Raw genomic sequence first — 57,671 nt, 5'->3', positions numbered from 1 at the left:
GCTTTGCGGCGTGCGCATTCATGACGGGTACCATGCCCAGTAACAGCATCGGTGTTACGGTAAAAAATACCCCGTAGTTCCAACCCAGTAGTTTACAAAAGGTAAAACCAAGCGTCGCACCTGTTGCAATTCTGACGCATTGGCGAAAGTCATTTTCAGATAATGGATGATCCCAAAGTCGCATTTTTTACTCCGCTTAATAGATGTAGTGCAGAGTGCTTAGAAACTGAATTTGCATTTTTGCCAGCCAGGCAAACGGGCCACTTTCTGGTAGCAACTGTACCGTCGCACGAGCACCGGAAGGCAATGTTGACATCGTTTCATCGAGCGAAAGGTGCACACGCATGCGTTGTGCATCACGCACCCAGCGATTAGATTCTGTTGGAGTGGCTAAACGCCCATTCGCATCAAACTGACCAGTGCTTACCCCAGCATCAAGGCTACGAATACGCGCGGTAAAGACTTCGCCGGGTTTGCTGTCAAAAGCAACTAGGGCGCGGCTATTGTCTGGGAAATGGCGTAAGCTTTTTTCTCTAAAATCAGCAATCACGTCTACATCCGTCGCCACCAATGCAACTAACGGCATACCTGCTGCGGCGTAGGTGCCCGTTTCAAGCTGTAAGTTGGTAATGACACCATCTTGCTCTGCTAGCGTTTGTGTGTAGGCAAGGTTTAGCTTGGCCTGCGCCAATTGGTTCAAAGCGGCGCGGATGCTGACGTTACTCTCGTCACTATTACCTCGACTGACGTGCAATTCTTGCAGGTGAGCTTGCGCTGCAACCAAATTGGCTTTCGCGGCGGTAGCGCCACTTTGTGCATCGTCTTTAAGTTGTTGAGAAGTCCCATTGCGTGCAAACAGAGTGTTTAATCGGTTAGCTTCGCGCAACTTTTGATCGGCAACGATACGGCTTGCCGTGACATTAGCTTCTGCGGCTGCAATCGATGCATCCAATTGAGCGTTACCTTGTACCGCACGTTCATAATTGAGTTGGGCCTGCTCTACCGCCAGTTGATAGGGTTGTGGGTCGATGGTGAAAAGTACTTCACCCTTGTGTACGGTTTGATTATTAGTGACAAAAACATCACTGATTTGACCATTAACTCGGGGAGATATTTTGGTCACAGTCCGCGTTGCCATGGCTTGCGGTGTTAAAGGCATAGCCAAATCGGCCACCAAAAAATAGGCAAAGAGCGCCACAAAAGCGACGATGGAATATTTGATCCAAAGTGCAAATTTTTGATCAGGTGTCATAAGTAATTATTGTTCCTTTGAAGGTGTTGCTATCGGTTTGCTGAGCGTATCTAGAGCGTTGTGTGAGATTTGTTCGAGCGTAAGAGTCAGTTGGCGCAATTGTTGATCGTCAATATTACCCAGTAAGTTTTGGCGAACTTGCAAAATACGGGTTTCCATCTGCTTGATAAGAGCACGCCCGTTACTCGTCAAACTGACGATTCGAGCGCGCTTATCGTTGTGACAGCAGTGACGTTCGATCAGCGATTGTTCTTCGAGCTGCTTTAAAGTTCGCATCAAAGAAGCCAGTTCTATTTCTAACGCTTCGGCTAAGGTTTTTTGACTGACGTTGTCACCGAGACGCTGTAATTTCCACAATGCGGTCCAACGAGGATGGGTAAGGCCCAAGGGTGAGAGTTCTCGGTCCGCCACCATTTTCCATAAGCGTGAGAGACGAGCAAACTGCTCAGCGAGTGATAATTCTTTCAGGGTGTGCGTGTTTTCAATCATAACGAGTCACATATTACTTAGCGTGCTAAGTAATATGATTTAGTTAGCGCGCTAAGTAAATAGCTAATGACGAAGGCTGACATTTTCATACAAACTCAGGACAGCACCCCTCAATGAAACACTGTACATTATTTTCAATGAGCGACTCCCCAATGTTTGAGGCTGTCCTAGCTGCTGAAATTCTGGTCCATACTATGATAATTGAAAATAAACTCGACTACCTGTTTAGCCTGTCTGAACTCTCCGAAACGATTTACCCCAATACCAAAGGCTGGTCTAAAATCAGGAAGAATATCCGTTTTTGTTTATGGGGCGTGACCAATGCCTATGCTCTAAAAAGTATGCTGAGGCTGTTTTCGTGCTCCGAGTTAGCGGAGGTATTGAAGCAATGCCCACAGTTTTTGGAAAAACCATTAAAACCTTATCTCTGCGTCAATTGGTCTGCCAAAGAGCGTACATGGCACATTAATCAACATTTTATCTACTTAGTTGAACAGTTTGGCTTTAATGCTGCGAAGTTTTTCTCAGAATCAGGCTTCTCTATTTTTGATTTTTACGACAAAAATGGGGCGAGTTATTCATTAAGCCTGTGCAGTGGAGAGATAAGAGAAGGTTCGTTGGGGCTGCAACTGACGGATGAAAAAGGGCAGAAAATTTACTCGATCAGTTTCAATGTTTCTGATCAAGGGCGCAGTATTTACATTGGTTCACTACAAGGTCCAAGCAGTGGTGTGACCGATCGTAATCAAATCATTAAAGATTTGACGCGCACGACTCACGGCTTAAGAACTAAAGCACTGATGGTTGAAATGATCATGACGCTAGCGCGTATCTTAGGGGTTGAAAACCTGTATGCGATTTCTAACCGCGGCCATATGTATCAAGCGTTGCGTTATATTGGCTCAAAGCGCAAATCAGTAAGCTTTGATTACGATGAACTGTGGACAGAGTACGAAGCAGAGAAAATGAGCAAATATTTGTACCGTTTGCCAACCACGCCAAACCGTAAAGGTGTTGAGACGCTAAATCGCAATAAACGCCGTCTATATACTAAACGTTATGAGTGGTTAGCCGAGGTGGAAACAGCCATGTCGGGCCGTATTGAACAGTTGAAACTTATGCCCAAGCATTTCGTGGTTTGATGGATCCACAAAATTAGAGGCTGATGTTATGGTTCAAAACGTCACTGTAGGCAACGCTTCAAACTCAGGTTTCGCAAAATAGTAGCCTTGCATGAGTTCAACGCCAAGTCGTTTTAGCCATAACATTTCTTGTTGAGTTTCAATACCTTCGGCGAGTGGACAAATCCCTAGCTCAATGAGCATTGCGACAGTATGACGGACGATTGCTTGCTTCGTGATGTCTTGATCGATATTACGCAGCAGTGACATATCTAATTTTACTATTTTAGTTTGGAAGTTAACCAATAGCCCAAGCCCGGCGTAGCCTGCACCGAAATCATCAATCGCGGTAGTAAATCCTAGGTTGGAGTAATAAGCGACGATCCGTTTTATGTGCGCTGTGTCTACGATTTTTTCCACCTCAGTAAATTCAAACATGATCCGTTCTGTCGGGAAACCGAACTGCTTTGCTGCCTCTAATGTGGTGCGGATACAACGTTCTGGTTGGTAAACGGCATTAGGTAAAAAATTAATGCTCAAAATACCTGGCAGTTTTAGTTTAGCCGCGAGTTTAATCGCTTTGATTCGACAAAGTTGGTCAAAGCGGTATCGGTTGTCATCACTGACTTGTTCAATGATGGAGTAAGCCGATTCATTATTCAGACCTCGTACGAGTGCTTCGTAGCCAAAGATGGTGTTATCTGCAACGTTAACTATGGGTTGGAAAGCCATGGTGAAGTCAAAAGGCAAGCTTTGTTTTTCTGAGCATTGCTGGCAAATACGTTGGTCCATATGGACTTGCTGTTGTTGCATAATCACTCACTGATATTTAATCGAATAGCATGATTATAGTTACTTGCAGCGTGCTCACCAAATTGCATAAATCAAAACGTGACCAGTAAGCCGACGAGCTATAGCTCTTCAATATGGTGTAGATAGTATTGAGCTTGATCTAAGATTGCTTGTTGAGTGGCGTTTTCAGTGTTATCCCAATTTTTATAAATCATGCCTATCCTTGGGTTTTTGGCTAACCGTTCACGATGAGTGAGCATGAACTGCCAATATAAACTATTGAATGGACATGAATTTAGACCACTACGGCTCTTTACTTGGTAGTGACAATCTTTGCAGTAATCACTCATTTTATTGATGTAAGAGCCGCTTGCAGCATAAGGCTTGGTAGCAACAATTCCCCCATCAGCAAACAGAGCCATACCTCGGGTATTGGGCATTTCTACCCATTGCAATGCATCAATATAAATACCTAAGTACCAGTCATCCACCTCATCCGGCTCGCAACCTGATAGGAGTGCAAAATTACCCGTGATCATCAAACGTTGGATATGATGTGCGTAGGAAAATTCCAGTGATTGAGTTACGGCTTGTTTAACACAATGCATACGAGTATCCCCTGTCCAATAATAGTGAGGAAGAGGTCGTTGAGCGTCAAGGGCGTTGTGCTTGGCGTATTGGGGCATGTTCGCCCAATAAATGCCTCGAATGTACTCACGCCAGCCCAAAATTTGCCTAATGAATCCTTCGATTTGTGCTAAATCCATCGTATTGTCATTCTCAAATCGCATGAGTGCACTTTGAATGACTTCTGCAGGCGATAGTAGTTTGCAGTTGAGTGCAAAAGAGAGCCGGCTATGGTAGAGGCTCCAACGATGTGGGCTCTTTGCCGTCATTGCATCTTGAAAGCGACCAAACAGCGGCAAGCCGTACTGACAAAAGTGGGCCAATAATGACAGCGCTTGTGAGCGGTTAATCGGCCATAACAATGAAGGAGTATACAGGCCGAAAACGTGAATATTATGGTGCTGTAAACGGTTATAAATTGCACTGACATCGTTTTGAAAGCTAAGTGGTTTGGGTAGGTTTTCTATGTCTTGCACGCTGAGCTTATTGCGATTTTGGTGATCAAAATTCCAACGCCCACCCAAAGGCGTTTGATGATCATCTTGCAGAAGAATACCGAATCGCTTACGCATTTTGCGATAAAACGGCTCCATAATAGTGGTTTTGTCGGTGTTAAAATGCTGAGTGATCTCGTCAAAAGGCAATAAAAAGTGTTCAGTATCAAAACAAGTCACTTGGGTATGAGAGAGGTTTAGCTCCTGCAACTGTTGCCAAACTCGGTATTCATCAGGTCGCTGATAGTGAAAGTATTCTGCGTTGATCTGATGACACAGATCGCTAATCAATGGTGGTAGCTGCAAATAATCGGCAGTTTCATCAAGGGTCAAGTAGAGAACCTGGTGTCCCTCACTTTGCAATAATTCGGCAAAAGCTTCCATCGCGGCAAAAAAGGCGCAGATTTTTTGAATGTGATGTTTTACATAGCCTGTTTCTTGTTTAAGTTCAGCTATCACGTACAGTACGGAATCATCCGTTTTGTTAAACCAAGAGTGCTTGATGTTGAGTTGATCGCCTAGGATCAAGCGTAAGGTTTTGTACGTTCGCATGCTGTATACCGTTGAGATTGGTTATCGAACATCTTCTACGTTCCAATCAAAAAATCGATCATTGTTGCCGAATAACAAGCGCTGTCTTTCTGTTGCGCTTTGAGAGCCAATTAAGAACAAACAGAGCGATAACGTGAATGTGAGTAGGCTAACATCAATTGAGCGGCTTTATTGCCGAAGGATGAATGATCATTTCCTCTAAACCGCCGCCGTTATGTACTTGAGTAAACCCTTGCTTGAGTAAATAGGCCATGGCTTGGCCCGATCGATTGCCGCTGCGGCAGTAAACCACAATCGGTTGTTGTTTATCGATGTGAGAAAAAGCACTGCTAACAGTATCAAGTGGGTAGTTTAGCGCACCTTCAATATGGCCAGCTGCAAATTCTGCTGCGGTTCGAACATCGACTAAAAGCGCGCCATTTTCAATCCATTGCCATGCTATCGTTGAGCGCTCTGATGCCAATGCATCTGAGGTATTGGAGATCAGGCCTACACACAATAACGCTTTGGTCATCAGTGACTTTAACATGTTAGTTTCCTTCTTTTGGCTTAAAAATTAGCCTTCAAATGTGAATGGCGTTAATCAAGGGATTTCTTAAATCTCAACGACGCGACGATAATCCCACCGACGGTAAAGCTTAACATCCATAATGCATCTCGCCATAGATCCATGAGGTTAGCACCGCGCAACACAATCCCGCGGATCATGCGCATAAAGTGAGTCGCAGGCAACGCTTCAGAAATCCACTGCGCTGCTACTGGCATGCCTTCGTAGGGAAACATAAATCCAGAAAGTAAAATTGAAGGCAGTAAGATAAAAACAGTCATTTGCATGGCTTGCAGTTGAGTGGAAGCAATGGTTGAAATCACCAAACCTAAGGTCAAACTGGCGGCGATAAACAGCAGTGTACCGAAGAGAATTTGGCTGATCGCACCATTAATGGGCACGTCAAAAATAAAATGCCCTAAGCCTAAGATGATGAAGACCTGAATTAATCCGACAAAAATATAGGGCACAATTTTGGCGACCATAAGCTCAATAGAGTGAATTGGCGTTGTGATCAGCAGTTCTAAATTGCCGCGCTCTTTTTCTCGCACAATCGCGGCACTGGTGAAGAGGATCATCGTCATGGTTAAAATGACCCCCAGTAAACCGGGCACGATATTAACCGCAGAGCGGCGAGTGGGGTTATAAAACAGCGTGACTTCAAAGGTTTTGACGGTAGCTGGACGAATGTCAAAATCAAAATCGGTCAGCGGCATGGATTGCAGACCTAAAATGGAGGCACTGATCATCGTATCGGAGCCATCAACAATCCACTGACCTAACACGCGTTTTTGCACCGCGCGCTGGGTGAGATCTTTTGGCAGGATCAGCGCTGCTCTCACGTTACCTTGTTCAATTGCATATTCAGCTTGCTCTGCTGTGGCAAAAGTGTGTTTGACGCTCACAACCTGTGTGGCTTTGACTGACTCTACAATTAACCGTCCGAGGGTACTTTCACTTTGATCAACGATGGCGATCGGAATATTGCGTACGTCAGTATTGATGGCAAAGCCAAACAGCAACAGCTGGATCAGTGGGATCATCACTACCATGCCAAACGTAATTCTGTCTCGCGAGAGTTGGCGTATCTCTTTCACCATCACCGCTTTCATTCGAAACAGTGCTTTCATTGACGCCCCTTGCCAGTCACAGTGACAAAGACATCTTCTAAACTTGGGCGAGCTAGATTCATCTCAGCTTCAGCCAGTTCAGGGAAGGTTGTTTTTAGCCACGCGATAGGTTGTGTGACTTGTTGATGAATAAGGATCCGCAAGCGGATGCCAAGTTGCGCAGCAGAGCGAACCTCCGCCCGAGCCATGACTTTTTCTTTTAATTGGCGCAAATTATGGGCTCGGACTTCGACAATGTTGACGCCCATCGTGTTCATTAAGGTTTCTGGCTCACCATCTGCACGAATTAAACCCGATTCCATGATAGCTAAACGGTGGCAGCGTTCCGCTTCATCCATGTAGTGAGTGGTGATCAAAATGGTGGTGCCTTGGTCTGAAAGATCGAACAATTGTTCCCAAAATTCCCGTCTATTTTCAGGATCGACCGCCGACGTTGGTTCATCCAAAAACAGCAGTTCAGGTTTATGCATCGTGGCTGCTGCTAGTGACAAGCGCTGCTTTTGGCCGCCACTCATCCCACTTACGCGTTGTTTTCGGCGCTGATCAAGCCCATAAGTGCACAACTGTTCATTGAGCCGTTGTGCCAATGCTTTGCGCGGCATACCAAAAATTTGTCCAATAAATTGTAGGTTTTCCTCTACGGTTAAATCATCGTATAACGAAAATTTTTGCGTCATATAACCAATTTTTAGGCGCAATTGCTCGGATTGTTTTGGGATCGCTAACCCCAGCACATCAACACTGCCGGAGGTAGGGCTTAATAAACCCGTGAGTACGCGAATTGTGGTCGATTTGCCACAACCATTTGGGCCGAGAAAACCGTAAATAGTTCCTTTGGGGACACTCAGATTGATGCCTTCAATCGCAGTGAAATCCCCAAATTTTTTGACCACATTACGGGCGTGAATGGCGAGTTCAGTCACTATTTTTGCCTCGCTAAATCGACTTGCGCCGGAATGCCAGAAGGGAGCGATTGCGCGGATTCGGGCAGATCCACTTCGGCTAGATACATTAAGCGGGCGCGTTCATTTTCGGTCAGTGCGTAGTAAGGCGTGAAAGAGGGTTCCGTTGCCACCCAACGCACAGTGCCTTGCAGCGGCTCTTTTATACCGTCGATATGTACTGGAAACTGTGCGCCCGGCACGACCGCTAAACGATGTGGTGCGGGAACGTAGACACGAGCATAAGGGATGCGGCTTGCTTGGATGATAGCGACAATGCCGTTGTTTGGGACGCGCTCACCCAAGTTGTATGGGAGGTTATCCAAAATTCCATCGCGGGTGGCGACAATGGTTAACTCGTCGAGCTTTTGCTGTTGCAGTGAGACGTCGGCTTTGGCGGCGGTCAGCGCCGCTTGGGCTTGTTCAATATCTTCAGGGCGAGTGCCAGCGGTGAGCTTAGCAAACTCTTCTTTTGCAGAATCGAGTTCGGCGCGAGCGGCATCACGCGTGGCGGTGGCGCTATCTTTTTCTGATTGGCTGAGGAGCTTTTTACCGACCAGTTCTTCCACACGTTTGAAGTTTTGCAACGCCTCTGTCAGTTTGGCTTGCGCGCGATTGACTTTGGCTTGCGCGGCTGCCGTGTCTTCTTGGCGTTCACCATTACTCAGTTTGAGCAAATACGCTTGCGCTTTGGCCGCCTCTGCGAGTGCATGGGCCAGCACCGCCTGCTGATTTCTGGTATCCAGTCGAACCAATACTTCGCCAGCATGCACTGCGCTGCCTTCCGCGACAGGAAGCGCGCGAATGATCTCATTGGCGGTGGTGGAAAAAGTGATGCGGTCTCGCTCTAAAGTGCCCAATGCTTGCGCGCTATTTTCCGGCGAGCAAGCATTGAGAGTTGACAGTAAAAGAGAGATAAAGGCAATGCGGTGTTTCATGCTCATGGCGAGAGGCTCGGTTAACTTATTGTCTTCATACTAGAAGTTTACCGCCAGCGCCTCAAGCTACATGGTTCATCAAAAGTAGAGGATGTGATTAGCCCCACTTTAATATCGGCCATTGTTGGGGCTGAGCGTATTGGATGAGACGCGTGCATGGGTTGACCAAATAGGTGAAATCGGCGTGTAGACACAAAGGTAAATCATTGATCGAGTCAGTGAAAAAATGCACTTGACCCACGTATTGTGGGCGCTTAGCTAGCCATTCATTTAAGCGAGTGACTTTACCGTCTCGGTAGGTGGGTGTTCCCAAAATATGCGTGGTGTAATGGTTGTTCTCTATGACCATATCGATACCCATCGCCTCTGCAACGCCTATTTTACGAGCGACGGCTTTAACCAAAAAACTGACCGACGCCGAAATAATTAGTATTTGAATACGCTCGTCCGTTAACTGTTTAATGAGTGCTTTGGCTTGAGGAAATAGCCTAGGTACGATGCGTGTAGCGACACAATCGTCCGCTAAGCGCTGGACTTGCTCTGTGGTCAGGGTGAGCAAAGGTTGCATCGCAAAATCGAGGTAATCTTCCATGTCCATTTCACCGCTGGCATAGCGTGACATGATCAGCCTATCCTGCGCGACAAAATCAGGGTCGCTCGCTATGCCCTTATCGGCCAAATATTCGCTCCAAATCATTGCGCAGTCGCCGTCAATCAATGTGTCGTCCATATCAAAAACGTATAGAGGTGTCGGCATCTATTTAGGCTCTCACAGGTTGTATTTCGTTAAGGTTAAACAGTAGTTCTAGCTGACTGCCAGTGGCAAATAATCGCTCTGAGGAACGATTGAGTAAATCGACCGTGAGCTCGCAGCCTCGCACATCCACATGGTAGCGAATGACATTACCCAGTAATTGGTGATGCTTGATGGTGCCATGTTGCGGCGCAGAAACATGGGCACCATAGCTCCGCCCAGCTTCCTTGACGTAGATGGATTCGGGGCGAATAGCCACTTTCCAAGCCGTGTCTATGTTAAACAACTGCTTGGCAGTGGCCGCCTCTACTAAATTGTAATGACCCATAAAACCTGCCACAAACTCATTGGCTGGCTGAGTATAAATGCTTTCTGGGGAGCCTTGCTGAACGATTTCACCTTGGTGCATTAAAAAAATACGATCAGAGAGAATCATCGCCTCTTCTTGATCATGGGTTACAAATACGGTGGTGAGATTGAGCTCTTTTTGAATATCACGGATCTGCTGGCGCAAGTGTTTGCGAATTTTGGCATCCAGTGCTGAAAGGGGCTCATCAAGTAGCAAAATACGCGGCTTGACCACTAAGGCGCGAGCTAAAGCGACGCGTTGGCGCTGCCCACCCGATAGCTGGTTGGGATAGTGTTTTTCTTTCCCTATCAGCGAAACCAGTTCGACCACTTTTTGTACTTCGCGCGCGATGTAAGCTCTGTCTTGCCCTTGCATTTTGAGGCCAAAGGCGATGTTTTCAGCCACCGTCATATTCGGAAACAGAGCGTAGGATTGAAACACCATGCCAATGCCGCGTTGCTGTGGTGTTTGGTTAGTGATGTTTTCACCGTTGACCCAAATTTCGCCGTCATCGACGGGATTTAAGCCAGCCAAACTGCGCAATAAGGTCGATTTCCCGCAACCGCTCGGACCAAGTAGCGTGACAAATTCCCCTTGCTCAATGGAAAATTCAATCCCTTCAAAAACGGTATTGTTGCCAAAACGTTTGGTGAGGTTGGCGACGTGGACGTAATCAGAACGAGAGGTTGTGTGGGTCGTGGAATTCATTGAGTGGATCCTCGGCTAAAACGACTGGCGAGCCAAGTCAGTAAAAAGATAAATAGGAAGTAAGTCATCACTAACGCGGAGGTGAAGTGACCACTAGTCTGACGCATGTTGTAGAGATAAATCTGCAAGGTTTCATAGCGCGTGCCGACCAGAATGTTCGCAAATACAAACTCGCCAAGTAGAAAAGAGAAGGATAGAAATAGCGAAGCCATCAACCCTTTTCTAATGTTTGGCAGTACGATCAGTAAAAAAGCACGGCTGGTGCTTGCGCCGAGCAGGTGCGCGGCGTCCATGAGATCGTGCAGATGGATCGCCTCAAAACTGTTGGCAATTGCACGGTACATAAACGGCAGCGCAATGGTGAAATAAGTGCCAACCAAAATCCAAGGTGTACCCACAATTGGAAATTGGCTATCGGCGTACAGTTGCAGTAATCCAACTGAAGAGACCACAGGCGGTACCGCAAAAGGAATTAAAATCAGCAGGTTCATTACTTTATCGAGACGAGGGAAATAGTAAAACACCACGAAGATCGCCGGAATAATCAAAACCGCGCTGAGTGTCAGAGAAGCGATGCCAATCAGCAATGAGCGGCCAAATGCATCGAGAAAGCGAGGGTCGGTCAGCAGTTTGAGATACCAGTCAAAGGTGAAGCCATCGGGTAAAATCGTTGCGCCCCAGCGTGAAGAAAAGGAATAAACCAAGGTGGCCAAAATGGGCAGCAACATCACTCCCACGATGCAATAGACCACGCTTTTATGAAAGGTGATTTTATCAAGGGTAGGATTAGCGTTTTGCATGGGTGTTCCTTGCGCTATAGCTTTTCGCAATTAGCCACTGATTGATCACAGTAATGAAGGCTAAAATTAGCATCAATACCACGGAAATGGCGGCGGCTAAATTGGGCTCTAAGAACAGATCTCCCGCCACTAAACTGGCAATGCGTACCGTAATGACGTTGTAGTTGCCGGATGTGAGTGCGTAGACGCTGGCATATGCGCCCATCGCATTGGCGATTAGGATAATCAAGGTGCCGAGTAGGGCTGGTGAAAGCACAGGCAAGGCGATTTTCTGCCAATATTGCCATCCGTTGGCACCCAGAGTGGACGCCGCCGCTTGCCAGTCATCACTGAGCGCATCAAATGCAGGGTAGAGCAGCAGCACGCCAAGAGGGATCTGAAAGTAGATATACATCGCCAGCAGTCCCCATTTGCCATACAGGTTGAACTCTTCAATCAAACCGTATTGCTTTAGCAGCAAAGTCAGTGCGCCGTTGACCCCAAGAATAATAATGAAAGCGAATGCCAAAGGGACGCCCGCAAAATTACTGCTCATATTGGTAAAGGCGATCACACCATCGCGCAGCTTGCCATCGACTCGGCGTAAGGAGGCGACCAACATTGCCGCAATCGCAAGGCCTGCGACGCTGGACCATATGGCGAGCCACAAACTGTTGCCCAGCCCTTGTAAAATAAAGGATGAGCTGAAGATTTCGCGATAATGGTCTAGTGACCATTGATCGTCAGAGATAAAGCTGTTGAACAAAACCCACAGCATGGGGGCGAGCTGAAATAAGTAGAAAAACAGCGCAAAAGGAGTAAGCCATAACGCAGGTTTGAGTTTGCGTGCCCAGTGCGTTGATTGGCTCAGCACGGCGCTAGGCTTGCTAATGACTTGGCTACTGATCATGCTAAGCACTCCGCAGAAAAGGGCTTATTGTGATCAAGATTAAGCAGTTGGCAGCACAGGCCGCAGAGCTCAGTTTGTTTGATCTCACAAGCTTGGTGCGAAAATTGATCGCCCAATACAAACAGCGGGACGTTGCGCTCTTCGGTTAATATTCCGCCGTGTGACTTGTCATTGTTCATGCCGTGATCGCTGGTCACCATCACTTGGTAGCCATCGTTTAGCCAGCTTTCTAAAAAGTGAGATAACAGCGCATCGGCCATGCGTGCACTATTACGATACTGTCCTGAATCAAGGCCAAACTTATGCCCAGCATCATCGATATTCATTGGATGGATCAGTAAAAAATCAGGCTGATGAGTACGACGTAAGTGTTCGGCGTCTAAAAACAGTGCTTCATCGGGATAGTGATCCCAGTGATAAAAACAGCCATGCTGAATATTGAGTGTTTTATCACAGGTAAAACGATCGCGCGTTGCATCAAAAGGCGCGCGGTTATAGAGCTCGCTGACCCAATGATACGCCGCTGCGGCTGTTGTCAGCCCTTGCTCTTTTGCCAAACTGAAGATGGATTGATGATGTGAAAGGCGCACAATGTGGTTATGAACAATGCCGCTTTCGACAGGCTTTACGCCAGTGAGTAGACATTCATACAAAGGACGCGATAACGAAGGTAATTCACATTGTAGAGAGTATAAGGTTGCTCTTTGCTGCTCAATTAAGCCGTTTAAGTAGCCCATGCAATCACGGGCTACGGAATAATTGAGTCCATCAAGAACAACAAGGATCACCTTATTGTTCATGGTTACCTCTTACTGCTGGTGGATAATGACATTTTCTTGCCATTGACGTGGCAATTGGCGAGCTGATTTTTCCCAAGCATTAAAGTCGCTAATTGGGCTCACGTTCTGGTATTGATCGTTAGCAATCAATTTGCTTTGTACCGCAGCAGGCAGTGCAACGTTGCTGCGGATCGGGCGAGCATAGCCTTGTGCAAGGTTGATTTGGCCTTGATCGCTAAAGATGTATTCACGTGCTAGCTTGGCCGCATTTGGGTTTTTGGCGTATTTATTGATGATGGTGGTGTAGCCGGAAATCACAGAACCATCTTGCGGAATGTTAACGGTAAAGCGGTTACGGTCAATTTGGTCACGGTAACTTAGGGCGTTGAAATCCCACAATACGGCCACTTCAACTTCACCTTTTTCGAGGTTAGCGATACTTGGGTCTGTAAATGATAAGCGCCCTTGCTTGGCGAGTTTGGCAAAAAATTCGATTGCCGGATCGAGGTTATTTTCACTGCCACCATGAGCAAAAGCAGCGGCTAGTACGGCATTATTTGCTTGCGCGGCAACGCCTACATTACCAATACTGATTTTGTAATCGCCTTTGAGCAAATCGTTCCACGTTTTTGGCGCATTCTTGACTAGATTATTGTTCGAGATAAATGAAATGGTGCCCGTATAAGCCAGAGCCCAGTGGCCATCTTTATCTTTGGCCCAGTCAGGGATGTCATTCCAAGTGCTCGGTTTGTACGCTTGAGTTACGCCTTTTTTCACCGCCACGCGAGCAAATGCAAAACCGACATCACCGATATCGGCGGTCGCATTTTTCTTTTCGGCTTCAAACTTGGCAATTTCTTGCGCTGAGCTCATATCCGTATCTTGGTGTTTTAGGCCATAAATCTTACCTAAATCGCTCCACGTGTCTTGCCAGTTGGCCCAACTGCCGGGCATACCAATGCTGTACACTTGGCCTTCTTGTTTCGCTGCGTTGATCAAAGATTGTAAATCAGCCTCTTTAGCAAAAGCCGAAGTCGAAAGAGTCAGCGCAAGTGCTGTGGCAGTCGTTGCGCGGGTAAATAAGGTTTTCATTGTCGCTATCCTTCTGGACTAGGTCAGTAAGTTCGATTTTTATCCTAGGGAAGAACTGTGACGTTTTCGGTGTAGTTATTTGACATTTTTGATGATTTTCTATTGCACTTTTATTTCAAATTCAATCAATTAGCCTGTCATAAATCTGTTATCTGCCTTAAGTAGTCTAAAAGACGTTTATTCACTCTGTATAATATTGGACTAGGTCACGCATGAGATTTCGCAGCCCTTTGCCAGTGGCAAATGCTCCTTTAGAAAAGACCCAACTTGGTAACATTAAAGGCACCCTTCGTGAGCAAATTTGCAGTGGGATGCTGAGCGACAGACAAAAACTGCCATCTGAACGTGAATTGAGTGAATTGTTTAATACAACGCGCATTACAATTAAAGACGCTTTGGTTTCACTGGAAACCGAAGGGTTGATTTACCGAGAAGAGCGGCGTGGCTGGTTTGTCTCTCCGGCGCGAATTCATTATAACCCGCTATCGCGTTGCCACTTCCACCAGATGATCCGCGAGCAGCACCGAATCGCAGAAACTAAGCTAGTTGCAGTACGCAGCGTGATGGCTTCTCGTGAGTATGCAAGAGCGATGGATATTGACCGAATTACGCCCATTCATATTATTGAACGGTTGCGCTCGATTGACGGGCGAGCGGTACTGTTTGTCGAAAACTGCCTGATTGCGCAGTGGTTTCCAAAGATATTAGAGGAAAATTTAACCGCTTCGTTAACGCATCTCTATCAGCAAAAATACGGTTACATCACCACGCGTTCTCGTTTTGAAGTAATCCCTACGGCTGCACCTCTTCATGTGGCAAAAGCCCTTAACTTGGCTGCTGGCCAATCTGTAATGAAAATTTGTCGAGTTAATTACAAACAAGATGGCGAGATCATGGACTGCGAATTTGAGTACTGGCGGCCAGATTCAGTCCTGATCCGTATCGACAGTTGTGATGGAGAATGAATAGCTTTAGACTCGGCGCAACCTTTTTCACCCTGCTAGTCGTTTATGAATTTTTCTAAGCTTAACTTAAGCGCCCCTTTGATGGCAGCGCTGCCTGCGTCGCGACACACGGCGACCAAAATCCAACAATTGGCTATTCCAGCCGTACTTTCTGGGCAAGATGTGCTTGCCTTCGCGCAGACGGGCAGTGGTAAAACGTTAGCTTATGGTTTGCCTTTACTGCAACAGATTGAAATTAATACTCTTGAAATTCAATCGGTTGTTATTGTTCCTACCCGTGAATTAGCACAACAAGTCAGCCAAGAGCTGAGTACCGTGGCAAGTAAAATGGGCATTAGCTTATGCACTTTATGCGGGGGAGTGGCCCAAGAAGAGCAGCTTGCGCAGTTGGCCAAATTACCGCATTTAATCGTCGCGACACCGGGCCGCTTGCTTGATTTACTTACACAGCAACTGATCTCATTGGAGTCGATGCACAGTGTGGTGTTAGATGAAGCTGACAGACTGTTAGAGATGGGGTTTTGGCCGGATGTACAACGCCTGCTCAGTTTTATGCCCCAAACCAAACAAACGTTGTTGTTTTCCGCCACACTCGCCGCCGATCTCGAACAGGTGGCATTGGCCGTGTTAAATAACCCGGTAAAGATAGAGGCGAATCAAGCCAATCAAGTGGTGGAAGAAATTGAAGAGCAGCTCTACCTTGTGAATAAGGGCAGTAAAGCACAAGCATTAATTGCTCTGATTAAACAGCGGGCTGGGCAGCAAGTATTAGTGTTCATTAGCGCTCGTGATAGTGCTGACGCGGTCGCGAAAAAATTACTCAAAGCGGGTATTCGTGCGGCAGCTTTGCATGGTGAAAAAGATCAAGTTATTCGCGAGCAAACGTTAGCCGATTTCAAAGCGAATCAAGTGGATGTACTGGTGGCCACCGATTTACTGGCGCGTGGTATTCACATTGACGCGCTGCCAGTGGTGATCAATTTTGATTTACCGCCTAGTGCGCCAGTTTATATTCACCGCGTTGGCCGCACTGCGCGTGCTGGTCAAGGTGGTGTGGCAATTTCACTGGTCTGCCATGGTGAAAGCCAAGCGCTGGAGGCAATCCGCAGCTTAACGCAGCGCGCTTTACCGCTGCAGGCGTTGACCGATTTTCCAGTGACAGACCAACCGACCAGCGGTGAACCGAAGCGCAAACCGCGTGATAAGCAAGCCAACCGCCGCAGTGCTCAAAAGCGCAGCGTGAAGCAGTTTCAACAGAAAACAAGCCATTAAGTAGCTCAATATACGCATGCTATTGTGCGTTTTGATGGAGTAAGGAAACTAAGTGACTCAGGAAATTTATGCATTTATCACGATTGAAATGGCATATTAATCGAGTTTATGTGTAAATTTTCAGAAGCTTATTGTGAACAACCTATCATTATTGGACTAAATCAAGAAAATGCAGTATTCAGTTTCATGAGATTATATTCACAATTTTAGAATCATTTCTAGGATAAATATTCTTTAATCCACGTTATTAACACGATTGTGGATAATTAGTCGTTAGTCAATCATTATCAATATAAGCGATGACTTTCTAGTCAAATAATATTTTAATGCATGTCACATTTACTGAAAATTTTTTAACTTACCATTTCGCCACTTTGATTGTTTTATCAAAAAACACTTATTAAATATAAATACGTATTTCTACCAATAATAGGATAAATTTCGATATGGCTGCCGATATTGTAAAGGTTTCAAGAAACACAGAAAATGCACCTATATGTTCTGTCTCTACACAAACTGTCGCTTTTTCTCATTATAATAATATTTCAGCACAACTACCGATAGATCCTAAAACAGGTGAAATTGTTATTGGTTGTATAAATGACCAAACAAAACAATGTCTGAATAATATACAGTCTATCGTAGAAAGTATTGGTCACGTTATGGATGATGTGGTCAAAATTAATATTTTTTTAAAGAATATTTCAGATATTGATGCCATCAAAAAAGTATACCCCACTTTTTTTCAGGGGCCGCTTCCTACAGTGACCATAGCGGCGGTTGCGGCTTTACCTGTCAGTGATGCTTTAGTGCAAATTGATGCTCTTATTTCAAACGGTGAAGGCACTGCTCCACAAGCGCCTTGTGAGCTCATAAAAGTGTCAAGGAATACTGAACATGCACCTCAAGGTCTATACTCTCAAACCGCGGCCTTCTCTCATTATAATAACCTCTCGGCTCAATTGCCGATTGAACCTAAAACGGGAGAAATAGTACAAGGTGGTATTAAAGAACAGAGTCAACAGTGTTTGAATAATATTAATGCTATCTTAGAAAGTATTGGTCATACGATGGCTGATATCGTTAAAACAACGATATTTCTTAAAAATATATCTGATGCAGAAGCCATCAATGAAGTCTGTGGACAATTTTTCCCAAGTTATGTGCCTGCGCGAAGCCTAGTTAGTGTTGCTGACTTGCCTATGAATGCATTGGTGCAAATTGATGTTGTTGTGTCACATGGTGATGGTACACCGCCACAGCTTCCTGAAGATACTCGCTTACTTGTGATTGAAGAAAATAATACCGTGAATGCACCTGAAGTCGACTATTCCCACTCTGTTGCTTTTTCTCATTATAATCATATTTCAGGTCAGTTACCTTTATCTCCAAAAAATAATGAAGTTGTTGCTGGTGGAATAAAAGAACAAGTTAAGCAGTGTTTAGAAAATATAAAGAATATTGTAGAAAGTGTTGAGCATGTTATGGATGATATTGTTAAAGTCAATATTCAAATAAAAAATATGGATGACATTAATATTGTCAATGAAGTTTACACAACCTTCTTTAACCATGAGCTACCTGCGAGAACCGTGATTGGTGTTTCAGAGCTGCCTATGGATGCGTTAATACAAATTGACGCTGTGGTTTCTAATTGTGAAGGTACGCCACCTAAATATTAACGAATATTTCTTATTGACTAAAGAAGGGGGTATCAATGATACCCCCTTGTTACTTGTTAGCTATCTGTAATTGCAATACCAATATCACGCTGTTTAGTTATGGCAATCGAAATCAAACAGGCGGCGTATGAAAAACCGATCAATTACTGTTTTTCAGAGCCGTTAAAACGTGATGTAGTGAGGGGACCACTTGGTGTCCAAGCGCCAAAACCTCCTCACTGGGTTCGACGAGATCAGGAATCTGGTAGGCGATCATATTCGCACTCACGGCGGATCGCACGCCGTTATTAGAATCTTCAAAGGCTAAGCATTGGGTCGGTTCAGCGCCAAGACGTTGCGCAGCGAGTAGATAAATCTCAGGATCGGGTTTGCCATGTGTCACTTCACAACCGGTTGTGAACGAGTCAAAGTATTGCTCAAGGCCTGAAAGGCGCAGCTTAATTTGTGCCACGTCTTTTTGGGTTGATGTTGCGACGGCAGTAGGAATACGATTGGCTTTTAACCATTGTAATAACTCGATAACCCCTTCTTTCACTGGGATCGCTTGGTGTTTCACCACGGCATCGTAACGTTTACGCCACTCCGTATGCAATACCGGATAGTCTAATTCTGGCCCGTAGCCTGCGCGCAGTGCTTGTTCAATGCCTGCCGCATTGCGACCAATAGCCGAGAGATAAACCTCTTTTAAAAATGGGACGCCAACTGCGTGGCAAGCTTGTTCGAATATTGTAAGGCAGACACGTTCCGTGTCGAGTAACAGTCCATCCATATCAAAAATGGCAGCTTGAAATTTCATAAGTACAACTTTAGGCGAGTGAAATGGAGTGGGCTATTTTCACATAAGTCGACCTATGGAGGCGATCTTTTTCCTGCACTTTTTCTTTTTCTCATACTTCAATAAAATCAGCCAATTATAAGCGCTAGTTTGTTAGCAATGAGTTATGCTTAATGTGAAAACCTTGTTGCGAGAAGAGGGGAGAAGCAATTTGAATAGTGCATTTGTACAACAGTGGATGCCGGGTTTACACCAACTGAAAGACTATGAAACTCGCTGGTTGATGGATGACGTACGTGCGGCGCTTTCTGTGGTTGCGGTTGCACTGCCTGTCGCGATAGCGTACGCGCAGCTCACTGGAGTAAGCGCGATTGTCGGCTTATATTCCTGCGTATTGCCGATGTTGGTTTACGCGATTTTTGGCACGTCTAGGCAGTTGATCTTAGGCCCAGACGCGGCAACTTGCGCAGTGATTGCGGCGGTAGTGACACCGCTGGCGATGGGCGATCCTCTCAAACACTGGCAGTTGGTCATGACAATGACGGCAATGACTGGTGTATGGTGTTTGCTGGCCAGTCGTTTCAAACTCGGTATTTTAGCCGATTTTCTCTCTCGCCCTATTTTACTTGGGTTGTTAAACGGTGTTGCTCTGACCATTATCGTGGGTCAATTTGCTAAAGTGTTTGGGCTGAAATATGAGCAGCAATATCTACTAGAGCGTATCGTGGAAGCGCCATCCTTGCTGATTGATTTGCATTGGCAAACCTTATTGATAAGTGCGCTGACAGTGGTGGTTTATTTTCTGTGTAAGCGTGTCAGGCCCAATTGGCCAGCAGCGATGTTGGCTATCATCGCTGCTGCATTTTGGGTGTGGTTTTTTGGCGCTGAACATCTTGGCGTTAAAGTCGTTGGTTTAATCCAAGGTGGATTACCGATATTCCAAACCCCTCTATTTGATCTAGGGGTGAGCCGTGAATTAGTCATGCCCGCTTTGAACTTAGCGATGGTGAGCTTTGTTAGTATGATGCTCACTGCGCGCAGTTTTGCGGCAAAAAATGGTTACGATATTGACGCCGACAAAGAGTTTCGCGCGCTTGGCTTAGCTAATATTGCTTCTGCATTTTCACAAGGTTTTGCCATCAGTGGGGCGGATTCACGTACGGCGGTGAATGACGCTAATGGTGGAAAATCGCAATTAGTTTCGATTATTGCAGCGATTGTGATTGGATTTGTCGCGATTGTGGCGTATCAGCCACTACAATACATTCCGATTGCTGCATTGGGGGTGGTGTTGATTATCGCGTCTATCTCGTTGCTGGATCTGAAAGGGATTTGGAGTTTACACAAGCGTGATAAAGACGCCTTCTATTTGGCAAGCTTAACCTTCATCGCTGTATTGGTCATTGGCGTTATCCCCGGCATCACTCTTGCGGTATTACTGGGTCTGTTTCAGTTCTTACGCACCGTGATGCGGCCAAGTGATCAAACATTGGGTTTGGATGATAAAGGCACGATTCGCACGATTGATACGTCAGCGAAGGCGAAACCAATACCGGGTTTGGTGATTTATCGTTTCAACTCTCCGCTGACTTATTTCAATGCGCCTTACTTTAAACGTCGTATTTTATTTCACACTGAATCGGCGGGCATGAGTGTGGGGTGCGTGATTATTGATGCGGTGTCGAGTTTTACCCATTTAGATTTAAGCGTCATGGCGATGTTATCGGACGTGCAAAGCATTTTGAAAAAACGAGGTATTCGTTTAGTGCTAGCGGGGCGTAAACGCAGTTTGAGAAAATGGTGTGAGATCGCTGGAATTTCAACGGGTGACGGCGGCGTGGTGATTCGTGCGGACATGTATTTAGCCATTAAGCTAAGTGGATGTTACCAACACGCTGTAGAAGAAGGGCAAGTTCCGCCAGTACAAAAAGAGCCGCAAAAGGATATTGAAGGTGAAATTGCGGCTGCTATTTAAAATGAGGTTGGCTCTCGTTAATAATATTGGTTCTCGTTAATAATATTGGTTCTCGTTAATAAAAGATAAAGAGCTCTTGAGTATCGAAAAGATGTAAGAAATCCCATTCAATCATGATGCTTTCCTTTTTCTGTGATGAGAGCGAGTGCTCGGTCTTTTGTTAAATGGTTGGTGCCTGTTTGGATAAGCATAGGTGAGCGTTATGCATTAGGCAAAATGGTACGGGTTATTAATCTAATATAGGTAGCCTATGGATATGGTGGTTTTCGACGCTAGGCGTAGCGTGTCGGCAGGTAAACAGTTCGCTGTACTTGAGCGGCCAGTTTTCGATGAAACTGTAGCATTTCACCTTCACTGCATGGCTGCCAAGTTAAGGCCTTGCCGACCACACCGTGATGTTGGAAGGCGTTGAGCCGAATGTTGACGTTCGCAGGCAACTGGTTAATCAGATGCGCCACTTCGGTAATTTCAGTCTCTAAATCACTTTTGTCCGGTATATGCAGCAGTCGCACTTCGTGCAGTTTATTCAGTGTAGCGAGGTGGAAAATAGTGCGTATCACTCTATGGTTACTGCGTCCGGTTAGCCACCGATGCGTTTCCTCTTGCCAAGCTTTTAAATCGATCATTGCGCCATCCAAATAGGACGAGATTTTGTCCCATCCCGATTCTGATAGTGAGCCATTACTATCAATAAAACAGCTGAGATGTTTCAATTCTTCATCGCGTTTGATGGCTTTGAAAAGAGCGATGATAAACGGAAGTTGTAGGGTTGCTTCCCCTCCTGAAATGGTAATACCGGCTAAGAAATAATGATTTCGGCGGATAAGTTCCACGAGTTGTTCAACGCTGTAGTGATGAATTTTTGGGTTTGATTGGTGTATGCAGTGCTCAATACAGCGATCGCAGTGAGTGCATTTATCTGCTAGCCATTCGACTTGCTGGTCAGCATTGAGGCGCAGCGCTTGCGATGGGCAGGTTGGCACACAATCACCGCAATGGTGACAGTGACGAATCGTATGTGGGTTATGGCAAGACAAGCAATTGAAGTTGCAACCTTGCATAAAAATGACCAGTCGGTTGCCCGGGCCATCAACGCAGGAGAAAGTCAGCACTCGGCTGACTTTTGCTCGGAGCGGCTGTTTTCCACTCACCATTAGTTTAGCTGACAGAGTTTGGTTGATAAGCCGGTTGCATTTCATGGCTAACCACGCGTGCTTTTCGCTTGAGCACGGCCGTGTTTTTGGCCGCTTCTGCCCCAAGAAATGTGGTGTTGGTGCGTGATCCGCGCTGCTCAAATTGCGCTATTTCAGACAGTTTCACCATGTAACCCGTAATGCGAACTAAATCGTTCGAAGCCACGTTGGCAGTAAATTCGCGATAGCCAGAGTGGAGGGCTCCTTTACATAAGTTGAACATCGCCTCTGGGTTGGCCTTTATGGTTTCATCCAGAGTTAAAATATCGCTGATACCAGAGGTGTAATATTGATGATGTCCAGCCGTTGCTTGTACATATTCAATCGGGTTGGGTTCGGTACCATAAGGGATGCGCACGCCCGGAGTGACATCAAGATCAAGGCTGATACCACCTTGTGCGTGCAGCAAAGCACGGCCGTTGAAGCCATATTTGACTGGTGAGTTTTGTACAATGTCGGCCAGCTTGGCTGAAATGGCGATGCCTAATTGGTTGGCGATATCATCATGGCCATAACGAGCGTTACTCTGCTCCTTTTCCAGTAATAGATTAACGGCTTCAGCCATACCATAAATGCCAAACATCGGTGCGAAACGGGATTCTTCAATCAACCCTTCTTGAGTCAGAAAACCTTCAAAAAAATGAGATTGTTGGTGCAGATGAGCAGCTCGAACATCCATCAGCTCAATCATATATTGGCTGTACGTGGGTAGAATCTGATCTAAAAATGTTTGGCGGTCACAGGCTTTTTTCGCGGCCTCTTTTAAATTCATTCTGACCAAAGTATTGCAGCCACCCGCTAAAGGAAGTGAGTTGTAGCAACTGACAATACCAAAACCTTGCTCGCCATAGGCGGTGGTATGAATCGGATAGTTGGCGATGTGCGGTTTACTGCATTGACAGATATTATCGGTCGCTTGGCGCAGTAAATCGTCAGGAGTGATGGAAGGGTCATACATGAAGGTAAGGTTGGGAGCGATCTGTTTCAGTTCAGCATCGATATGTAAAATAGTACGACAAATAATATTGTCGCTCGGGCCGATGTTGGCGTGCATGAAAGCATCGGGCAGAGTGCGATCAAGCATGATCCAAAACAGCTTCAATTTTTGATAAATCGACGCTTCGCTCAGTTCGCCCACATAGGGCAATAACACGCTATCCAATTGCCCCAAATAGACAGGAATAGAGGTCACTGAAGGCACGTGATGGTACAAAATGGTCAGCATATTGAGTGCTTCATCAAAATTACTGGCAGGCGAAAGCTCTAAATATTCACTGCCTTGTGCTAAAAATTTTGCGTAGTCAGGCAACACGTAACGTGGTTTAAAAGGGGCATGGCCTTCAAACATATCGCAGATAATGCCTTGTTCCATTGCTCGAGCCAACTCAGGAGAGAGTTTCAGATAGGGCAAGCTTGCTTCGGCCTCTAGCGCAAGGAAGTGTGACTTTTGTTTGGGCGAGAGGTGTGCGTCAGTGACGATGGCGTGGAAGCGTTGCTGTGTATCGAGTGAATGGCTCATGAATTAAACCCTTATATTATTGTGGTTTAATTCTAATGTGCTTGGTTACTTTTCACTATTGATAATACATCAAGTAGTCATTTCCATAATGGAAATAAAAACGCCACTTCGTTATCGTCGAAGTGGCGTCATCAGGAACCTAAGGTTAGGCGTATTGCGCTTCGATTTGGTTCGATTTTAGATAAGCAGGGTGAGTGGCGAGCTGCTCTAAGTAACGTTCAATATTCGGGAAGTGAGTAATCGCTCCGTTGGTCAGCAATATTTCAGCAATGAATGACATCATGAAATCAGCGCCAGTGAGTTGGTCGGCCACTAAGTAGCGTTTACCCGCTAAACACTGGTCAAAATAACTCATCACTTTGGCCGTTTCGCTTTCTGCATAGCCACCAAGGAAATTGGTTTGGCAGCCATCTTTGGCAACAAACATCTTTAATAGCAGCGGCAATATGGCAGAGCTTTCCGCAAAGTGGAGCCATTGCTGATATTGCACATATTCCACGCTGCCACGCTGAGGCGCAAAGTGTTGGCCGTATTTTTCTATCAGGTAATCGGTAATGGCGCCAGATTCAGCAATCACCAAGCCATTGTCTTCAATCACAGGTGACTTACCTAACGGATGCACGCTTTTTAGCTCGGGCGGTGCCAGAAAGGTCACACTATCACGTTGATATGGAACCACTTGATACTCAACTCCGAGCTCTTCAAGTAACCAGATAATGCGCTTAGAGCGTGATTTATTAAGGTGATGAAGTTTGATCATTATGTGGTCCTTATTAAAGTGGTTGGTTGATTTGGATAACCAGTTTGCCAAAGTTTTTGCCTTCCAATAGACCAATAAAGGCTTGTGGTGCGTTTTCTAAACCGTCAATCAGTTGCTCGCGGTATTTCACTTTCCCTTCGCTTAGCCATTGAGTCATATCAGTAGCAAATTCGTTATAGCGATGGCCGTAGTCATCAAAAATAATGAAACCTTGCATGCGGATTCGTTTGGTAAGCAAGGTGCCCATCAGCATAGAGAGACGATCAGGTCCTTCAGGCAGCGACGTTGCATTGTATTGAGAAATCAAACCACACAGCGGAACTCGCGCTGCTGTGTTAAGCAGAGGTAAAACCGCATCAAAGACTTTACCACCGACATTTTCGTAGTAAACGCCAATCCCTTGAGCACATGTTTTAGCCAATTGTTCTGCAAAATCGTCAGCTTTGTGATCAATACATTCATCAAAACCTAATACTTCTTTAGCGTAACGACATTTTTCTTCACCGCCAGCAATGCCCACCACATGGCAGCCTTTGATTTTAGCAATTTGACCAACCGTTGCCCCTACTGGGCCAGTAGCTGCGGCGACTACCACAGTTTCACCTTGCTTCGGCTGGCCAATGTCTAGCAAACCCATATAAGCGGTAAAGCCGGGCATTCCCATGATGCCTAGTGCGTATGAGGGTGAGGTTGGATTTTTACCGAGTTTAAGTAAACCTTCGCCGTTAGAAATAGCGTAATCCTGCCATCCGGTATAAGCGAGTACCCACTCACCTTGCTCAAATTTTGGGTGGTTTGATACTTCCACTTGACACACGGTCCCGCCTACCATGACATCATCAATCGCGACAGGATCGGCGTACGATTTAGCGTCACTCATGCGGCCGCGCATGTAGGGGTCAAGTGAAAGATAAACACTACGCAGCAGCACTTCACCAGCGGCAGGTGTTGGTTTAGGCGCATGTTCTAAGCGAAAGTTATCAGGCGTTGGTGCACCGACAGGGCGTGAAGCGAGTACAATGCGGCGGTTAGTTTGTTCAGTCATTGGAGAGTCCTTTATTATTTTAAATTAGACCAGTCGTCTAGTTTGGGTTTCAAAAAAACCGCTATCGAAATAGCGGGGTAAATCTTAACTAGGGCACTGGCCTTGCAAAATGTGTTCGGTGCTCGTAAGCGCTTGTGCAAGCCCTTGGTTATCTTGACGCAGTTTACTGAGCAAACTTGCGCCGAGCCAAAGGTTATAAAGCAATTCTGCGGTTTGCTGGCTGTGTTGTACGTGAATGGAGCCGTCGTCGATCCCTTGCTGGATACATTTTCCGACCGCCTCAATAATGCTATCTGCACCTTTAAGTAAAGCAATACGCATCGCATCAGACAAGTCTGAAACTTCAGCGCTTAATTTCACCACCAAGCAGCGCTGTGCGTTACATAAGCCATTGCTCTGCTCATACCAACATTGCCAATAATGCATCAAGTGTTGATAGGCGTTTCCTTCTTCTTGGTCAAAAAGGGCATTAATCCGCACTAAATAGTGCTGAAAATAGTCCGTAATCAGTGCCTCGCCAAATTGCTCTTTTGACTTAAAGTAGTGATAGAAAGAGCCTTTGGGCACATCAGCGGTTTTTAATAATTCAGACAAGCCTACGCTGGTGAAGCCTTTGGTTACGACAAGTTGGTAACCGACCTCAAGGATGTGTTGGCGAGTATCATGGGTTTTTGTATTCATGGACGGCACTATAATTCAAATTAGACCAGTCGTCTAGTTTTGTTTGTTCATATTGTATTTGTGCTACTGGCTATGGTTGCTGAATAACAGAAATGGACACTTCCTCCTTGAAGTGTCGCACTATTATTTATTTTTTAATGAGTTATTTATCTTTTAATGAGTGAGAGATGAGACTATTTTTCTGTCTTTAGCGTATCCGATGCCCAAATGAGGTTTTGCCCATTGCTGAGCTCAGCTTGAATACTCAAGGCTGGAACTATTTCCTTATCCTCTTTTTTATATGGTTGCGTAGAGAAATTGGCGGTAATTTTACTGCCATCACCAAAGGTTGTTTGTTGTACCATCCCTTGTTCATCAAGCCATTTAAAATCGACTAAAGGTTGGTTCCACACGACTTCATGGATTGGTGCAAACCCTTGCTGATAACGGTGTAATGCGTTAACTCGTGCGCTGTTAGGCGTCGCTTCATCACGGCTAAGGTGAATCATCGCTGGGGTGTTGTACAGCATGGCGATTAAATCTCGCTCCGCTTGCACGTTGGAAAACTTCACGCTGTCGTTGTGCCAGTGGTGACTGTTGATCACCTCATCATGGAACACGGCCTGATAGAGAGGAATACGGTATTGCGGTGCAAATAACAGTGTTTTGTACGGCTCTTTGACTTGTGCGGGTTTAAAGAAAAAATCTGGGCTCGTTGTTGGAAACCATGCTCCAAGAAAGTAAGGCGATTGGCGGTTAGTTTTCATATCAGGATCTGTCCAGCCAAATCCTACCGTTTCTAAACCATGAGCAAAAGAGAGCCCTTGTGTCGTCAGGCTGTTACCATCTTCAGAGCCGAGAACCACATTCTGTTCATTGGCTATCCAGCGCATGCGTTGATTAAATGCCTCCAGCATCGCGCTTTCTTTCATTCCTTGTCCCTGTTTATATGAGTAATCTTCACGGGCCATTCCGGTCCCATCCACATCAAGAAACAGGCTGTTAAAGCGGCCATATTTTAAAATCGCCTCAATGCGTTGCTGCGCAAATCCTAATTGGCAGGCTGGGTTAAGATAAAAGCCGTTGCCACGAAACCCTTTTTGTTTTTTGCCGTCGGCGTTTTCTATCGCACATTGCTTGCGCATTGCATCCGGTAGCTGCGCGGTAAGCCAACCATCGTTGATGCCTTTTGCTATGGCGGTATTGTAGGAGTCGTACACCCCAACTAAGTAGCCAGCCTGTTTCGCTTGATCAACCACTTGTGGCTGGTAAAAGGCGGGCATCCAATTATCCAAACCTAGCCAGAGGTGCTGCAAACCAGCTGAGCTGAGTGCGTCAATCATGGATGTCGATAGCCCCTGTCCCCAAGTGCTGGCATCACGTAGAAACGGTAGTTTCTGCTCTGCGAGCCATGCTTTTCGTGCCTGAGCGGCTTGGTATTGGCTAGCTATCCCTGCTTCTTGGGTTGAAGGTTGCTCTTTTATCCAAGCATTGAGCGAGCGGTTCACTTCGTCAATCAACAACCGTTTGTTGTAGTTGTTGAAAAAATCTTTTCCTTTAACGAGTGGCTTAAGCTCTTTGAGCGCTTCGTTTGATGCTACCCACTGGGGCTGCTTAAAATACCATTCTTTAAGTGCCCAGAAATCAGTCACATCTTGTTTGGACACTAAGTCTTGGCCAAACAAGTAGACATGGCTTGCGCCGATAAGCTGTTTTATGGCCGGATTTTGCTGTGCTTTTTGTTCGAGCGTTTGCGATAGTCCATTCTCTTTTCGCCACTGGCGGTAACGTTTTGCGCCATCTAACGGTGAGTTTCCAAGGGAGATTTCCACCTCAAAAGGCTCATCTTTGTTGAGTACAGTGAAAGCGTGCGTGGCTTGCATGTCTAACTTGTTTTGCTTGGTATTAAAATTGAGTTTGTTGTTGGTGGCGGTATTGAGTTGGTAGCTCACGTATTGCTCATCGCCTGCTTCCACACTCCAAAATGGCATTTTGAGATCTTGAGTGGTATTGCTCGTGGAATGCTCGCTTGTCAGATAGTTAACCCACTGTGGGTTGTCGGTGGGAATGCGCATCCCTTCACTAAAAGGAAGAATGAGCGTTTTGCTTTGCTGCTCAGGCAGTTCAAACCACTGCACGGTTAACGGTTTAGCACGAGAGATCTTACTCTCAGCGCTCGCGGTAATCGACAGCTTCAATGTTTGTTGTAAATTGGCCTCAACCTTTAACTGGCTAGGAACAAGCAGCCAAGAGGCGTGATGTTGATTATCTTGTTGCAGTTGGCTGACTTGCTGTGGCTGGCCGTTAACGGTTAGCTGGCCTTGGTTAATGGTTAGCTGGGCATTTTGCTGCCAATCAATAGCAAAATTTTGTGGCTCTATTTGCACGGTTTGGTTTTGATTATGCAGTGTAATTGACGCTGGTTGTGATTGGCTAGCCAACGCCAAAAGTGGCGTACAGGTGATCAATAAAGAACAAAGTGGTTTATACATGGTTTGTCATTTCCAGTGTGTCTCGGTGTGTTGATTACATAAGAAATCGACAACTCAATTGTCACCCTGATGTCTTCATTGAGCCTGATTTGGCAGAGTCAAACGTTGTACATATTCCACTTTGATTGCTCCTTGATATTCGACAGTTTTGATCAGAGTACTGAGCCATTTAGCCGAGCTGGGGGATGAGCTTGGTTTATTTAATAATTGCTGAGTATTACTCATAGCTACCATATCTTGCTGCTTGATTAACTGAAATTGGTCGTCAAACCATTGCCAAGCAAGGCTTGTTGGGGGGCAATTTGTCAATGCAGTGGGGGACTCAAGCGCTAGTGGGTAGCCACCGTTGGGAGAGGCGGATTGCAACCATGTGGAGCCAAAAGGCATGGTAAGAACTAACCAATAGTGTTGTTTGTCGAGTGTCAGTCGATAAACGCCGTCTTGCGGAGCAAAGAGCAGTTCTGGGCTTTCTAATTCTATATAAGGGGCGTATGACGTTACTTGGCTCTGTGAGATGAGCAAGCCATTGTCAGGGCCAAGAAGTTCAACCTGGCTAGGCAGCTCTGCTCCTTCCATTGATAATTTGAACTGGTAACCTTGCTGCATCACGTTGGTTTTTTTTTGTATCGAGACTTTGATCAGCGCCGCATTTGGTACCACATCGCTTAAGAGCTGTTGGCCACATTGGGTTTGTTCAATAATGGCATGCTTGACGCTTGCCCAGTGTTGCGTGGCAATGGTTTGGTTATTGAGTGCGAGGATCAACTCTTGCCAGGCAAGCTGTGGCTGATGGTTCGCTAAAGCGCGATAGGTTGATTGCAGTGGTGTTGCCATAAACCAATCATCACTCACGGCGTGGCTTGGACTAACGACGAACAGTACAAACAGCCAAAGGTTACGCATTGGACACCTCGACTAAACGATACCCAACGCCACGAACGGTTTCGATATTGAGTGAGGGTAACTGCTGCCTCAGCTGTAAAACATGATTATCGACGGTTCGAGTTGAGGGAAAGGCTTGGTAGCCCCACACTTTATTGAGTAGTTCATCACGGTGAAAAACACGTCCTTGGTTTTGAACCAGCAGCAGTAATAGCTGAAACTGTTTCGGTTTTAGCGTCATCAACTGCTCACCTAAGGTAACGCTGCGCTTTGAGAGATCAATGGCAATGTCAGCGTAGGAAAGCAAGCTTTCTCCTAATGGTCGCAGTTGCGCTTGAATTCGCGCCAGTAATTCTTGTTGCGAAAATGGCTTGGTGACGTAGTCTTTTGCCCCCGCCATCAGACCTGCTATTTTTTGCTCAACCTCGATTTTGGCCGTTAGGATGATCACTGGCACGGCTTTGGCCATTAGCCATTGAGGCAGATGATCCAAGCTGTCTCCTTGAGCCAGTTGCCTATCTAAAATCACCAAATCGGCGCGAAACCATGCTTTTTTGACTTGTGAGAGCTGCTGTACCCACAAACAATCAAAACCTTGCTGTAGCAAGTAATCATGCAAACCTTGCCCGAGTAGAGGATCATCTTCGACCAATAACAGTGTGTTCATAATGGTAATTCCAATTGGCAGCGAGTGGGGTGGGCTTTACACGTCAGTTTGCCGCCCATTTTAAGCATCAAATGGCTCACAAGACGGAGCCCAATCCCCATATTGGAAGCCGTGCGAGAACGGGAAAATAGCCGTTTTAGACGAGAGGGAAACTCGCCTTCATCGCTAACGCAAAGCCGCAGTTGAGTGTCAGTCACGCTGGCCGTTATTGAGATTGTCCCTTGACCATGTTGCTTGGCATTACGGATCAAGTTATCCAAACAGATCCCAAGCCAGTAATACGGCAGTGTGAGCTCGATATCTTGTGTCAGTTCATAGCTGAGTTCGTGTTTCGCTACGCAGTGATCTAACCAATCTGAGAGATAAGCGGTTTGACATTGAAACGGCTCATTTGGGTCGCTACTCAAAAATCCTTTACTGGTCTGAGCAAGCTGAGCTAAACGTTGGTGATCGGCCAGTAAGCGGCCGAATGTATCTTGGGCCAGCTCTGGGAGAGTATCAAATTGCTGGCGAAACTGCTCAACGGTCAAGCCAAGACTGGTGATAGGGGTGCGTAGTTCATGCGTCAGCAACTGTAAAATAAAGCGTTTTTCTTTGGCTTGTTGGCGGCGTAACCAGAGCGTCCTACTCAGCGTTGCTGCGAGCAACAGCAGTAATATGACCGATAACCACAGAGAGATATTGGGTTTTTCTTGGCTAGAGACACACAGATTACTGTAGCGTAATTGGCAACTTTGAGTAGCCGCTGTGATGGCCGACAATACCAATTGCTGATCGAACGCGACTTTTTTCCATTGCAATGCGCTCAGTACGCGAATACCGAAATCGCCACTGATCCATAGCCGTTGTTGACGGTCAATATAAGCGCGATAACCGCTGACCAAGGCATCTCGCCCTGCCGTTTCTAAATCGGTAAAAAAGGTGTACAGCGGATGCTGAGGGTCAGAGAGAGTCGTGTAGGGCTGTAGCTCGGCGCTTTGCTCGGCCGTTATGTTATGAGTAGAAAAAGCTAAGTATCGCTCTGCGTAGCTCCCGCCTGCAGGATGCAGAAACGGAGCCGTCTTAAACCAACGGATGGGCAATTCATCGCCTTGGCATAAAGCGAGTTCAAACGACGCTGCTTTTTGCAATTCAGGGCGTGATGCCAAGGTTTTTGATAAACCGGGCGACAGTGTGCACTGTGAGGCTATCGCTTTGAGCTCGGTTATGATTTGCCATGAATAACGGGAAAAATCAGGATAGGCGCTGGCGCTGAGCAGAAGATCGACAGGGTATGAGTTGATGCTTTGCAGTGGCAAGGATCGCGCAGCCGATAGCGATTCGGCTTGGCGTAGAAAATGCTGCCAACGATCTTGCAGCGTTTGCTCTTGCCCGTGTGCTAGGTTTGATTGTCCTAGCACTGCGGTGAGTGTGATCAAAAGGTACAGCAGCCGTGTTCTCAACGTTAAGCACTTAGAAAAAGGTTCGCATTCACGAAATTATAGCTGTGCTAAGTCAGGATTTGTCACCTCAATGTCACTAAAGCGGAATGTCGATCAAAACTCGGCATCCACCGTGAATGTCATCCTTTGCTTGGTATAGGGATGATCAAAGCTCAGCGACTCAGCATGTAGATGTAAACGCGCTCCTTTCGTGCCATAAAGATCGTCGCCAACGATGGGCAGGTTGAGTCCTTCCACATGAGCGCAATGTACGCGCAATTGGTGGGTTCGTCCTGTTTTGGGGTAGAGGTAGACTTTACTGAATCCATCTCGGCATTCAATTAATTGCCAGTGAGTGTCAGCGGGTTTGCCATGTTCAAAACAGACCAATTGACGCGGCCTGTCATCTAAATCGCCCCGCAGCGGTAAGCGAATGTCACCATGCGATTGCTGTAATTCACCAGCGAGTAAGGCAAGATAGCGTTTTTCAACGCCGCGAGTAATAAACTGCTTCTGCAGGCTTTTATTGGCTCGGCGGGTGAGAGCAAACACCAATAAACCTGAAGTAGACATATCGAGGCGGTGGATCACAAAAAGCCCTTCATCTGAGCTAAACGTTTGTTGCAAACGAGTATAAACAGAGTCCTGAATGTTGACTCCGGGAACGGATAGAAACTCGGCAGGTTTGTTGACGACAACAATGGCTTCATCCTGATAGATGATGTCGATCTCTTTGCCTTGCGCTGGGTTATGCAATAGCGGGTTATCATCGAGCTTCAGCCCATCAAGCATGTGAGCCAAAATCGGTTGGCACTTGTTTTGACAAGCAGGATAGAATTTCTTGTGTTGACGAATTTCAGATTTTGGTGACGCTCCCCACCAGAATTCGGCGAGTGAAATCGGTGTCATCTGATGTTGAAACGCGTAGTGCAGCAATTTTGGTGCGGCGCATTCTCCAGATCCTGCTGGTGGAACAGGGTTAGCCGTAAGACGGAAAATCTCCTCCAGAGATTTTTCAGTGCCGTATTGATTGAGAAATCGATAGTGAGAAAAAAGTCGTTGCTGCAACGCATTAGAGAGATTTTTACGCTGCTCTTTTAACGCATCAATTTGTTCTTGAAATGCGTCTATTTGCGCTTGTAGTTCGTTGAGGTTGACGTCCCACTTGCGCTTTAATTGTTTGAGGGACGTTTTTTCAGCCACACTTTGTTTGGCGAGACAATCCAAGGTTTCGCGCAATTGTTGGGCATCATTTGATTGCTCGGCAAGGATGCGTTGCTGTTTACGCTGTTCACGACCTTGAATCATCAGCTGGCGATGCGCTTCTAATTCATCTTGCGCCTGCTGTTGGGCTGTGGTCCATTGCCGCTGAAGTAGCGCACGCTGCGGATCGCACTCCAATTGTTCAACCTGCTGATTAATTTGATTGATCGGCACGCTGCCTTCCAAGAAAAAACCATCGTTAGTGAGCATGTCAAATATAGGCGGCACAAAATGCGGCAGCAGGTTTTGCTCAGCTAACTTCCCCGAGAATGCAGACAGGTACCCTAGCTCTCCACTTTGTTTACGCACCACTAAAACGCCAAACATTTTCCCGATAGCTTCCGGATGCTGGTTTAGCACGCCGTGATTATCGAGCCCAAAATTATGTTGCCAATTCTGCTGGTTCAGCAGGTGTTGTTGCAGCTGGCTTGCCGCTAATTCGCAAAGCGGATGCGGCTCGTAACAAAATGGGAAAGTAAAGCGCTCAGGCAGAGAGTAGCCTTCAATAGGTTTTTTAAAGGCAGTAAAACAGGGCGCTGGTGTCGGCATTTTCTCTGGCTCGCAGTGGATGGTGGTGGAGAACGCAGAATTGTACTGATTTGACCTAGAAATGCCAGTTTCTGGTTGAACGGCGATGATGATACGATTAATTAATGTAACTAGCTTATTAATATCATTAATATAGCTTAGTGAATCCCAAAGAAATAAGTTAACAGTGTCGATTTAACCTGATGCTATGCGTTTATTTAAAACATATAGAATGATTGGAGGATTAATTCATTTTATTTCTATGTAAAACAATGTCAGCCTTATGTTAGTTTTTTGTCATTAATTCTATTTGTAGTGATTGGTTCCTGATTCTATTTAATTTAATGAGTGTATTGTTTTTAATTTTGATGGGTAAAGGCTGAGTATTGATTATCATATAGGCAATATTATGCCCGCTCGGGCAATTTGTTGCTCGGTTGGGCAATTTGTTGCCCGCTCGGGCTGTGGGGCTTTATTCTTAAGTAAGCGTAATTGAAGGGAATGATTTTTGCTTACGTGTTTATGGATAAATGGTTAGTCAGTTAAGGAAATATAATGAGTCAGAGTATTGTAGTGGGTAATATGGAAACGGTTCATGATGGATTTCTACCAACGTCTATCATTGTGTGTTCCGCAAGCGTCAAGTTTGGAAGCCGCGTCAATGTGGATTAATAAAACATATGCCATTTTAGCGCTCTCCTTATTTCCTTCGATGGTGTTACATGCTGAGCAAGAAACGTCTGCAGCAGAAGTGTATGAAGTAGGAAATATGTCTCCAGAAAAAGCGTTTGCTACCGGACGACTGCTTCGAGCGCAATACAAAAATATGGAATCGCGACCATACCTCCAGTACGCGGCAGACAACGACAATTCGGATGCCGCCTTTCTCTACGCGATGGAGCTTTCGAACTACAAAACGACCATTAGAACGCCTCCTGAAGCGCGTGAATATCTGCTTAAAGCCGCAGAATTAGGCAATCGTCGCGCCATGAAACATCTTTATACTGATGCCAAGTGGTTAAGAGATCGCGATGTGCAGTATTGGAAAAGCCAGTATTACGATAGTTTGATTCGTTTAGGACGAGATGATCCTGCACAAGCCACTTACGAGCTTGCCCAGTTTTACAAAGGTATGGATAACGAGATGTATAGCTACTATCTCGATAAAGCGGTCAGTTTTAATCATCCACGAGCATTGATGGATAAAGCAAAGCAAGTTCAAGAGGGTGGAGGCCTGTTTTTAATGCCAGGGGAAAGGGAGACCAAGGTGAGAGAGCTCTATCTCGCGGCTGCGAAGACAAACTATATCCCTGCGATGAGACGCTACATCGGTATTTTAGAGAGCAAAGGCCGTTTTGAAGATGCCTATCAATGGCGACTGATGGCGTTAGAGCAAGGTGATATTACCTCTTTGGCAACGGTAGTTAAGATTCTGCTCGGCGATAGCGCATCCTATCATTTTGTGACTCCCGATCGGATCAAAGCGCAAGCCTATTTAGATTTATATCTCTCTGCTGCTGGTACTGAACGTATGCAGTCGCTCTACTCAATATTGGAATTAGAGGAAGAAAGCCTTGCTGGTAAGATGAGTGAGGAAGAAAAAGCACAAGCTAATGGCATATTTGTTAACTATAAGAATAGTCTGAATTTTTATTATCATGATGTCTTTTGGGATATTAATTAGTTAAATTATACAGTATTAGAAACGGCATATTTTTTTGGGTGAAGATCATGTTTTTGTGATTTTTTATATTTAAAATGCTCCTATATGAATAGAATGTGCCGAGAATTTTAAATCCCCATGAAAATATCGATAAATCTGATGGGGTAGTTTAGGGAAGAATTTAATAGCTAATGCTAATTAATGGGATTTATTGTTTAAATGCTCATTAAAATCTACCAGATAATAAATATTAAGAGACTTGAGTTCTATTAGAACTTAAGTCCAATAGATTTAACTTTAATTTTTACAACGTTATGTAACCCTCGGCCTGAGTAAGTGGTAACTAAGTTTAGCTACGCTCTTGTCCGTAATTTTGACAATGATTGGCATAGGTATTGGAGACGTAATATGTCTAAAGAAGGAAGTGTAGCTCCTAAAGAGCGGATTAATATTAAGTATATTCCAGCAACGGGAGATGCACAGGCTGAAGTTGAGTTACCGCTAAAAACTCTGGTGGTGGGTGATTTTAAAGGCCATACCGAAGAGACCCCACTTGAAGAGAGACAGACCGTTTCAGTGGACAAGAACAACTTTGAAGCGGTTATGCGTGAAAGCGATTTGAAACTGACCACTACAGTGCGCAATAAACTGAGTGGCGATGAAAATGCTGAGCTTCCTGTTGAGCTTAGTTTCAAATCTCTTGCTGACTTCGAACCGGATTCAGTGGCAGCACAAGTTCCAGAATTAAATAAATTGGTTGAGCTACGCCAAGCTCTTGTGGCCTTAAAAGGTCCTTTGGGCAATATTCCCGCGTTTAGAGAGCGTCTACAAGAGCTACTAAATTCGGAAGAATCGCGTGAAAAACTTCTATCTGAGCTCAGCCTAGTGAGCGGCAAAGAAGAAGAGCCTCAAGCATAAGGCTTGATCAACCCAACTTTTTATTTAATCAAATTTAGGAACGAAATTGATGTCTACTACTGAAGCCGTCTTAGAGAGACAAAGTGCCACCCAAGGCAGTTTACTTGATGAAATCATGGCACAAACGCGCATTGCACCGACTGAAGAAGGGTATGATGTTGCGAAGAAAGGGGTTGCTGCGTTTATTGAGAATCTCATCGGTTCGAATCAAACGGAAGAGCCGGTTAACAAATCACTCGTTGATCAAATGCTGGTTGAGCTTGATAAGAAAATCAGTGCTCAAATGGATGAGATTTTGCACGAAGAGCGTTTCCAGCAGATGGAATCGTCATGGCGTGGTTTGAAACTGTTTATTGACCGTACCGATTTTCGTGAAAACAACAAGGTTGATTTGTTGCATGTAACGAAAGGCGAGTTGCTTGAAGACTTTGAATTTGCACCAGAAACGACGCAATCCGGTCTTTATAAGCACGTTTATTCTTCTGGTTATGGCCAATTTGGTGGTGAGCCGACTGGCGCTATCATCGGTAACTTTGCTTTCACGCCATCAACCCCTGACATGAAGCTACTGCAATACATGGGTGCACTTGGTGCGATGGCTCATGCTCCATTCATTTCTAGTGTAGGCCCTGAGTTTTTTGGTATCGATTCTTTTGAAGAGCTACCAAATATCAAGGATCTTAAGTCAACATTTGAAAGCCCTAAATACACTAAATGGCGTTCTCTACGTGAATCAGAAGATGCGCGTTACCTTGGCTTGACTGCGCCTCGTTTCTTATTGCGCGTACCTTATGATCCAACAGAAAACCCAATTAAATCATTTAATTATGTGGAAAGTGTCAGCGCTTCACACGAACACTATCTATGGGGTAACACCGCGTTTGCTTTCGCTACTCGTTTAACCGATAGCTTTGCCAAGTACCGTTGGTGTCCAAACATCATTGGCCCACAAAGTGGCGGTGCGGTTGAAGATCTGCCAGTACACGTGTTTGAATCGATGGGGGCACTGCAAAGTAAGATCCCAACTGAAGTGTTGGTGACTGACCGTAAAGAGTTTGAATTAGCAGAAGAAGGTTTCATTGCTTTAACCATGCGTAAAGGCAGTGATAACGCCGCATTCTTCTCTGCAAACTCGATCCAAAAGCCAAAAATATTCCCTAATACCAAAGAAGGCAAAGAAGCGGAAACCAACTACAAGTTGGGTACGCAACTGCCATATATGATGATCATCAATCGCCTTGCACACTACGTCAAAGTGCTACAGCGTGAGCAAATTGGCGCTTGGAAAGAGCGTCAAGATCTTGAACGCGAGCTTAATGGTTGGATCAAACAGTACGTGGCTGACCAAGAAAATCCACCAGCAGACGTACGTAGCCGTCGTCCTCTTCGTGCTGCAAAAATCGAAGTCATGGATGTTGAAGGTGAACCAGGTTGGTATCAGGTCTCTCTCTCTGTTCGTCCTCACTTTAAGTACATGGGCGCGAACTTTGAATTGTCATTGGTTGGTCGATTAGATCAAGCATAACCATGACTTATATTGCACCTGAAGAGAGTGCATTTGGTGTCGGCTTCTTTGAACGTTTAGAAGCTGGCACCAAGCCTATGTCTTTGACCCAAGGGCCAAATGCATGGGATGTGCTCCAATCAATCAAACGCAATGTTTCCAATATTTTGAATACTCGCATGGGTGAGGCACAAAGTGCTCCAACGTTAGGTTTAGTGGATTTTAACGATGCAACGTTAGAAACCTTAGACTTATCGCTGCGGATTAAGCTTGCGATACAAAGCTGCTTAGATGTGTATGAGCCCCGTTTACGAAATATTGTGATTCGATCCGAGTCGGACGTGTTTAGCCCTTTGATGCTGCGCTTCCATATTGTGGCCGAAATAAACAGTGATGCGTTACATGAGAAAGTGCAGTTCAATCTGCTACTGGATCAAAACCGAAAGTACCGAGTGTATTAGAAAATTATGGCTCAAGATAAGTACTTCAGAGAAGAGCTTGCTTTCCTTAAAGAACAAGGAAAGCATTTCACTGAAATTCATCCTCAACTCTCTCGCTTTTTACACGGTAAAACGACGGATCCTGATGTCGAACGTTTATTGGAAGGCTTCGCCTTTCTCACCGCTCGCTTGCGCGAAAAAGTTGAAGATGAATTTCCTGAGCTAACGCACTCCATCATCAACATGCTATGGCCAAACTACTTACGTCCTGTGCCAAGCATGAGTATTGTCTCGTTCACACCGGATAAAAGTGTCAGTGATAAGCAGCAAATCGCTCGTGGCACTCAGCTCGATAGCAAGCCTGTTTTCGGCACCAAATGCCACTTTAGAACCTGTCGTGACGTGCAGATTTACCCACTGAAATGTACTGACGTCACTGCGCAACATACTAGAGAAGCGACCATCATCGAAGTGTCGCTTAATATGTTGGGTGAGATAAGCGTCGGTGATGCGCATCTTGATGATCTGCGCTTTTACTTAGGTGGTGATAAATACAGCTCACAAATGCTCTATTTATGGCTCAACCACTACCTCGATAAGATTTCTGTTGAAGTCGCGGGGGTAGAATTTACGCTGCCGCGCAATAGCTTCCAAACGGTCGGGTTTGATAGCGAGCAGTCGCTTTTGCCCTATCCTTCCAATGTGTATGAAGGTTATCGCGTTTTGCAGGAATACTTGTCGTTTCCTGAAGCATTTCATTTTGTTGACATTACCCGTCTGGCTAGCGTAGTGCCGAAATCAGTGCATGGTGCGTTCAAACTGAAAATCAGTTTTTCGAAAACCCTGCCAGCGGACGTTCGAGTGCGTCAGGATAATTTCCAGTTGTACTGCACCCCTGTCATTAATTTGTTTGAACATGATGCCGATCCGATCGATTTAACGGGCAAGCGTTCAGAGTATCGCATTATTCCCTCTAGTCGTTACCCTTCTCACTATGAAGTGTTCAGCGTTGACGGCGTGTTCGGTTGGCAAGACAAAACTCAAGCCAGCCAACGAATTCGGGGTGAAAAACGTGTCTATTCAGCATTTGAAAGTTTTCAGCATGAAGTGGAGCGGGTTCGAAATCGTGAAGCGCTCTACTACCGCACACGAGTGAGAGACAGTATCCGTGGCGATGGATTTGATAATTTCATCTCTTTCATTCGCGGAGATGAAACGCAATCCATGCATGTCGATGAAGCCATCTCGCTCAAACTCACCTGCACCAATCGCTTATTACCGCTCGAACTCGGTGTCGGTGACATTTGTGAGCCGACAGACAGCTCGCCCCCCTTTGCCACTTTCAGCAATATTACCGTGCCTTCACAATCTCTGCGCCCAGTACTGGATGGCAGTCTATTGTGGGTATTGATTTCTAACTTATCGCTGAATTATTTATCGCTGCTGTCCAAAGATGCCTTAAGTAGTGTGTTGCGAGCTTACGATTTCAGAGCCTTGGTGGATCGCCAAGCGGAGCGTGTTGCGCGTTTGCGTCTTGAAGGGATCCAAAAAATTGAGTCGCAACCCGTGGATAAAATATTGCGCGGTTTGCCAGTGCGAGGGCTGCAATCGACGATTCATATTGATCAAAACTGTTTTGGTTCAGAAGGGGAGCTTTACCTCTTTGGCACCGTGCTTAGCCACTTTTTTGCCCTCTATGCCAGCATCAATTCGTTTCATGAGCTGATCGTTATTAACGCGTCCAATCAAGAGAAGTACACATGGGGAACACAGACAGGAATGCAGCCATTGATCTAGAGATGGCAGCGGCGGCTGTGCCGGAGCCTCTACTGGGTTTACCAAGCGATGTACGAACGTACAACTTCTACCAGTTGGTGGAACTGCTGCAAAAACTTAATGCGTTTAATCCTGAATCAGAAGATTGGGAGCGGACATGCCAGTTGGTATTCAGTGCCAACCCCAGTTTAGGTTTTGCACCAGCGGACGTAACGGATTTACGTGAGTTCGCGGATGAGCGCCTGATCTTACAAACCAATTTTTTTGGATTAACTGGGGCACAGTCACCGTTGCCTGGTTTTATTTTGCAGCAATTGGTCGAAGAAGATCCCGGTGGTTTCAAGCGGCCCTTTTTAGATTTTTTCAATAACCGGTTGATTAACCTTGTGTATCGCGTATGGCGAAAGTATCGCTATTACGTCCGTTTTCAAGCGGGTGCGCAGGATCAATTTTCATCACAGCTGTTTGCTTTAGTCGGTTTGGGTGATGCGGACTTGCGCGGTGAAACACCGATAAATTGGTGCAAGATGCTGGCTTATGCGGGCACTTTGGCTGGCCGAAGTCGTTCACCGCAAGTGGTGTCTGGCATCATCGCGCACTGCTTTGATCTGCAAGAAGTCAGTATTCGCCAGTGGGTTCGACGCAAAGTCCGGATAGAGCCTTATCAGCAGTTTTGCTTAGGTAAGCAGAATGGTGAGCTTGGGATCAACAGCATGTTGGGTGAGTCAGTAATGGACTGTAACGGTAAGTTTGTTATCTGTATCAAAAACTTAACTCGAGAACGATTTGCCGATTTTTTGCCATCAGGCAAAGAACATCAACCGCTGTGTAAGTTGGTGGAGTTTATTTTACGAGAGCAGATGGCTTACGACCTTGAGCTGACCATGCACGAGAGCGAGGCTCCAGTGATGAGTTTATGCCATGACAGTGGTGTGGCTTTGGGTTGGTCATCATTTTTAGGGCGCGATTTGGCGGACAAAAGCGTGCTTATACAAGTAAGGCAATAGCGATATGCAGAAGAAGCAAACGCTTTCAATGGTAGTGACGAATGTGCAACTACTGGAATCAGGATTATCCGCACAAGCGATGTTTAATGTGCAAGGCGGTGTGATTGGCTCTGCAAGTGATGCGCATTGGCAGCTTCGTGACGGTAAAGGGAAAATTCAAAATCATCACTGTGCCATCCGTGTGATTGATGGTGCGTTTTGCATTCAAGATCTGGTTGGTAATACCTATGTTAATGGTTCCCATAAGCCGTTAGGGCAAGGTGCCTCGGCTAAGTTGGAGCATAAAGATGAAGTGGCCATTGGACCTTACCAAATTCGTGTCATTTTTGGTCAAGTGGGTGAAGATGATTCTCTGATTAATGGCTCTTTGGATCAGCTGTTTGCTAAAGAGGGGCTCGATCTACTCAAAGATGGTCCATTGGATGATATCAGCCGCGACGAGGATGAACCAGAGCCGAGTTCAATGGACCCTATCGCCGCTTTAGATGATTTATTGCAAGGCATTAAACAAGAAGAGTCGTTGCTTGAAGAGACGGAAAAACCACTCGCACAAGCACAACATTCATTAGTGCCAGAATACGATAGCCAGCAGTCGCAACTGCAGTTTACGCCTCAAGCTGACAGCGAGTATGAGATGACGTCATCGATTCGATTAAAGAAAATTCTCGGTTTTGGCAAAACCTCCACCGATTTACCACCTATTCCGGCTGTTGAGCACCATGAGACTGCGCAACCACCGACTCATTTGAACATTAATAACAGCATTTACAACGTACCTGAGGGCTTAGCGATGGACGATAAAGTATTAGATCTACTTGAGGAAGAAGTGGCGAGAAGCTACCACCCTCACTCCGAGCAACACAACAGCTCGTCAAACAATGCATCACACTTATTGACCGGCCCCATGCTCACCGGGCTAGGTGTTGACGTTGGCAATAGCCACGATATGGCGAAAATGCACATGCTTTCAGAAGAGCTTGGGCAATCGTTGCAAGCGTGTGTGCAAGGTTTGCTTGAGCTTCACCAGCAAGTGAGTGAAGGGCGTTTTGGTATGATGAATCGTAACTTGCAACCGATTGAAGATAACCCACTTCGCTTGGGGCTATCATACGAAGAAACCATTCGTACTCTGTATGATGCTGATAAAAGTGTGGTGCACTTGTCTGCCCCAGCGGCGATTGCCGAAAGCCTAAAAAATGTGCGCGACCATAACGAAGCAATGCAGCACGCCACTAGCGAAGCCCTAAATCAGATTCTTAATGCCTTTTCTCCTCAAGTGCTACTGCGCCGTTTCCAACACTACAAGCGCAATAGTGATGCACAGAGTAACTCTTCAGATGCTTGGGCGTGGGAGATGTATTGCCACTACTACCAAGAGCTCACTTCTAATCGCCAAAAAGGATTTGAGAAACTGTTTTGGGAAATTTTCGAGCAGTCTTACGACAAGAAAATTCGTGAAAAACAGCTGGAGCTATAACGGTGAACAAGCGGTCTTTTGTCCTGCTGATGCTACTGACGGTATTAACCGCCTGTAGCTCATCAGAAAAGTATGAGCCAGCCACACAGCCGACCAAGGTAACGTTCAGTCTCGTTAGTGATGAAGGTACTAACCCTAATATTTGGGGTGAAGCGTCGCCGATAGAGGTTCAAGTGTTTGAGCTCAAAGATGATTCGATGTTTATGTCTGCCGATTATGACCAAGTAAAAGCAGACTACAAAAAAGCGTTACGCAGCAATTTTATCGCCAATTACGATTATGTAATGACACCAGGCCAGTTTAAGTTTGTGAACGCGTTCGAGATTGATGAAGGCACGAACTACATTGGGGTCATGGCGCATTTTGCTGAACCTGAGCTGAGTGAATGGAAAAAGGCCGTCAAAGTGCTTAACAAAGGTAGGGAATACCATCTTTTGATGTATTTCAAAGACTACGATGTAAAACTGGAAAGGGTGGAATAACAAGATGTTTGCGCGTAATCGTGTCATTTGGAATGAAGGTCTATTCATTAAACCGCAGCATTTCCAGCAGCAGCAACGCTATTTTGAATATCATATTGATGAACGCATTTCATCAGTCAGTGGCTATCTTTACGGAGTATCAGAGTTATCACTTAACCCTGAATATCTCTCTTTTGGTCGTATCGCGATCGAACGTGCGGTCGGCATTATGCCTGATGGAACCGTTTTCCGTATTCCTCAGGAAGATGTGTTGCCCGATGCGCTTGAGATTGCCGATGCTTCGCTTGCAAACCAGTTGGTCTATTTAGCGGTGCCACTTCGCAGTGAATCGTTAATGGAGATTAACTGGCCTGAAGAGCGTGGAACCGGGCGTTATTTAAGCAATCGTCTAGAAGTGCGTGATGTGCATACCGTGCGCGGTGACACCACGACGCTAGATGTCTCACCTGTTCGTGTGCAGTTGATGCTTGAAAAAGAAGACAGAAGCTCTTACGCCTCAATCGCGATCGCTCGTATTTTAGAAAAACGTCCTGATGGCAGTGTCGTACTCGATCCGGACTTTATTCCGTGCCATCTTAATGTTGCGAGCAATGCGGCTTTGCACCGTTTTATTAACGAAATCTCTGGGTTAATGCGCGAACGTGCCAAAAATATTGCTCAACGTATCAGCTCTCCCTCTCAAGGCGGGGTAGCGGATGTGTCTGATTTTATGCTGTTGCAAGCCCTGAATCGCTTACAACCCCAGATGCAACACTTGGCAGAGCTACGCAGTTTGCACCCGGAACGTTTATTTGAGTGCCTGTCATGCGTATGTGGAGAATTGGCTACATTTACCGATGAAAGTCGTTTACCACCGAACATCCCGAGCTACAACCATGAAATGCCGACCCACTCTTTTGGGCCGCTGATCCGCAACTTAAGACAGAGCCTAAGTATCGTGCTTGAGCCTAGAGCGGTCTCGATTCAGTTGGATAAACGTAAGTACGGTCTGATGGTTGCCCCAATCCACGACCCTCAACTGGTTGAAAGCGCAGAATTCATCATCGCGGTGAAAGCACGCATGCCATTAGATGAACTGCGTCGTCTCTTTACTCAGCAGACCAAAGTATCGTCAGTGGAGAAAATCCGCGAGCTCATTTCACTGCAATTACCGGGCATTCCAATTACACCGTTACCAGTGGCACCAAGGCAGTTGCCTTACCACGCCGGTTATACCTATTACCAATTGGATAAAACCAGCTCAGCATGGTCGATGTTAGGTCGCTCAAGTGGTTTTGCTTTCCATGTCGCGGGTGCGTTTGAAGATCTTGACCTGCAATTCTGGGCGATTAGGAGCTGATGATGGCCATTGATAAAAAAAACACCCAATACAGCGGTCTGCTTTTTGACAGCGTCGAGCAGATCAACCACGACCAAGATTACTGGTTTCAACTGCGTGGTGATAACCCTAATGTTTTGATTGATGCTGCTACCCCTCTGTTTGGTTTGTCGCTGCGGGTACGCAGCTTGTCAGAGTGCGACAACATTGAGCAGATCTACAAACAGACGGTGGAAGAGATTAAAGCGATTGAAATCGAGCTTGCCGAGCAAGGGTTTGAGCATGCGATTTTGATGGCTTATCGCTACATTCTGTGCGCGTTTTTGGATGAAGCCGTCATGGGAACCGAGTGGGGTGCATCCAGTGTGTGGGCTGAACATTCTATGCTGTCTCGTTTCCACAGTGAGACTTGGGGCGGCGAAAAAGTGTTTACCATCTTAAGTCGCTTGGAAGGTGAACCTAAACGTTATCGCGCGTTGCTAGAGTTTATCTATCAATGCCTAGTGTTAGGTTTTGAAGGTAAATACCGTGTGATGGAAAGCGGCCACAACGAGCGTGAAAAGGTGATCAGTCGTTTACATGACACCGTCAGTTCGTTGGATGAAAACGAGCCGAAGGAACTGACCTCCGCCACGGACCATGTGGTGAAATCAAAATATAAGTTAAGCAGGCAGTTACCGGTTTGGTCAGTACTGCTTGGTTTTGTCATTATTTGGGTCGGTGTGTTTTTAGGCTATTCCTATTTACTGCACAGCCAATCGGCAGACGTATTAAACCAATTGAACCAAATACTCTAATTATAAAAGGCTAGGTGATTGTAGTGATCCGTATTGAATTACCCACATTAATTTCAAAACTCAATGAACAGAGTAAGCTAGCCCTAGAGCAAGCCGCTTCATTATGTATTGAACGTCAGCACCCAGAAGTGACCTATGAGCATTTCCTGCATGTGCTGTTAGAGAACCCACTTTCGGATGTGCGTGTGATAGCTAAGCACGCTAACTTAGATGTGGAAACCGTAAAACAAGCCATCAGTGCAAGTTACGCTCGTGAACAAGTGTTAGATACCTATCCAGCATTCTCGCCACTGTTGGTTGAGCTATTGCAGGAAGCTTGGTTGCTTTCTACCACTGAGCTGAATCAGAATCAGCTTCGTTCGGGTGTGGTGTTTTTAGCCGCGTTGATGCGCGCTGATCGTTACCTACCACTTAAACTAATCCGTCTTTTTGAACACATCAACAAAGAGAGCCTAAACAAAGGGTTTGATACGCTGTTGCAAGACTCTTCCGAGTCGGCGGTTGAAAAAAACAAAGCGGGTTCTCAAGCTCCTGCCGCGCTGGATGCAGCGTCATCTTCGCCACTGCATAAATACTGCACCAATGTCACGGCGCAAGCGCGTAACGGCGAACTGGACCCAGTATTGTGTCGTGAAAACGAACTCAATTTGATGATCGACATCTTGTGTCGTCGTCGTAAAAACAACCCCATCGTTGTGGGAGACGCTGGTGTCGGTAAAAGCGCCATGATTGAAGGACTTGCATTGCGCGTCGTTGCGGGCAATGTGCCGACACAGCTGCAAAATGTAGAGTTGTGCTCACTCGATCTCGGCTTGTTGCAAGCGGGTGCTTCAGTCAAAGGTGAATTTGAAAAACGTCTTAAAGGCGTGATTGACGCGATCAAAACCTCGCCTAAACCGATCATTTTGTTTATCGATGAAGCGCACACTTTAATTGGTTCTGGCAACCAAGAGGGTGGTAGTGATGCGGCCAACTTGCTCAAGCCAGCTCTTGCGCGAGGCGAGCTCAGTACTGTCGCAGCCACCACATGGAAAGAGTACAAAAAGTATTTTGAAAAAGATCCTGCGCTGACTCGTCGTTTCCAGTTAGTGAAATTAGAAGAGCCGAGCATCAGCCAAGCAGTAGATATTCTGCGTGGCTTGAATCGTGTTTACGAAAAAGCCCATAACGTATTGATTACTGATGATGCATTGAAAGCCGCCGCCGAGCTTTCAGCGCGTTACATTTCAGGTAGACAACTGCCGGATAAAGCGATTGATGTGTTGGATACTGCTTGCGCGCGTATTGCAATTAATATCACCACACCGCCGAAGCGCTTAGCGCAACTAGAGACCGCTTGCCATCAACGTCAACTTGAAATTGATATGCTTGAGCGTGCTCAATATTTAGGTCAAGTGGTTGATTCGCATCGCTTGGATGAGCTATGTAGCCAAGAAGTGGCCGATGAAGCTGAAAAAGCGACCTTGACTCAAAGCTGGCAAGAGCAAAAAGCGATCATTGAGCGCATTATTACCCTACGCGATCAGCTCTTAGATGACGCTGAGGATCATGGTGAGCAGACCCAAGTTGAGCGCGATGAGTTACTTGTTCAATTGCAGGAGCAATATCGAGCTTTAGAAGAGATCCCTCATAATGATCGTCTCATGCATCCACAAGTCGATGCTCAGCAAATAGCGGAAGTGATTGCGGACTGGACGGGCGTGCCCGTTGACCAAATGAACAGCGATGAGCTGCATAAAATCACCCACCTAACGGCTATTTTAGGTGAGGCAATCAAAGGGCAAGATACTGCGATTGAGCGTGTTCACCGTAACTTATTAACGGCGCGCGCGGATTTGCGCCGTCCGGGGCGTCCAAAAGGTTCCTTCCTACTCGTGGGTCCAAGTGGCGTTGGTAAAACCGAAACGGTAGTCCAACTGGCGCAACAACTTTATGGTGGTAAACAATTTTTAACCACTATTAACATGTCGGAATATCAAGAAAAGCATACCGTTTCACGCCTGATTGGTTCGCCTCCGGGTTATGTTGGTTATGGTGAGGGTGGCATTCTTACCGAAGCGATTCGTAAAATGCCGTACTCTGTGGTGCTGTTAGATGAAGTTGAAAAAGCGCACCCAGAAGTGCTCAATATTTTCTACCAAGCCTTTGATAAAGGTGAGCTGGCCGATGGTGAAGGTCGAGTGATCGACTGCCAAAACATCGTCTTCTTCCTCACCTCGAATTTAGGTTACCAAACCATAGTCGATTACGCGCAGCAGCCTCAGTTGCTTGATGAGCAGCTTTACCCAGAACTTGCGGCTTTTTTCAAACCCGCCTTACTGGCTCGTATGGAGATTATTCCGTATCTACCGCTCAGCAAAGAAGTGCTAGAGCAGATTGTGCGTGGCAAGTTAACCCGCCTTGAGCAGCTCTTTAAACAGCGTTATGCCGCTGACGTGGTGATTGAAGATAGCTTGATCGAAGAGATCTTAAGCCGTGCAACGCGCTCTGAAAATGGGGCTCGTATGCTGGAAGCGATCATCGAAGGTCAATTACTACCACCGATTTCATTAGCTTTGTTAAATAAACTGGCTGATAAACAACCAGTACAACGCATCTATTTAGCGGCGGAAGAGGGTGAGTTTATTGGAGAGGTTGAGTGATCATGAGTCACTGGTTAGCTTACGCAACCGAGCTTGTTGTCGCGAGAAAGCCTAGCCAATTGGCCGCATTGTTTGTAGAAACGCTGCGCCGAGAGCTAAGGCTCGATACTTGCTTGTTACTGGTTCCCAGTTCAGACGGCCGTACCTTAGTGCCACAGGATAACCCGCTGAATTTAAGCTGGTCGGTCACCGATTTTGATTGTCCGTTTGCCCATGTATTGCAATCGGCCAAATCGATGCACTTAACCGCTGATGAATTGGTTTTTTGGCAATCTAATCGCCTGTTTAGTCAACTCACTAGCCGGGTCGGCATGCTAGATAGCGTGGTTGTACACCCGTTACCTAATGGGGATACACAAGTTCAGTCTATTTTGCTGTTGATTGGTGAAACCCATACCTTGGAAGGCCTATTTGAGCAGCCAGATTTTATCAAGTATGTGGATGTGTTTTGCCATCAGTGGTCGTTGCTTAATGAGATGCAACGGGAAGAACAGAATCGACAAAGCTTATCGGAATCGTTGTCTGACGTTCAGCGTGACAATGCTCGTCGTTCATTAATTGCGAGCCTCTCTGAAACCTTAATCGGTAACAGCTTGGTGATGAAAAAATTAAGAGAGCAGATCATCAACGCCGCGCCATCACAGCTTTCAGTGATGGTGCAAGGTGAAACAGGGACAGGTAAAGAGTTGGTCGCGCAAGCGGTGCACCAACTCTCGCCCCGTAAACAAGCGCCATTTGTTGCTATTAACTGCGCGGCTATCCCTGAAAACTTATTGGAAAGTGAACTGTTCGGCTACTGCAAAGGGGCGTTTTCCGGCGCGGATAGTGATAAACAAGGGTTGATTGCGCAAGCCGATGGCGGAACCCTGTTTTTGGATGAAATCGGTGATATGCCCTTGAGCCTGCAAGCCAAATTACTGCGGGTGTTGGAATCTCGATCTTTTCGGCCGATTGGCGGTAAAAACGAACAATCTTCTGATTTTCGTTTGGTTTCAGCAACGCATGTCAATCTCCTCGAACAAGTGCGTAATAAATCGTTTCGTCAGGATCTTTATTACCGCTTATTTCAGTACCCGATCACTTTGCCACGCCTTGCGGCAAGGATGGATGACATTGAACGGCTTAGCCAACATTTTGTACGCAGCTTTAATCAGCAGCATGCAACCAACATTCGGGGTGTGCACTATAAAGCGATCGATTGCCTAAAACGTTATGACTTTCCCGGTAATGTGCGTGAACTCAAGCACCTTATTGAATTTGGTTGTGCGCAAACACTGGATGGCACACAGGTGGAGGAGTCCTGCTTTACACAACGTTTAGCATACACTAAAGCCGATCAGCAGCCAGAGACTGAACGACATGGGCATAAGGTCGCTAAAGCTGAGCCCGGTGTCAGCCGAGTGGTGGATGATTTAAAACAAGCGGTGAATGAATTTGAGTCTCGTATTATCCGTGAGCGCCTCCAATATTTTGCTGGTGACAGGGCCAAAGCGGCCCAAAGCCTCGGTATACCCAAGCGGACCTTGGCCTATAAATGCCAAAAATTGGAGATTAAAACACCATGAATAAACGGTTGTTTAGGCTCACAGTTTGCCTCTCTATGACGCTGTATTTTCCCATGGCAAATGCGGAAAATGACGCTGTAGCACAAGCAGAGCAATGCACTACGATCACATCTCGGTTAGAGCGATTGAGCTGTTTTGACCACCTGTTTAAAACGCCTTCTGACGTGGTGATGCCTCAAGCGGCAATGCCCAATGCGCCGCTATCTTGGCAACGTGCCTTTGATAGCATCAGCCAGTATCAAGACGGGGAAGCAAGTCACTTAACCGTTGAGGGCGACGATGATAAAGGGAATGCGTGGATTACTTTGGTTGCGTTAAATCAAAATACAAAGTTTGACGATAACGCTAAACCTGTGCTGCTGATGAGCTGTATCGACAATTTGAGTCGAGTGGAATTGGCGTTTCCTAGCGCGATTGATGACCCTCGCATCCAAGTGTCGATTGCTAATATGCAGGCACAATCTTGGCGTAGTGACGATTTAGGTTTGCTCTTTTCCTCAGGCAGAGGCATGCCAGCGATTGAGATGATGAAAGCGATGGCGCGAGAAAATCGCCTTGTGCTGCGTTCAAACTCTCCTTTTGTTGATGGATTGCAGTTTGATGCGAGCGAGCTTTCGCAATCATTAACGGCACTAAAAACACGCTGTGGTTGGTAAGGAGTTCCAATGGAGTTAACCGATTATCGCCGCTGTATTACTCAGCCTATTCAAGCCGATAACCCTGTGGGTGAGCGCCTGATTGATGATCCACTGTTTGATTTTGTTGAAGATCAAATGATGAAAGTGGGGTCACTCTCCCACGCTAGTGTGCAATGGGATGAAGTCGAACACAGTACGCTCAAACTGCTCAGCGAAAAAAGTAAAGATCTCAAATTATTGATCTACTTGTTGCAGTGTTTGCATAACCAAGTCACACCGCTACGTTTCACCACGTCGCTGCAGCTGCTGAGCGATTTCATGTCCCTTTACTGGGAAGATTGCTTCCCTGCGCCAGGCAAAAGAGGCAGTTTGCCACGTCGCAAATTCTTCAGCCAGATTGTGCAGCGGTTAGCCTTAGTCATCGACAAGTTAGATTTCGCACAATTTGATGGACCAGATCGTGATGAGTTAAACACCGCGATCGACGCGCTACAGCAAGCGACTACTCAAGCCGGACTGATGTCTGAAAGCGTTGAAAGTCTAGTGGCTAAAGTTCAAGCCCAACTGCGCCGTGCAACAGAACGTGAGCAAGCGACTCAACATGTGCAAGAGACTCCGGCGGTTGAACGTAAAACCACCACCCAGAGCGCCATCTCAGTCGACAGTTCAAGTGACAAAGCCACTAAGCAGACCTTATTAAAGGTGGCTGAGTTTTTGTCTGAACAAGAGTTCGGCATTGCCTTGGCAATACGAGTCAGGCGTTTTGCCGTGTGGTCAAGTATTACCTCATTACCTGAGCACGACGTCAGCGGGGAAACACTGTTACGGGCGATGGCGCAAGAACGAATCAAAGAGTATCACGACCAAATGCGTAGCCCAGATTTAGCCTTATGGCGCAAGGTAGAGCAGAGTTTGACCATGGCACCTTACTGGTTTGAAGGGCAGATGATGAGTTATCAAATCGCGCAAAGCTTAGGCCAAAAGGCGTGGAGTGAAGCCATTTTGAGTGAAAGCCAGCAGTTTGTGGCACGTCTACCTGCGCTGCTCGAGTTGAAATTCAAAGGAGGCGAGCCTTTTGTCAATGCGAGCGTAAAAGAGTGGCTACTCAGCCAGCAGCAAAGTAGCGCCCAAGGCCAAGTAGCAGGTGATTGGCAAGACAAACGCAAAGAGGCGTTTAGCTTAGCGAAAGAGGGAGGCATTGCGGTGGCGCTCTCTATGCTCAACGATGGCCTGGTCAGCGCCAGTGAGCCAAGGGATAAATTCTATTGGCGGTTATTATCGGCTGATTTGTTAAATAGCAATAATTTAGATGCGATGGCGAAAGAACAGTACCAAACGTTACATGCTCAGGTTAGCACCATGAGCGTTACCGATTGGGAACCCTCATTAGTTGAGCAATTAGAACAATACACAACGTCAGAGTAAACGAAGGACACAAACCCATGTGGAAATTTATTGTTGGGATCGCAAGAAAGTTAACACCGGGCATTGCCGCGGCGATGCCTATTTTGCTATTTAGCACATTCATTTTATTGAATGTTGCGATTTGGTGGGCAGGCCCTTGGCTAGAGATCGCGGGGAATAAGCCACTTGAATCGATAACCGCTCGCGCAGTGGCAAGTAGCTTGTTCACTTTAGGTGCCTTGGCCGTTTGGGGCGTGTGGCAGTGGCGAAAATTGCAAGGTTTTAAAGCCGAGCAAAAGCGTGAAGATCAGCTTCGCCAAGATCCAATTAAAGCCTATGAAGAGCGCCAAGAGGTTGAGCTGAACCAAGTGATGGTCAGCATGAAAGAGAACCTCAATAAACGTAATTATCTCTATGCGTTGCCATGGTATTTAGTGCTCGGTTTGGAAAATGCCGGTAAAACCAGCCTCATCAACCGCTCTGGGCAAAACTTTGTTTTTTCTTCGGTAATGCGAGCCTCGGGTCAAAAAAGTGAAAACCCGTATTCGTTTGATTGGTGGATTGGCGATGAATCGGTACTGATTGATCCTGATGGAGAGCTACTGACACAAGGTAACCACAGCAATGATAACGATGGTGCGATGGAGCGCCGTTTATGGCTTCATTTTGTTAATTGGTTGGAGAGAACGCGTAGCCGTCGTCCACTCAACGGTATCGTTTTAGCGTTAGACGTTTCTCACTTAGCAACCGCAACTGCAACCGAGCGTAAAGCTTACGCCAATTTATTGCGTGCTCGTTTACGTGAATTGATGGAGACGTTATCCACGCGTCTACCTGTCTATATTGCATTGACGAAATTGGATTTGTTACACGGTTTTGAACCTTTCTTTAAACATTACTCGCGCAGTCAGCGTGAAGATGTGCTGGGCTTTACCTTTTCGCTTGACTCTATTGATGACTTGGATAACTGGCTCAACGAGTTTTCAAAAGACTACAGTCAGTTTGTTGAGCGCATTAATGATGTGTTGCCGCATGCGGTTTCTGTACCTATGGATCTCGAAGAGCGCAATGCTATTTATAGCTTCACGCGTCAAATTTCTGGTTTAAAAGAGATCTTATTACAATTTTTCAACGATGCATTGGCCAGTGATCAGTTCTCTACGTCGGCTTTGGTGCGTGGCGCGTATTTCACTTCTGTGTATCAACAGGGCGTACCCACAAACGCATTTGATGATGCCGCTTCACGTCGTTACGGGCTAGATCATGCGATCAACAAAGCGCAGCAAGCCAAAAACTCAACGGTTTATTTCACACAAAAACTGTTTAATAACATTATCTATCCTGAAGCTGGGCTTGCCTCGGATAATTTTCGTGTTGCGAAGCAAAAACGGCGCTTGATTGGTTTGTCAGTAGTGGCCGGCTCTATTGCAACTGTGTTATTAGTCGGCACTTGGCATCGTTATTACCTTAGTAACGTGAAGCATTCTGATGCGGTGTTAGCGAAAGTAAACGAGTACAAAAACGAGTTCCCCTCTAATCTTTATTTAGCCTCTCAGCAAGATGTTCTCGTGCCGCTCAATAAAATTCGTGAAGCGACGTTAGAGTTTGGCTTCTTCCGTGATAAACCACAGTACATTTCCGATTTTGGTTTGTACCAAGGCCACACGATTGGTCCAATGGTTGAAGCGACCTATTTGAATTTATTGGAAAACCGCTTTTTACCTCTGCTAATGGCTGATGTCGTTGTGCAGCTTAACCAAGCCAAAACAGATGAAGAGAAGCTGGCCGTGCTGCGCGTCTATCGCATGATGGTAGATAAAAGCGGCCGCTATAAGGATTATGTACTCGATTATTTCTCCAAATACTGGCAGCAAGAGTTCGCTGGGCAACGCGTGATCCAAGAAGAACTACTGGGGCATTTAGACTACGCCATGTTACACACGGATTTAGCGGGTGATCGCGCGCGCGGTGATCGCAATGCAGAGTCGGTGATGAAGCCTTATGATCAGGTGGTGGCGAAAGTGCAGTCTGATCTTGGTTCTATGCCTAACGATCAACGTGTTTACCGTAATTTGAAGTTGAATGCACAAACGGTTCTTGGTCCCTCGATCAATTTACGCAACTTGATTGGCCCCGTCTTTGATGTGGTTTTTGAAGAGCGAGTGGTCAACAGCAGCTCGCTGTATATTCCGCAAATGCTTACCAAAAAAGGGTTTGAAGATTACTTTATGCCGCAATCAGAATCCGTTTCTGAGCTGGCCTTGATCGACAGTTGGGTACTGGGGCAATCCAAATCGGCTCAATTTAGCGAAGCGGATAAGCACGACCTTCGTAACAAAATCCGCAGCTTGTATGTGGCGGACTACACCAATACCTGGCGTGCGGCTCTTAATGAAATCAGCGTTAAGTATTTTAGCGACATCAATGACGCGGTGTCAGTATTAGAAAACTTTACCGGCAACATTGAACCGATGCAGCGTTTGCTTCGCACTTTAGAAAGCAATACTCAAATGTATGCCAGTGTGCCTAAAGATGAAGCCGCGCAAAAAGAGCTGTTAAAAAATCCAAAATACAAAGTTGCTTCGCAGATTGATGCGCCCTTTGCTGAACTAAACGCTATGCTCAAGCCAGTCGGTGATAAGCCAGCGTACATCAATGAAGTGTTAGTGGCGGTGGAAGAGTTACAAAATTACCTCAAATCTATTCAAGAAGCGCCAGATGTTGGTATGGCTGCGCTTGATGCCACTAAAGCACGCGTAAAATTAGTGAACGCTGATCCAATTTACACGGTGAAACGTATTGCATCAGGTTTGCCTAAACCGCTCGATACTATGGTGTCTAAACTGGCGGATGAGAGTTGGTATGTTGTCAAACAAGAAGCGATTAAGCACCTTGAAGTTCGTTGGCATGATGATGTTTACAAAACCTTTGAAGAGAAATTAGCTGGTCGCTATCCATTTAATGAGTCATCCAACAAAGACAGTTCTCTTTCTGACTTTGAAGCGTTTTTTGCGCCCAACGGCACATTAGACAACTTCTACAACAACCAGCTAAGAATGTTTGTGGAAGAAAATATTGCGGTCAATGATGACGATAACGCGCAGTCGATTATTCGCAAAGACGTTCTAGAACAGCTCAAGCAGGCGAAGAAAATTCAGCAAGCTTTCTTTAACCGCAAAGGGGTCTTAGACGTTAGTTTCTCGGTTGAACCGTTACGCTTGAGCAACAACAAACGCCGCAGTGTGCTGAATGTTGATGGTCAATATCTCGCTTATAGTCACGGCCCAAGAGACAGTGTCGAGTTGATTTGGCCAAATACGCTGCGTGATTCTGCGATCTCTAAAGTAACGTTAGTGCCGACTAAAAATAATATGTCGCCACGAAGTATTAATATCCAAGGTCCGTGGGCATTTTTCCGCTTGCTTGAACAAGGTGATGTGGTGGGTGCTAGTTCCACGTCGGTTGACTTTAAGTTTGCAGTTGACGGTGGTGAGATGATTTATCGACTCAATTCAGAGGCAGATATTAACCCATTCACCGAGCGGTTATTTAAGTCATTCAAACTCTCGAAAACCCTTTACTAAAATAATAGTGAGGAGCGATTGGTCATCGCTCCTCAACTCACTTAGGACGCTGTAGTCATGTCCAATATTGTATTTATCGACCACGCTCGTTTTCATTTGATAGATGATGCTGCCGCTGTTCGTCACATTGATGCCTACCAAAAGGTGAGAGATGAGATCAATCGTCGTAACAACCCATTATCAGGTGGTCCAGACTGGGCTGTGGTGAAAGTTGCTTGTGAAACATTAGCAAAAGGCCCGGGGATTGACCTTTTGCTGTGCGGTTATTACACCGTAGCCTGTTTAAAAATGCAGGGCTTAGCGGGATACGCCAATGGTGTTGAACTGCTGTGCTGCTGCTTAAGTAATTTGCCAAAACCGGACGTAAAATCGGCGAAAATGCGCAAGGAAGTGCTCGATTGGGTTAATGCTCGTGTAGTGCGGGAGTTAAAAGATCTGCGTCCGAATCATGAAGCACTGCGTGATTTATACCGTTGTGAGCGCTTTTGTGAGCGTATGCATGCCATTTTAGAGCTGCAACAGCCGGACTATTTGGTTGATTTCGAAGGAGTAGGTTTTGCTATTTTTGAACATATTGATCGTTTAGAAACGCAATATCATTCGCTGCTAAAGCGCCATACCCAAACGGAACAGGTTGAGCAGGTGCGTAATCAAAAGCGCTCACGTGTTACGCATGTGGCCGCTTTTATATCCGGTGTTCTTGGTGTTGTGATGGTGTATGGGGCCGTCACTTATTTGCCGTTTTTCAACTCAATATCTTATGCAACCAACCTAAGGTTACCTGCTTTACATACGCCAGAGCAGGTCAATGCGTTTCAACAGGCTAACTCGCCAGCCAAGCTTGAACAGTTGTCAAATGAGATTGTGCCATTGTACCGAGAGGCGATTGAGCAAAAAATGGCGCGCTCTTTTGAATCGGCTCGTGTTGAAGCCCAGCAAGTGTTGGATGCGTTATTGCAACTTTATCCCCAAACCGAATCGGTGCTGGAGGTTGATCAAGCGTTTGCCGATGCTAAGCGTGAAGCTCTGCAACAAACTGAGCGCTTTATGGAGCGTTTTAGTGAAACGCGAACCAAGATGGCTAACATCGCGCTGCTCGCGCAAAAAGGAAAATTAACCGAACTGCAAAGACAAACCAAATCGTTGGAGGAGTTCGCTATTAGTTTGTCTCCTATTTACGGGAGAGCTGCATATGTCGAAGAGTTGCTCAAAAAAGGTGATGTTGTACAGGCTGAACAGGAGTTTATGATTCTGAAGCAGCGGCTTAATAATTTGAGCTGGAAAATGGCCGAGCTCGACAAGCAGTTTGAGCATTTGACTGTGACACATAATCAGGAAGCTCATGCTCAATAAGCTGAGCAACAATTGGTTATTGAAGGGCAACTTTTTGCTCATATCAGGCAGTTTGTTGCCTTTGTCAATAGGGCTGCTTATAACCTTATGAATATAAAAGAAAAATATCTGGCACTGCACTTGCTGTACTAGTGTCATTTTGCGATAAAAGAGTGGAAGGGAAAAAGATGGCAAGGTTAAGTTTTAGGCTCACCGTGGAGGGTTTGGCAGACGACACGTTAGTGGTGCATGAATACCAAGGTGTGGAATCGCTGTCTGATAGCACGCAAGCGGGCCTGCGCTGCTACGGTTTTCGCTATGAGATAAAACTGGCCAGTCGTCAATCTGGCTTAACGGCGCTGGAGCTGGTGGACAAAACCGCTCAGCTTGAGATGCTGCGTGATGACCTTGTCGTGCAGCGCGTGCACGGCATTGTGCGCCAGTTCAGTAAAGGCGATATTGGCCATCATCACACCTTTTACTCACTGACCTTAGTCCCGGCATTAGAGCGGCTATCACTGCGCCAAAACAGCCGTATTTTCCAGCTCAAAACCGTTCCCGAAATCCTCTCCATCGTACTGCAAGAAATGGGCATTAACGACTACGCCTTCTCGCTGAAACGTGAGTGCGCTCAGCGTGAATTCTGCGTGCAGTACCGTGAGACGGATATCGACTTCTTGCACCGCTTAGCCGCCGAAGAGGGCTTGGTGTATCACTTCATCCATGAAGAAGGGAAACACACCCTCTTTTTCAGTGACGACAGCCAAAGCCTGACGAAGCGAGAAACGCCTATCCCTTACAACGCCCTCGCAGGTGGCGTGATGGAGAGCCCTTATGTGTCGCAATTAACGCAACACAGCCAAACCGAAGTGAGCCACAGCGCGCTGCAAGATTACAGCTTTAAAAAGCCGAGCTACTCGTTTGCCCAGCAAGCGCAAGGGCGCGAGATGGATTACCAGCAAGCGACCTACGAACACTTTGATGCACCGGGTCGCTTTAAAGACGACGTCAGCGGCAAAGCCTTTAATCAAATTCGCTTAGAGTACCTACGACGAGAAGCGCGTACCGCGACCGGAAAAAGTAACCATCCAGGCCTGCAAGCGGGCACAAAGTTCGACTTACAAGAGCATCTTGACGACAGCGCGAACCGCGATTGGGTTGTAGTGCAAGTGCATCATCAAGGGCGTCAGCCACAAGCTTTGGAAGAAGAGGGCGGCAGTGGCGCGACCACGTACAGCAACCAATTCACGCTCATTCCTGCTGATGTCACGTGGCGTGCGACACCGCAAGCCAAACCTCAAGTGGATGGCCCTTGCATGGCGTTAGTCGTGGGCCCTGACGGCGAAGAAATCTTCTGTGACGAACATGGCCGCGTCAAACTGCATTTCCCGTGGGACAGATATTCCAACGGCGATGAACACAGCTCGTGCTGGGTGCGCGTGTCACAAGGTTGGGCTGGCAGCCAATATGGCATGATAGCCATTCCGCGCATTGGTCATGAAGTCATCGTCTCGTTTCTTAACGGCGACCCAGACCAACCGATAGTGACAGGCCGTACCTACCATGCCACCAACAAAGCGCCGTACACACTGCCGGATAACAAAACTAAAACCGTGCTGCGCAGTGAAACGCACCAAGGAGAAGGGTTTAACGAGCTGAGCTTTGAAGACCAAGCGGCGCAAGAGAAAATCTACCTACACGCGCAAAAAGACTTAGACGCCTTGGTGCTCAATGACGCCACGGCGCACATCAAGCACGACCAGCACCTCAC

48 protein-coding genes (1 of these 48 running past the window's edge) are annotated in these 57,671 nt (G+C 46.1%); 22 read left to right on the top strand and 26 right to left on the bottom strand.

Annotation, left to right across the window (positions count from 1 at the left end; translation table 11 throughout):
- The 3 genes in view from AACT23_RS16890 to slyA are tightly spaced (at most 12 nt apart) and all read right to left on the bottom strand, a layout consistent with a single transcriptional unit that may run on beyond the window.
- Positions 1-184 carry the beginning of a DUF2955 domain-containing protein gene (locus AACT23_RS16890; RefSeq protein WP_017046845.1) on the bottom strand. Its footprint begins 851 nt before the window's first position, so only the first 184 of its 1,035 coding nucleotides appear in the window; the start codon lies at positions 182-184; its stop codon lies beyond the left edge, outside the window.
- A 12-nt stretch (positions 185-196) separates the two neighbouring features.
- The gene (locus AACT23_RS16885) at positions 197-1,252 is read right to left on the bottom strand and encodes an HlyD family secretion protein (RefSeq protein WP_094128587.1); all 1,056 of its coding nucleotides are present in this window, start codon (positions 1,250-1,252) and stop codon (positions 197-199) included.
- Between the two features lie 6 nt (positions 1,253-1,258).
- Positions 1,259-1,741, bottom strand: a complete 483-nt coding sequence (gene slyA, locus AACT23_RS16880) for a transcriptional regulator SlyA (RefSeq protein WP_017046843.1) — start codon at positions 1,739-1,741, stop codon at positions 1,259-1,261.
- Between the two features lie 113 nt (positions 1,742-1,854).
- Between slyA and AACT23_RS16875 the strand changes: the two genes are divergently transcribed.
- Entirely contained in the window at positions 1,855-2,883 is a 1,029-nt protein-coding gene (locus AACT23_RS16875) for a VirK/YbjX family protein (RefSeq protein ID WP_017046842.1), read from the top strand.
- Positions 2,884-2,916: 33 nt separating this feature from the next.
- On the opposite strand, the gene AACT23_RS16870 is transcribed toward AACT23_RS16875, so the two are convergent.
- From AACT23_RS16870 to AACT23_RS16815, 12 genes are all read right to left on the bottom strand, one after another.
- Complete coding sequence (locus AACT23_RS16870) at positions 2,917-3,675, bottom strand: EAL domain-containing protein (RefSeq protein WP_217899559.1); 759 nt, start codon at positions 3,673-3,675, stop codon at positions 2,917-2,919.
- 98 nt (positions 3,676-3,773) lie between these two features.
- The gene (locus tag AACT23_RS16865) at positions 3,774-5,327 is read right to left on the bottom strand and encodes a cryptochrome/photolyase family protein (RefSeq protein ID WP_094128581.1); all 1,554 of its coding nucleotides are present in this window, start codon (positions 5,325-5,327) and stop codon (positions 3,774-3,776) included.
- Positions 5,328-5,481: 154 nt separating this feature from the next.
- A complete protein-coding gene (locus AACT23_RS16860; protein WP_094128578.1) occupies positions 5,482-5,856 on the bottom strand; it encodes a rhodanese-like domain-containing protein in 375 nt (124 codons plus the stop codon).
- A gap of 50 nt (positions 5,857-5,906) precedes the next feature.
- Positions 5,907-7,004 (bottom strand): ABC transporter permease, encoded by a 1,098-nt coding sequence (locus AACT23_RS16855; RefSeq protein ID WP_094128575.1) that lies wholly within the window; start codon positions 7,002-7,004, stop codon positions 5,907-5,909.
- Positions 7,001-7,927 (bottom strand): ABC transporter ATP-binding protein, encoded by a 927-nt coding sequence (locus tag AACT23_RS16850; RefSeq protein ID WP_017044975.1) that lies wholly within the window; start codon positions 7,925-7,927, stop codon positions 7,001-7,003. The genes AACT23_RS16855 and AACT23_RS16850 overlap by 4 nt, the downstream gene beginning before the upstream one ends.
- Positions 7,927-8,889: an HlyD family secretion protein gene (locus tag AACT23_RS16845; RefSeq protein ID WP_019283062.1), complete on the bottom strand. Its 963-nt coding sequence runs from the start codon at positions 8,887-8,889 to the stop codon at positions 7,927-7,929. Before AACT23_RS16845 ends, AACT23_RS16850 begins: the two co-directional genes overlap by 1 nt.
- Before the next feature lie 91 nt (positions 8,890-8,980).
- Positions 8,981-9,640, bottom strand: a complete 660-nt coding sequence (locus AACT23_RS16840) for an HAD family hydrolase (protein ID WP_094123903.1) — start codon at positions 9,638-9,640, stop codon at positions 8,981-8,983.
- A 4-nt stretch (positions 9,641-9,644) separates the two neighbouring features.
- The gene (locus tag AACT23_RS16835; protein WP_017046834.1) at positions 9,645-10,694 is read right to left on the bottom strand and encodes an ABC transporter ATP-binding protein; all 1,050 of its coding nucleotides are present in this window, start codon (positions 10,692-10,694) and stop codon (positions 9,645-9,647) included.
- Complete coding sequence (locus AACT23_RS16830; RefSeq protein ID WP_094128572.1) at positions 10,691-11,494, bottom strand: ABC transporter permease; 804 nt, start codon at positions 11,492-11,494, stop codon at positions 10,691-10,693. Before AACT23_RS16830 ends, AACT23_RS16835 begins: the two co-directional genes overlap by 4 nt.
- Complete coding sequence (locus AACT23_RS16825) at positions 11,481-12,380, bottom strand: ABC transporter permease (protein ID WP_026027756.1); 900 nt, start codon at positions 12,378-12,380, stop codon at positions 11,481-11,483. Before AACT23_RS16825 ends, AACT23_RS16830 begins: the two co-directional genes overlap by 14 nt.
- Complete coding sequence (locus AACT23_RS16820) at positions 12,380-13,183, bottom strand: alkaline phosphatase family protein (protein WP_010318641.1); 804 nt, start codon at positions 13,181-13,183, stop codon at positions 12,380-12,382. Before AACT23_RS16820 ends, AACT23_RS16825 begins: the two co-directional genes overlap by 1 nt.
- A gap of 9 nt (positions 13,184-13,192) precedes the next feature.
- A complete protein-coding gene (locus AACT23_RS16815; protein ID WP_094128569.1) occupies positions 13,193-14,254 on the bottom strand; it encodes an ABC transporter substrate-binding protein in 1,062 nt (353 codons plus the stop codon).
- Positions 14,255-14,466: 212 nt separating this feature from the next.
- Here AACT23_RS16815 and AACT23_RS16810 point away from each other — a divergent pair, with 212 nt between their 5' ends.
- The 3 genes from AACT23_RS16810 to AACT23_RS16800 all read left to right on the top strand — a co-directional run bounded on the left by AACT23_RS16810 (position 14,467) and on the right by AACT23_RS16800 (position 18,173).
- Entirely contained in the window at positions 14,467-15,219 is a 753-nt protein-coding gene (locus AACT23_RS16810) for a UTRA domain-containing protein (RefSeq protein WP_017046832.1), read from the top strand.
- A 45-nt stretch (positions 15,220-15,264) separates the two neighbouring features.
- A complete protein-coding gene (locus AACT23_RS16805) occupies positions 15,265-16,491 on the top strand; it encodes a DEAD/DEAH box helicase (RefSeq protein ID WP_094128566.1) in 1,227 nt (408 codons plus the stop codon).
- Positions 16,492-16,937: 446 nt separating this feature from the next.
- On the top strand, positions 16,938-18,173 hold the full coding sequence (locus AACT23_RS16800) for a RidA family protein (RefSeq protein WP_094128562.1): 1,236 nt from the start codon (positions 16,938-16,940) through the stop codon (positions 18,171-18,173).
- Between the two features lie 139 nt (positions 18,174-18,312).
- On the opposite strand, the gene AACT23_RS16795 is transcribed toward AACT23_RS16800, so the two are convergent.
- Complete coding sequence (locus tag AACT23_RS16795) at positions 18,313-18,969, bottom strand: HAD family hydrolase (RefSeq protein ID WP_017046829.1); 657 nt, start codon at positions 18,967-18,969, stop codon at positions 18,313-18,315.
- 217 nt (positions 18,970-19,186) lie between these two features.
- Between AACT23_RS16795 and AACT23_RS16790 the strand changes: the two genes are divergently transcribed.
- Positions 19,187-20,923 carry a SulP family inorganic anion transporter gene (locus tag AACT23_RS16790; protein WP_050934249.1) on the top strand — a complete coding sequence of 579 codons (1,737 nt, stop codon included), beginning with the start codon at positions 19,187-19,189 and terminating at the stop codon, positions 20,921-20,923.
- Positions 20,924-21,195: 272 nt separating this feature from the next.
- Here AACT23_RS16790 and AACT23_RS16785 read toward each other — a convergent pair whose 3' ends face one another.
- The 10 genes from AACT23_RS16785 to AACT23_RS16740 all read right to left on the bottom strand — a co-directional run bounded on the left by AACT23_RS16785 (position 21,196) and on the right by AACT23_RS16740 (position 33,374).
- Complete coding sequence (locus AACT23_RS16785) at positions 21,196-22,077, bottom strand: YjjW family glycine radical enzyme activase (protein WP_094128665.1); 882 nt, start codon at positions 22,075-22,077, stop codon at positions 21,196-21,198.
- 4 nt (positions 22,078-22,081) lie between these two features.
- Positions 22,082-23,635 (bottom strand): YjjI family glycine radical enzyme, encoded by a 1,554-nt coding sequence (locus AACT23_RS16780; protein WP_094128559.1) that lies wholly within the window; start codon positions 23,633-23,635, stop codon positions 22,082-22,084.
- 145 nt (positions 23,636-23,780) lie between these two features.
- A complete protein-coding gene (locus AACT23_RS16775) occupies positions 23,781-24,395 on the bottom strand; it encodes a glutathione S-transferase family protein (protein WP_010319179.1) in 615 nt (204 codons plus the stop codon).
- A gap of 13 nt (positions 24,396-24,408) precedes the next feature.
- Positions 24,409-25,440 (bottom strand): NADP-dependent oxidoreductase, encoded by a 1,032-nt coding sequence (locus AACT23_RS16770; RefSeq protein WP_094128556.1) that lies wholly within the window; start codon positions 25,438-25,440, stop codon positions 24,409-24,411.
- 84 nt (positions 25,441-25,524) lie between these two features.
- The gene (locus AACT23_RS16765) at positions 25,525-26,121 is read right to left on the bottom strand and encodes a TetR/AcrR family transcriptional regulator (RefSeq protein ID WP_038148298.1); all 597 of its coding nucleotides are present in this window, start codon (positions 26,119-26,121) and stop codon (positions 25,525-25,527) included.
- 173 nt (positions 26,122-26,294) lie between these two features.
- The gene (locus tag AACT23_RS16760) at positions 26,295-28,592 is read right to left on the bottom strand and encodes a glycoside hydrolase (protein ID WP_094128553.1); all 2,298 of its coding nucleotides are present in this window, start codon (positions 28,590-28,592) and stop codon (positions 26,295-26,297) included.
- 75 nt (positions 28,593-28,667) lie between these two features.
- Entirely contained in the window at positions 28,668-29,495 is an 828-nt protein-coding gene (locus tag AACT23_RS16755) for a DUF2861 family protein (protein ID WP_094128550.1), read from the bottom strand.
- The gene (locus tag AACT23_RS16750) at positions 29,488-30,141 is read right to left on the bottom strand and encodes a response regulator transcription factor (protein WP_013868288.1); all 654 of its coding nucleotides are present in this window, start codon (positions 30,139-30,141) and stop codon (positions 29,488-29,490) included. Before AACT23_RS16750 ends, AACT23_RS16755 begins: the two co-directional genes overlap by 8 nt.
- On the bottom strand, positions 30,138-31,583 hold the full coding sequence (locus AACT23_RS16745) for an ATP-binding protein (RefSeq protein WP_094128547.1): 1,446 nt from the start codon (positions 31,581-31,583) through the stop codon (positions 30,138-30,140). Before AACT23_RS16745 ends, AACT23_RS16750 begins: the two co-directional genes overlap by 4 nt.
- A gap of 93 nt (positions 31,584-31,676) precedes the next feature.
- Positions 31,677-33,374, bottom strand: coding sequence for an RluA family pseudouridine synthase (locus tag AACT23_RS16740; protein ID WP_094128544.1), 1,698 nt, complete (start codon positions 33,372-33,374; stop codon positions 31,677-31,679).
- 574 nt (positions 33,375-33,948) lie between these two features.
- Between AACT23_RS16740 and AACT23_RS16735 the strand changes: the two genes are divergently transcribed.
- From AACT23_RS16735 to AACT23_RS16655, 17 genes are all read left to right on the top strand, one after another.
- Entirely contained in the window at positions 33,949-35,037 is a 1,089-nt protein-coding gene (locus tag AACT23_RS16735) for a hypothetical protein (protein WP_094128540.1), read from the top strand.
- A gap of 387 nt (positions 35,038-35,424) precedes the next feature.
- Positions 35,425-35,934 (top strand): type VI secretion system contractile sheath small subunit, encoded by a 510-nt coding sequence (gene tssB, locus AACT23_RS16730; protein WP_017043584.1) that lies wholly within the window; start codon positions 35,425-35,427, stop codon positions 35,932-35,934.
- Positions 35,935-35,983: 49 nt separating this feature from the next.
- A complete protein-coding gene (tssC, locus tag AACT23_RS16725; RefSeq protein ID WP_026027753.1) occupies positions 35,984-37,459 on the top strand; it encodes a type VI secretion system contractile sheath large subunit in 1,476 nt (491 codons plus the stop codon).
- Positions 37,460-37,461: 2 nt separating this feature from the next.
- A complete protein-coding gene (tssE, locus tag AACT23_RS16720; RefSeq protein WP_013868295.1) occupies positions 37,462-37,899 on the top strand; it encodes a type VI secretion system baseplate subunit TssE in 438 nt (145 codons plus the stop codon).
- A gap of 6 nt (positions 37,900-37,905) precedes the next feature.
- Entirely contained in the window at positions 37,906-39,675 is a 1,770-nt protein-coding gene (gene tssF / locus AACT23_RS16715; protein WP_013868296.1) for a type VI secretion system baseplate subunit TssF, read from the top strand.
- On the top strand, positions 39,639-40,661 hold the full coding sequence (gene tssG / locus AACT23_RS16710) for a type VI secretion system baseplate subunit TssG (protein ID WP_026028436.1): 1,023 nt from the start codon (positions 39,639-39,641) through the stop codon (positions 40,659-40,661). Before tssF ends, tssG begins: the two co-directional genes overlap by 37 nt.
- A 4-nt stretch (positions 40,662-40,665) precedes the next feature.
- On the top strand, positions 40,666-42,138 hold the full coding sequence (gene tagH / locus AACT23_RS16705) for a type VI secretion system-associated FHA domain protein TagH (RefSeq protein ID WP_013868297.1): 1,473 nt from the start codon (positions 40,666-40,668) through the stop codon (positions 42,136-42,138).
- Between the two features lie 2 nt (positions 42,139-42,140).
- Positions 42,141-42,620 carry a type VI secretion system lipoprotein TssJ gene (gene tssJ, locus AACT23_RS16700; protein ID WP_013868298.1) on the top strand — a complete coding sequence of 160 codons (480 nt, stop codon included), beginning with the start codon at positions 42,141-42,143 and terminating at the stop codon, positions 42,618-42,620.
- 4 nt (positions 42,621-42,624) lie between these two features.
- Positions 42,625-43,959, top strand: a complete 1,335-nt coding sequence (tssK, locus tag AACT23_RS16695) for a type VI secretion system baseplate subunit TssK (protein WP_094128537.1) — start codon at positions 42,625-42,627, stop codon at positions 43,957-43,959.
- A gap of 2 nt (positions 43,960-43,961) precedes the next feature.
- Positions 43,962-44,735: a type IVB secretion system protein IcmH/DotU gene (gene icmH, locus AACT23_RS16690; RefSeq protein ID WP_026027751.1), complete on the top strand. Its 774-nt coding sequence runs from the start codon at positions 43,962-43,964 to the stop codon at positions 44,733-44,735.
- 23 nt (positions 44,736-44,758) lie between these two features.
- A complete protein-coding gene (tssH, locus tag AACT23_RS16685) occupies positions 44,759-47,377 on the top strand; it encodes a type VI secretion system ATPase TssH (protein ID WP_094128534.1) in 2,619 nt (872 codons plus the stop codon).
- A 2-nt stretch (positions 47,378-47,379) separates the two neighbouring features.
- Complete coding sequence (locus tag AACT23_RS16680; protein ID WP_176428663.1) at positions 47,380-48,942, top strand: sigma-54 interaction domain-containing protein; 1,563 nt, start codon at positions 47,380-47,382, stop codon at positions 48,940-48,942.
- Complete coding sequence (vasI, locus tag AACT23_RS16675) at positions 48,939-49,598, top strand: type VI secretion system-associated protein VasI (RefSeq protein ID WP_094128528.1); 660 nt, start codon at positions 48,939-48,941, stop codon at positions 49,596-49,598. The genes AACT23_RS16680 and vasI overlap by 4 nt, the downstream gene beginning before the upstream one ends.
- Positions 49,599-49,607: 9 nt before the next feature.
- Positions 49,608-51,005, top strand: a complete 1,398-nt coding sequence (gene tssA, locus AACT23_RS16670) for a type VI secretion system protein TssA (protein ID WP_017046812.1) — start codon at positions 49,608-49,610, stop codon at positions 51,003-51,005.
- A 17-nt stretch (positions 51,006-51,022) separates the two neighbouring features.
- Entirely contained in the window at positions 51,023-54,568 is a 3,546-nt protein-coding gene (tssM, locus tag AACT23_RS16665) for a type VI secretion system membrane subunit TssM (protein ID WP_013868305.1), read from the top strand.
- A 57-nt stretch (positions 54,569-54,625) separates the two neighbouring features.
- A complete protein-coding gene (locus AACT23_RS16660) occupies positions 54,626-55,921 on the top strand; it encodes a type VI secretion system ImpA family N-terminal domain-containing protein (RefSeq protein WP_094128525.1) in 1,296 nt (431 codons plus the stop codon).
- A 167-nt stretch (positions 55,922-56,088) separates the two neighbouring features.
- Positions 56,089-57,671 (top strand): type VI secretion system Vgr family protein (locus AACT23_RS16655; RefSeq protein WP_094128522.1); only part of this gene is annotated, 1,583 nt, incomplete at its 3' end.

This window comes from Vibrio sp. V09_P4A23P171, from assembly GCF_963875615.1.
Lineage (GTDB): Bacteria > Pseudomonadota > Gammaproteobacteria > Enterobacterales > Vibrionaceae > Vibrio > Vibrio anguillarum.
This window is presented reverse-complemented; position numbering and strand designations above follow the sequence as displayed.

Coding starts and splice junctions, on each gene's coding strand:
- AACT23_RS16840 (WP_094123903.1), bottom strand. CDS start 9,640: ATGCCGACACCTCTATACGTTTTTGATATGGACGACACATTGATTGAC.
- tagH (WP_013868297.1), top strand. CDS start 40,666: ATGCAGAAGAAGCAAACGCTTTCAATGGTAGTGACGAATGTGCAACTA.
- tssC (WP_026027753.1), top strand. CDS start 35,984: ATGTCTACTACTGAAGCCGTCTTAGAGAGACAAAGTGCCACCCAAGGC.
- AACT23_RS16875 (WP_017046842.1), top strand. CDS start 1,855: ATGAAACACTGTACATTATTTTCAATGAGCGACTCCCCAATGTTTGAG.
- AACT23_RS16780 (WP_094128559.1), bottom strand. CDS start 23,635: ATGAGCCATTCACTCGATACACAGCAACGCTTCCACGCCATCGTCACT.
- AACT23_RS16865 (WP_094128581.1), bottom strand. CDS start 5,327: ATGCGAACGTACAAAACCTTACGCTTGATCCTAGGCGATCAACTCAAC.
- AACT23_RS16885 (WP_094128587.1), bottom strand. CDS start 1,252: ATGACACCTGATCAAAAATTTGCACTTTGGATCAAATATTCCATCGTC.
- AACT23_RS16750 (WP_013868288.1), bottom strand. CDS start 30,141: ATGAACACACTGTTATTGGTCGAAGATGATCCTCTACTCGGGCAAGGT.
- AACT23_RS16775 (WP_010319179.1), bottom strand. CDS start 24,395: ATGATCAAACTTCATCACCTTAATAAATCACGCTCTAAGCGCATTATC.
- tssK (WP_094128537.1), top strand. CDS start 42,625: ATGTTTGCGCGTAATCGTGTCATTTGGAATGAAGGTCTATTCATTAAA.
- tssM (WP_013868305.1), top strand. CDS start 51,023: ATGTGGAAATTTATTGTTGGGATCGCAAGAAAGTTAACACCGGGCATT.
- AACT23_RS16845 (WP_019283062.1), bottom strand. CDS start 8,889: ATGAGCATGAAACACCGCATTGCCTTTATCTCTCTTTTACTGTCAACT.
- tssE (WP_013868295.1), top strand. CDS start 37,462: ATGACTTATATTGCACCTGAAGAGAGTGCATTTGGTGTCGGCTTCTTT.
- AACT23_RS16770 (WP_094128556.1), bottom strand. CDS start 25,440: ATGACTGAACAAACTAACCGCCGCATTGTACTCGCTTCACGCCCTGTC.
- AACT23_RS16795 (WP_017046829.1), bottom strand. CDS start 18,969: ATGAAATTTCAAGCTGCCATTTTTGATATGGATGGACTGTTACTCGAC.
- icmH (WP_026027751.1), top strand. CDS start 43,962: ATGGCCATTGATAAAAAAAACACCCAATACAGCGGTCTGCTTTTTGAC.
- AACT23_RS16860 (WP_094128578.1), bottom strand. CDS start 5,856: ATGTTAAAGTCACTGATGACCAAAGCGTTATTGTGTGTAGGCCTGATC.
- vasI (WP_094128528.1), top strand. CDS start 48,939: ATGAATAAACGGTTGTTTAGGCTCACAGTTTGCCTCTCTATGACGCTG.
- tssG (WP_026028436.1), top strand. CDS start 39,639: ATGGGGAACACAGACAGGAATGCAGCCATTGATCTAGAGATGGCAGCG.
- AACT23_RS16830 (WP_094128572.1), bottom strand. CDS start 11,494: ATGCAAAACGCTAATCCTACCCTTGATAAAATCACCTTTCATAAAAGC.
- AACT23_RS16660 (WP_094128525.1), top strand. CDS start 54,626: ATGTCCAATATTGTATTTATCGACCACGCTCGTTTTCATTTGATAGAT.
- AACT23_RS16680 (WP_176428663.1), top strand. CDS start 47,380: ATGAGTCACTGGTTAGCTTACGCAACCGAGCTTGTTGTCGCGAGAAAG.
- AACT23_RS16760 (WP_094128553.1), bottom strand. CDS start 28,592: ATGTATAAACCACTTTGTTCTTTATTGATCACCTGTACGCCACTTTTG.
- slyA (WP_017046843.1), bottom strand. CDS start 1,741: ATGATTGAAAACACGCACACCCTGAAAGAATTATCACTCGCTGAGCAG.
- AACT23_RS16800 (WP_094128562.1), top strand. CDS start 16,938: ATGGCTGCCGATATTGTAAAGGTTTCAAGAAACACAGAAAATGCACCT.
- AACT23_RS16765 (WP_038148298.1), bottom strand. CDS start 26,121: ATGAATACAAAAACCCATGATACTCGCCAACACATCCTTGAGGTCGGT.
- AACT23_RS16735 (WP_094128540.1), top strand. CDS start 33,949: ATGATGGATTTCTACCAACGTCTATCATTGTGTGTTCCGCAAGCGTCA.
- AACT23_RS16785 (WP_094128665.1), bottom strand. CDS start 22,077: ATGGTGAGTGGAAAACAGCCGCTCCGAGCAAAAGTCAGCCGAGTGCTG.
- AACT23_RS16740 (WP_094128544.1), bottom strand. CDS start 33,374: ATGCCGACACCAGCGCCCTGTTTTACTGCCTTTAAAAAACCTATTGAA.
- AACT23_RS16790 (WP_050934249.1), top strand. CDS start 19,187: ATGCCGGGTTTACACCAACTGAAAGACTATGAAACTCGCTGGTTGATG.
- AACT23_RS16870 (WP_217899559.1), bottom strand. CDS start 3,675: ATGCAACAACAGCAAGTCCATATGGACCAACGTATTTGCCAGCAATGC.
- AACT23_RS16855 (WP_094128575.1), bottom strand. CDS start 7,004: ATGAAAGCACTGTTTCGAATGAAAGCGGTGATGGTGAAAGAGATACGC.
- tssF (WP_013868296.1), top strand. CDS start 37,906: ATGGCTCAAGATAAGTACTTCAGAGAAGAGCTTGCTTTCCTTAAAGAA.
- tssB (WP_017043584.1), top strand. CDS start 35,425: ATGTCTAAAGAAGGAAGTGTAGCTCCTAAAGAGCGGATTAATATTAAG.
- AACT23_RS16820 (WP_010318641.1), bottom strand. CDS start 13,183: ATGAACAATAAGGTGATCCTTGTTGTTCTTGATGGACTCAATTATTCC.
- AACT23_RS16815 (WP_094128569.1), bottom strand. CDS start 14,254: ATGAAAACCTTATTTACCCGCGCAACGACTGCCACAGCACTTGCGCTG.
- tssA (WP_017046812.1), top strand. CDS start 49,608: ATGGAGTTAACCGATTATCGCCGCTGTATTACTCAGCCTATTCAAGCC.
- AACT23_RS16810 (WP_017046832.1), top strand. CDS start 14,467: ATGAGATTTCGCAGCCCTTTGCCAGTGGCAAATGCTCCTTTAGAAAAG.
- AACT23_RS16835 (WP_017046834.1), bottom strand. CDS start 10,694: ATGAATTCCACGACCCACACAACCTCTCGTTCTGATTACGTCCACGTC.
- AACT23_RS16755 (WP_094128550.1), bottom strand. CDS start 29,495: ATGCGTAACCTTTGGCTGTTTGTACTGTTCGTCGTTAGTCCAAGCCAC.
- AACT23_RS16805 (WP_094128566.1), top strand. CDS start 15,265: ATGAATTTTTCTAAGCTTAACTTAAGCGCCCCTTTGATGGCAGCGCTG.